The organism is Sinorhizobium sp. KGO-5, from assembly GCF_036245905.1.
In the GTDB taxonomy this organism is placed as follows: domain Bacteria; phylum Pseudomonadota; class Alphaproteobacteria; order Rhizobiales; family Rhizobiaceae; genus Sinorhizobium; species Sinorhizobium meliloti_A.
In genome coordinates, this window is the sequence record NZ_BDIZ01000006.1 from 1 (window position 1) to 57,671 (window position 57,671).

General features: G+C 62.8%; 50 protein-coding genes and 1 pseudogene (1 of these 51 running past the window's edge). 32 read left to right on the top strand and 19 right to left on the bottom strand.

What is annotated here, in order from left to right:
* The 5 genes from BHD07_RS22490 to BHD07_RS22510 form a co-directional block, all read right to left on the bottom strand.
* Positions 1–141, bottom strand: a 141-nt coding sequence (locus tag BHD07_RS22490; protein WP_338283444.1) for a helix-turn-helix domain-containing protein, incomplete at its 3' end; no start/stop codon positions are given.
* Positions 142–452: 311 nt separating this feature from the next.
* A complete protein-coding gene (gene dhaL / locus BHD07_RS22495) occupies positions 453–1,097 on the bottom strand; it encodes a dihydroxyacetone kinase subunit DhaL (protein WP_338283147.1) in 645 nt (214 codons plus the stop codon).
* A 60-nt stretch (positions 1,098–1,157) separates the two neighbouring features.
* Positions 1,158–3,245, bottom strand: a complete 2,088-nt coding sequence (locus tag BHD07_RS22500; RefSeq protein WP_338283148.1) for a bifunctional sugar-binding transcriptional regulator/dihydroxyacetone kinase subunit DhaK — start codon at positions 3,243–3,245, stop codon at positions 1,158–1,160.
* A gap of 112 nt (positions 3,246–3,357) precedes the next feature.
* Entirely contained in the window at positions 3,358–3,999 is a 642-nt protein-coding gene (gene dhaL, locus BHD07_RS22505; protein ID WP_338283149.1) for a dihydroxyacetone kinase subunit DhaL, read from the bottom strand.
* Between the two features lie 10 nt (positions 4,000–4,009).
* Positions 4,010–5,002 carry a dihydroxyacetone kinase subunit DhaK gene (locus BHD07_RS22510; protein WP_338283150.1) on the bottom strand — a complete coding sequence of 331 codons (993 nt, stop codon included), beginning with the start codon at positions 5,000–5,002 and terminating at the stop codon, positions 4,010–4,012.
* A gap of 391 nt (positions 5,003–5,393) precedes the next feature.
* On the opposite strand from BHD07_RS22510, the gene BHD07_RS22515 reads away from it, so the two are divergent.
* The 4 genes from BHD07_RS22515 to BHD07_RS22530 all read left to right on the top strand — a co-directional run bounded on the left by BHD07_RS22515 (position 5,394) and on the right by BHD07_RS22530 (position 10,161).
* Entirely contained in the window at positions 5,394–6,380 is a 987-nt protein-coding gene (locus tag BHD07_RS22515) for an ABC transporter permease (protein ID WP_100672461.1), read from the top strand.
* 79 nt (positions 6,381–6,459) lie between these two features.
* Positions 6,460–7,461 (top strand): autoinducer 2 ABC transporter substrate-binding protein, encoded by a 1,002-nt coding sequence (locus BHD07_RS22520; RefSeq protein WP_013850057.1) that lies wholly within the window; start codon positions 6,460–6,462, stop codon positions 7,459–7,461.
* A gap of 89 nt (positions 7,462–7,550) precedes the next feature.
* Positions 7,551–9,128: a sugar ABC transporter ATP-binding protein gene (locus BHD07_RS22525; protein ID WP_338283152.1), complete on the top strand. Its 1,578-nt coding sequence runs from the start codon at positions 7,551–7,553 to the stop codon at positions 9,126–9,128.
* A 1-nt stretch (position 9,129) separates the two neighbouring features.
* Entirely contained in the window at positions 9,130–10,161 is a 1,032-nt protein-coding gene (locus tag BHD07_RS22530; RefSeq protein ID WP_018097946.1) for an ABC transporter permease, read from the top strand.
* Between the two features lie 38 nt (positions 10,162–10,199).
* Here the strand turns inward: BHD07_RS22530 and BHD07_RS22535 are convergent, their stop codons facing one another.
* The 4 genes from BHD07_RS22535 to BHD07_RS22550 all read right to left on the bottom strand — a co-directional run bounded on the left by BHD07_RS22535 (position 10,200) and on the right by BHD07_RS22550 (position 14,482).
* A complete protein-coding gene (locus BHD07_RS22535) occupies positions 10,200–11,417 on the bottom strand; it encodes a TIGR03862 family flavoprotein (protein WP_338283153.1) in 1,218 nt (405 codons plus the stop codon).
* Between the two features lie 170 nt (positions 11,418–11,587).
* On the bottom strand, positions 11,588–12,583 hold the full coding sequence (locus BHD07_RS22540) for a TRAP transporter substrate-binding protein (protein ID WP_017271755.1): 996 nt from the start codon (positions 12,581–12,583) through the stop codon (positions 11,588–11,590).
* Between the two features lie 28 nt (positions 12,584–12,611).
* Positions 12,612–13,877 (bottom strand): TRAP transporter large permease, encoded by a 1,266-nt coding sequence (locus tag BHD07_RS22545; protein WP_338283154.1) that lies wholly within the window; start codon positions 13,875–13,877, stop codon positions 12,612–12,614.
* Entirely contained in the window at positions 13,877–14,482 is a 606-nt protein-coding gene (locus BHD07_RS22550; RefSeq protein WP_338283155.1) for a TRAP transporter small permease, read from the bottom strand. Before BHD07_RS22550 ends, BHD07_RS22545 begins: the two co-directional genes overlap by 1 nt.
* 87 nt (positions 14,483–14,569) lie before the next feature.
* Between BHD07_RS22550 and BHD07_RS22555 the strand changes: the two genes are divergently transcribed.
* Positions 14,570–15,229: a GntR family transcriptional regulator gene (locus BHD07_RS22555; RefSeq protein WP_338283156.1), complete on the top strand. Its 660-nt coding sequence runs from the start codon at positions 14,570–14,572 to the stop codon at positions 15,227–15,229.
* A 21-nt stretch (positions 15,230–15,250) separates the two neighbouring features.
* Here BHD07_RS22555 and BHD07_RS22560 read toward each other — a convergent pair whose 3' ends face one another.
* A complete protein-coding gene (locus BHD07_RS22560) occupies positions 15,251–16,267 on the bottom strand; it encodes a substrate-binding domain-containing protein (RefSeq protein ID WP_100672452.1) in 1,017 nt (338 codons plus the stop codon).
* 446 nt (positions 16,268–16,713) lie between these two features.
* On the opposite strand from BHD07_RS22560, the gene BHD07_RS22565 reads away from it, so the two are divergent.
* The 6 genes from BHD07_RS22565 to BHD07_RS22590 all read left to right on the top strand — a co-directional run bounded on the left by BHD07_RS22565 (position 16,714) and on the right by BHD07_RS22590 (position 23,008).
* Positions 16,714–17,985, top strand: coding sequence for an ABC transporter substrate-binding protein (locus tag BHD07_RS22565; protein ID WP_100672451.1), 1,272 nt, complete (start codon positions 16,714–16,716; stop codon positions 17,983–17,985).
* Positions 17,986–18,071: 86 nt separating this feature from the next.
* The gene (locus BHD07_RS22570; RefSeq protein ID WP_338283157.1) at positions 18,072–19,058 is read left to right on the top strand and encodes a carbohydrate ABC transporter permease; all 987 of its coding nucleotides are present in this window, start codon (positions 18,072–18,074) and stop codon (positions 19,056–19,058) included.
* On the top strand, positions 19,058–19,888 hold the full coding sequence (locus BHD07_RS22575; protein WP_275598717.1) for a carbohydrate ABC transporter permease: 831 nt from the start codon (positions 19,058–19,060) through the stop codon (positions 19,886–19,888). Before BHD07_RS22570 ends, BHD07_RS22575 begins: the two co-directional genes overlap by 1 nt.
* Positions 19,889–19,897: 9 nt before the next feature.
* On the top strand, positions 19,898–20,926 hold the full coding sequence (locus BHD07_RS22580; protein ID WP_338283158.1) for an ABC transporter ATP-binding protein: 1,029 nt from the start codon (positions 19,898–19,900) through the stop codon (positions 20,924–20,926).
* 202 nt (positions 20,927–21,128) lie between these two features.
* Positions 21,129–21,914, top strand: a complete 786-nt coding sequence (locus BHD07_RS22585; protein WP_338283159.1) for a ThuA domain-containing protein — start codon at positions 21,129–21,131, stop codon at positions 21,912–21,914.
* 11 nt (positions 21,915–21,925) lie between these two features.
* Entirely contained in the window at positions 21,926–23,008 is a 1,083-nt protein-coding gene (locus BHD07_RS22590; RefSeq protein WP_198516741.1) for a Gfo/Idh/MocA family protein, read from the top strand.
* A gap of 112 nt (positions 23,009–23,120) precedes the next feature.
* Here the strand turns inward: BHD07_RS22590 and BHD07_RS22595 are convergent, their stop codons facing one another.
* Positions 23,121–23,477: an SPW repeat protein gene (locus BHD07_RS22595; protein ID WP_003525746.1), complete on the bottom strand. Its 357-nt coding sequence runs from the start codon at positions 23,475–23,477 to the stop codon at positions 23,121–23,123.
* Between the two features lie 406 nt (positions 23,478–23,883).
* Between BHD07_RS22595 and BHD07_RS22600 the strand changes: the two genes are divergently transcribed.
* On the top strand, positions 23,884–25,542 hold the full coding sequence (locus BHD07_RS22600) for an arylsulfatase (protein ID WP_338283161.1): 1,659 nt from the start codon (positions 23,884–23,886) through the stop codon (positions 25,540–25,542).
* A gap of 267 nt (positions 25,543–25,809) precedes the next feature.
* Here the strand turns inward: BHD07_RS22600 and BHD07_RS22605 are convergent.
* Positions 25,810–26,919, bottom strand: a pseudogene (locus BHD07_RS22605) (BCCT family transporter); the annotation flags it as partial.
* Between BHD07_RS22605 and BHD07_RS22610 the strand changes: the two are divergent.
* The 4 genes from BHD07_RS22610 (at position 26,891) to BHD07_RS22625 (ending at position 31,259) form a co-directional block, all read left to right on the top strand.
* On the top strand, positions 26,891–27,694 hold the full coding sequence (locus BHD07_RS22610; RefSeq protein WP_338283162.1) for a DUF2950 family protein: 804 nt from the start codon (positions 26,891–26,893) through the stop codon (positions 27,692–27,694). The pseudogene BHD07_RS22605 and the gene BHD07_RS22610 sit on opposite strands and share 29 nt — an antisense overlap.
* Positions 27,695–27,921: 227 nt before the next feature.
* The gene (locus tag BHD07_RS22615; RefSeq protein ID WP_338283163.1) at positions 27,922–28,881 is read left to right on the top strand and encodes a formylglycine-generating enzyme family protein; all 960 of its coding nucleotides are present in this window, start codon (positions 27,922–27,924) and stop codon (positions 28,879–28,881) included.
* A 163-nt stretch (positions 28,882–29,044) separates the two neighbouring features.
* The gene (locus BHD07_RS22620) at positions 29,045–30,313 is read left to right on the top strand and encodes an alpha/beta hydrolase (RefSeq protein ID WP_338283164.1); all 1,269 of its coding nucleotides are present in this window, start codon (positions 29,045–29,047) and stop codon (positions 30,311–30,313) included.
* A gap of 157 nt (positions 30,314–30,470) precedes the next feature.
* Positions 30,471–31,259: a hypothetical protein gene (locus tag BHD07_RS22625; protein ID WP_275598721.1), complete on the top strand. Its 789-nt coding sequence runs from the start codon at positions 30,471–30,473 to the stop codon at positions 31,257–31,259.
* 104 nt (positions 31,260–31,363) lie between these two features.
* Here the strand turns inward: BHD07_RS22625 and BHD07_RS22630 are convergent, their stop codons facing one another.
* Positions 31,364–31,957 carry a TetR/AcrR family transcriptional regulator gene (locus BHD07_RS22630; RefSeq protein ID WP_102764070.1) on the bottom strand — a complete coding sequence of 198 codons (594 nt, stop codon included), beginning with the start codon at positions 31,955–31,957 and terminating at the stop codon, positions 31,364–31,366.
* 115 nt (positions 31,958–32,072) lie between these two features.
* On the opposite strand from BHD07_RS22630, the gene BHD07_RS22635 reads away from it, so the two are divergent.
* From BHD07_RS22635 to BHD07_RS22655, 5 genes are all read left to right on the top strand, one after another.
* Positions 32,073–33,290 (top strand): MFS transporter, encoded by a 1,218-nt coding sequence (locus BHD07_RS22635; protein WP_275598722.1) that lies wholly within the window; start codon positions 32,073–32,075, stop codon positions 33,288–33,290.
* A 91-nt stretch (positions 33,291–33,381) separates the two neighbouring features.
* Positions 33,382–33,879 (top strand): hypothetical protein, encoded by a 498-nt coding sequence (locus tag BHD07_RS22640; protein ID WP_275598723.1) that lies wholly within the window; start codon positions 33,382–33,384, stop codon positions 33,877–33,879.
* A 68-nt stretch (positions 33,880–33,947) separates the two neighbouring features.
* Positions 33,948–34,127 carry a hypothetical protein gene (locus BHD07_RS22645; RefSeq protein WP_275598724.1) on the top strand — a complete coding sequence of 60 codons (180 nt, stop codon included), beginning with the start codon at positions 33,948–33,950 and terminating at the stop codon, positions 34,125–34,127.
* Between the two features lie 10 nt (positions 34,128–34,137).
* Positions 34,138–34,335 carry a hypothetical protein gene (locus BHD07_RS22650; protein ID WP_102764066.1) on the top strand — a complete coding sequence of 66 codons (198 nt, stop codon included), beginning with the start codon at positions 34,138–34,140 and terminating at the stop codon, positions 34,333–34,335.
* A 57-nt stretch (positions 34,336–34,392) separates the two neighbouring features.
* Positions 34,393–34,539, top strand: coding sequence for a hypothetical protein (locus BHD07_RS22655; protein ID WP_100672421.1), 147 nt, complete (start codon positions 34,393–34,395; stop codon positions 34,537–34,539).
* A 715-nt stretch (positions 34,540–35,254) separates the two neighbouring features.
* Here BHD07_RS22655 and BHD07_RS22660 read toward each other — a convergent pair.
* From BHD07_RS22660 to BHD07_RS22685, 6 genes are all read right to left on the bottom strand, one after another.
* Positions 35,255–37,468 carry a xanthine dehydrogenase family protein molybdopterin-binding subunit gene (locus BHD07_RS22660; RefSeq protein WP_338283165.1) on the bottom strand — a complete coding sequence of 738 codons (2,214 nt, stop codon included), beginning with the start codon at positions 37,466–37,468 and terminating at the stop codon, positions 35,255–35,257.
* Between the two features lies 1 nt (position 37,469).
* Positions 37,470–37,928 (bottom strand): (2Fe-2S)-binding protein, encoded by a 459-nt coding sequence (locus BHD07_RS22665; protein WP_018097905.1) that lies wholly within the window; start codon positions 37,926–37,928, stop codon positions 37,470–37,472.
* 273 nt (positions 37,929–38,201) lie between these two features.
* On the bottom strand, positions 38,202–39,158 hold the full coding sequence (locus tag BHD07_RS22670; protein ID WP_338283166.1) for an AraC family transcriptional regulator: 957 nt from the start codon (positions 39,156–39,158) through the stop codon (positions 38,202–38,204).
* Positions 39,159–39,266: 108 nt separating this feature from the next.
* A complete protein-coding gene (locus BHD07_RS22675) occupies positions 39,267–42,416 on the bottom strand; it encodes an efflux RND transporter permease subunit (RefSeq protein WP_338283167.1) in 3,150 nt (1,049 codons plus the stop codon).
* Positions 42,417–42,531: 115 nt separating this feature from the next.
* A complete protein-coding gene (locus BHD07_RS22680) occupies positions 42,532–43,686 on the bottom strand; it encodes an efflux RND transporter periplasmic adaptor subunit (protein ID WP_338283168.1) in 1,155 nt (384 codons plus the stop codon).
* A 90-nt stretch (positions 43,687–43,776) separates the two neighbouring features.
* A complete protein-coding gene (locus BHD07_RS22685) occupies positions 43,777–44,385 on the bottom strand; it encodes a TetR family transcriptional regulator (protein WP_102764061.1) in 609 nt (202 codons plus the stop codon).
* A gap of 168 nt (positions 44,386–44,553) precedes the next feature.
* Between BHD07_RS22685 and BHD07_RS22690 the strand changes: the two genes are divergently transcribed.
* The 11 genes from BHD07_RS22690 to BHD07_RS22740 all read left to right on the top strand — a co-directional run.
* On the top strand, positions 44,554–45,381 hold the full coding sequence (locus BHD07_RS22690) for a phosphogluconate dehydrogenase C-terminal domain-containing protein (RefSeq protein ID WP_324764204.1): 828 nt from the start codon (positions 44,554–44,556) through the stop codon (positions 45,379–45,381).
* A gap of 69 nt (positions 45,382–45,450) precedes the next feature.
* The gene (locus BHD07_RS22695) at positions 45,451–46,392 is read left to right on the top strand and encodes a D-ribose ABC transporter substrate-binding protein (RefSeq protein WP_014527519.1); all 942 of its coding nucleotides are present in this window, start codon (positions 45,451–45,453) and stop codon (positions 46,390–46,392) included.
* Between the two features lie 165 nt (positions 46,393–46,557).
* Positions 46,558–47,202: a DUF2291 family protein gene (locus BHD07_RS22700; protein ID WP_338283170.1), complete on the top strand. Its 645-nt coding sequence runs from the start codon at positions 46,558–46,560 to the stop codon at positions 47,200–47,202.
* On the top strand, positions 47,199–48,749 hold the full coding sequence (locus BHD07_RS22705) for a sugar ABC transporter ATP-binding protein (RefSeq protein ID WP_338283171.1): 1,551 nt from the start codon (positions 47,199–47,201) through the stop codon (positions 48,747–48,749). Before BHD07_RS22700 ends, BHD07_RS22705 begins: the two co-directional genes overlap by 4 nt.
* Entirely contained in the window at positions 48,749–49,813 is a 1,065-nt protein-coding gene (locus BHD07_RS22710; RefSeq protein ID WP_338283172.1) for an ABC transporter permease, read from the top strand. Before BHD07_RS22705 ends, BHD07_RS22710 begins: the two co-directional genes overlap by 1 nt.
* A gap of 6 nt (positions 49,814–49,819) precedes the next feature.
* A complete protein-coding gene (locus BHD07_RS22715) occupies positions 49,820–50,854 on the top strand; it encodes a Gfo/Idh/MocA family protein (protein WP_338283173.1) in 1,035 nt (344 codons plus the stop codon).
* Positions 50,851–52,770, top strand: coding sequence for a D-apionate lactonase (apnL, locus tag BHD07_RS22720; RefSeq protein WP_338283174.1), 1,920 nt, complete (start codon positions 50,851–50,853; stop codon positions 52,768–52,770). The genes BHD07_RS22715 and apnL overlap by 4 nt, the downstream gene beginning before the upstream one ends.
* Before the next feature lie 122 nt (positions 52,771–52,892).
* The gene (locus BHD07_RS22725) at positions 52,893–53,651 is read left to right on the top strand and encodes a Tll0287-like domain-containing protein (protein WP_338283175.1); all 759 of its coding nucleotides are present in this window, start codon (positions 52,893–52,895) and stop codon (positions 53,649–53,651) included.
* The gene (locus BHD07_RS22730; protein WP_338283176.1) at positions 53,648–56,401 is read left to right on the top strand and encodes a response regulator; all 2,754 of its coding nucleotides are present in this window, start codon (positions 53,648–53,650) and stop codon (positions 56,399–56,401) included. Before BHD07_RS22725 ends, BHD07_RS22730 begins: the two co-directional genes overlap by 4 nt.
* Positions 56,402–56,425: 24 nt before the next feature.
* A complete protein-coding gene (locus BHD07_RS22735) occupies positions 56,426–56,791 on the top strand; it encodes a response regulator (RefSeq protein WP_100672407.1) in 366 nt (121 codons plus the stop codon).
* Positions 56,792–56,799: 8 nt separating this feature from the next.
* Positions 56,800–57,671: the 5' portion of an adenylate/guanylate cyclase domain-containing protein gene (locus tag BHD07_RS22740; RefSeq protein ID WP_338283177.1), read on the top strand. It continues 691 nt past the right edge of the window; the window shows 872 of its 1,563 coding nt (coding positions 1–872); it begins with the start codon at positions 56,800–56,802; the stop codon falls past the right edge of the window.

Here is a 57,671-nt window from a genome sequence, read left to right on the forward strand (position 1 = left end):
CCACCGCGCCAGCCATTTATAGCCCACATCGGCACTGATCCCGAACCGCCGGCACAGCTCCCGGCGGTTCGCACCCTCCGCCAGCGCCAGCCGCACAAATTCCTGCCTCTCTCCCATAACCGACACCTCTTTCCACGGCATGGACAACCTCCTCTCGAAGCCGATCCATGCCAGTATGAACGTGTCAGCCATCTCCCCGAACACCTGTCAGTCATGTCTCCGGGCTATACAACGAGCACAGGGATGAGGATGAGGAGAGATTGCAGTCCTCCGGAAAGTTTCTACAGCGCCACGCGTCTTATGAGACGCGCAAAGGTCGCTGTAGCACGTTGAGCTGCTGCATGTTTTTGTCCATTGATCGGCTACGATCAAAGGACACCTACAGTGGCGCACGGTCGGTACGCAAGGAATTCAAGCGCATCGCCATGCGTGCCGAGAAAACCGAACAGGCCTTAGCTCGTCCGCAGGGTTTGGGCCATGGCGCGGATGATCATGACGGCCGAGGCGGCGCCGGGATCCATGTGTCCGAGCGAGCGCTCTCCGACCCGGGCCGCGCGGCCCTTCGTTGCGACCATGGAACGCGTCGCGCTGGCGCCGTTTTCGGCGGCTGCGGTGACATCCGCCCAGAATGCCTCGGCGGACTTGCCGGCTGCGGCCGCCTGCGCCCCCGCGTCGGCGGCGGGAAGCCAGACGTCGAGCATCGTCTTGTCGCCGCGCTGCCCCTTGCCGCGCTCGCCTATGCCGGAGGCAACCGCCTGGATGAGAAGGGAGCAGGCCTCGAGGTCCAGTGTGTCGCGTCCTTCCAGGGCCTGGGCCGCACGTCGGAAGGCGGTGGCGTAAAGCGGTCCCGTCGAGGCTCCGACGGCGTTCAGGAAGGCGCTTGCCGCCGCCGTCATGACACCGCTCAGCCCGGCGCTGCCTGCATCCGTCCTCGCAAGTTCGCCGGTCACGGCAGAAAAGCCGATCGCCATGGTGATCCCGTGATCGGCATCGCCGATTGCGCCGTCAAGCTCGGACAGATGGTCCCTCTCCGCCTCGATGGCACTGGAGATCGCCTCGAACATTTCGATCAAGCGGCGCACCGCGCTTTCCGGCATCATTTTCCTCCCGCGGCCTTTAGGTGGATCCGCAACCACCCGCCAGGGCTTCGCCCAGTTCTAGTTGACCTTCAGAAACGCCGTTTCGCAAGGGTGATGAAGCAGATCGGACAATTCCTGATCAAGATGGAGAATGGTGATCGAAGCGCCGGCCATGTCCAACGAGGTGCAATAATGTCCGATCCAGTTCGCTTCGATCAGTATGTCCTTTGCCGCCAGTCGCTGCTGGACCCGCCGGAACAGGATATAGAGCTCCATCAGGGGCGTCGCTCCGAAGGAATTCACGAGCACGGCGACGCGCTCGCCGGGTGCTGCCTTCATCTCCTTGAAGATGCGGTCCATGATGCTGTCGGTAATCTCGTCCGCCGATCGGATGCGCTCGCGCGTCACGCCCGGTTCGCCGTGGATGCCCATGCCGACCTCCATGTCGTCCGGGCCTATCTCGAAATTGTGCCGTCGCGTCTGCGGCATCGAGCCGGGTTCGAGCGCGACGCCCACCGTATAGGTGCGCAGGTTCGCCTTGCGCGTGACGGCTTCGCAGGCTTCCAGCGACAGGCCGCGATCGCAGGCTGCGCCCGCGACCTTGAAGATGAAGAAGTTGCCGGCGACGCCGCGCCGGCCTTCGCGGTCCTCGACCGGCGAGGAGGCGACGTCATCCGTCGTCAGGACAGTCCTTACCTTGATGCCCTTTTCTTCGGCAATTTCAGCCGCCATCTCGAAATTCATCACATCGCCGGCATAGTTGCCGTAGACGAAGAGCACGCCTTCGCCTCCGGACGCGGCCTCGGCGCATTGCACGATCGGATCGGGCGGCGGCGAGGAAAAGATGTTCCCCATGGCAACCGCATCGGCAAGACCCTTGCCGACATAACCGAGGAAGCACGGCTCGTGCCCCGTGCCCCCGCCGATGACTAGGCCAACTTTTCCGGGCCTGGGGCCGCTGCGCGCGACGAGCGCCCGGTGCGATCCGTTGATCGGCTGCAGATATTCCTGGTGCGCCCTGACGACCCCTTCGAGCATTTCTTCGACGACTTCGTTCGGGTTGTTGAGGAATTTCTTGACGTGGGTGCGATAGGAGCTCGGTGTCTGGACAAGCTTCGGCCGGTGCGAAAGCTTGGCGTCGAGTGCCCTGACGCCGTCGGCCCGCAAGATGCCGTGACCGGTCGCCGCGTCGGTGATGAGCACGTTGACATAGCCGCCGCGTAGCGCCGCGAGCAGGGCCGGCACCTTGTCGAAGCCGCCGGCGACCGCAATGCGCGTGCCTATCTTGCGGAGCAGGTCCAGCGAGATGCCGACCGTACGATCGTCGAGCGGGCCGGCGACCGGACGGCCGCGTTCATCGATGAAACGGCCCGCGACGACGCCGACTGCGCCGGCTGCCAGATAGTCCTGCAGCGAGACCGTTTCGAAGAAACCGCTGGTATGAATGGTGGAATTCGGCCGAAGCGAGGAGATGCCGAAAAGCACCCGGTTTGCCCTTGCTAGAGTCGCGAACTGCTCCTGAACCAGAGGTTCCTCCAGAAGCATATGCAGGAGTTCGGGCGATTTGACCACGGCCGGCGCGGTGATGTTGACGCAGCGGGCTGAAATTGCCCGTGCGACCGCCGAGGCACAAAGCTCCGGCGTATAGGCAAATGAGGCCGTGGTGCCGCCGGTCGCCTGAACCACCGTCATGTCCTGAAGGGAAGCGATCCCGGCGTGCTCGCCGACCGAAAGCACGGTGCGGCCCCAGGCGACGGCGAGCGTATCGCCGGATTTCAGGAGTTTTGGAAGCGCCTGCGCCCCGGCCGCTCCGAGGCGGTCGATCAAAGGACGCGCATTGTCGTCGCTCGGGACCACGAGGCAGTCGGTCAGGCCGAAATGCCGCTTCAATTCCTGGGCGATGGTGAGCGATGCCAGTCGCGCCGGCTCGATCGAAATGTTGACGATGCCTTTTTCGCGGGCGTCGGCGAGGTAGCTGTTTACCGTCGCCCGCGACACACCCATGGCCTCGGCGATCTCGCCCTGCGTCATGCCGTCTTCGTAATAAAGCCAGCAGGCCCAGACATAGGGGTCGTCACCGTAGCGCAAGGGAATCGCGTCCGAAGCATCGATCGTACCGCTTCGATTGGCAGCGCCCTTGCGCGGAGAAGGTGTCTTGATCGTCATGCAGTCCTGTACTTCCCCTGTTTCGGACCGCGAGGATGGAAGCAACGCCGTGCTTTTGCAATGGGGGCTGGGTGCCGCTGCCCCCTTTGCGCGCAATCGCGAAACCGCGGCGTCAGGCGAGCCGGGCGCGAGCCCCGTGCGACAACTCCCTGAGGATGATCGCACAGGAGGTGGCGCCGGCGTCCAAGACGCCGAGCGAGCGTTCGCCGAGGCGGCTCGCCCGCCCGATCTTGGCGACGAGATCGCGCGTCGAATCGCGGCCGGCCTCCGCCGCCGATACGAGTGCGTCGAGCGCTTCGGCGAAGGGCTTGCCGTCGGCAGTCGCCGCATCGAAGGCGTCCACCGCGGGCACCAAGGTGTCGAGCAGCGTCTTGTCGCCCACCTTGGCGGAGCCGATCGACCGGATGCCTTCGAGCCCCGCATGAAGCATGCGGCTATAGGCGGCGGCGTCGATTGCATCGGCACCCTCGATCTTTTCGGCGAATTCGGTGAACATCACGCCGTAGAGCGGCCCCATCGATCCGCCGATCTCCGTCATCAGCACGGTGCCGAGCGTATCGAGCGCCTCTGCAAGAGAGGCGTCTTTGCCCTTCAGGCGTTCTGCGGCAAGGCCAAAGCCCTTGGCCATGTTCACCCCGTGATCGCCATCGCCGATCTTGCCGTCGATCTCGCTCAGATAGGCGCGGTTTTCGATGATCCGGTCGGCAAGCGTGAGGACGATGTCGCCGGCTTTTGCATTTTCAAACGTCTGCATGTCCATTTCCTCAGAGAACGGCGGTGCAGCGGACCTCGACATCGAGGAGCGCCTTGAGTTCGTCGTCGAGCGCCATGACCGTCAGCGTCGCTCCGACCATTTCGAGCGAGGTGAAGTAGTTGCCGACGAAGGTGCGGTAGATCCTGAGGCCTCGTGCGGTGATCTCGCGCTCGATCGTGTCGTTCAGGATGTAGAGTTCGTTGAGCGGTGTCGCGCCGAGGCCGGAGACGAGCACAGCCACTTCCGTGCCCTCTGGCAGGTCGTGATCGTCCAGCACGATCTTGCACATGTCGACCGCGACCTCTTCGGCGGTCTTCAGCGCTTCGACGCGCACGCCGGGCTCACCGTGATGGCCGATGCCGACTTCCATCGTGCCGGGCTCGATCCGGAAGTTCGGATGCCCGACCGCGGGCAAGGTGCAGGGGCCGAGCCCGACCCCGATCGAGCGGCAATTGTCGATCGCCTTCTGAGAAGCCGCACGGACCTCTTCGAGGCTCGCGCCGGCGGCCGCCTTGGCCCCGCCGATCTTCCACATGAAGATTTCTCCGGCGACGCCGCGCCGCTTCTCGCGCTCTTCGGGCGGCGCGGAGCACACGTCGTCATTGGCGACGACCGTCGCGACTTCGATCCCTGCCTTGGCCGCGAGCTTCACCGCCATCTTCACGTTCATGTTGTCGCCGGCATAATTGCCGTAGAGGCAGACGACGCCCTTGCCGCCGTTCGCTTCGCGCATCGCGTCATGAAAGCTCTTGGCCGTCGGTGACGAAAAGAGTTCGCCGACTGCAACCGCGTCCAGCATGTTGCGGCCGGTGTAGCCGATGAAGGCAGGCTCGTGGCCGGAGCCGCCGCCGGTCACGACACCCACCTTGCCGGCAACCGGCGCGCCCCTGGCGACGATGACGCGCGGATTTTCTCCGAGGCGAACGATGTTGGCATGCGCCTTGACGAAACCTTTGACGGTATCCTCGACGACTTCGTCCGGATTGTTGATGAAACGCTGCATGGCAGTCCTCTTTTGTCCGTCGCTGGCGATACGGCTCAGCGCAACACTACGTTGAATCTAACATCGTCTGCCGGAGCAGACCGGGGCCTCCCGGCGCGGTTCGCGCGCCAGGCCGGCTGGAAAATCTTGATCGAGAGCTCCTCCCTGGTGACCAGCGGATCATGCCGTACTGCGAATTTCCTACATAATTCAAACATGGCTCGACAAATGTCAACATTCACGTTAGATTGCCGAAAATTCGAGAGGGATGGAAGGAGTTATTTCCGAGATTTCCATGGCTTCTCAAGGACTTGCTCGTCAGTCCACTGCGGTCGCCCCCGGCGATCGGCTGGACCGGCAGGAAGTCGACGGGGTGTGAAGCGCCCCTGAAATGCGGTGTGGGAGAGGCTGAATGAAAAGCATGTTTGCCGACCGGCAATTCAACTTTCTTGTGGCGACCAACGCTCTCGTGGTCGCGCTCGCTGCGGTGTTCGCAGGAGACACATTTCTCAGCCTCTACAATTTCCAGTCGATGTCCGCTCAGGTACCGGAGCTTGCGCTGCTGGCTCTCGGCGTAATGCTCGCCATGATCGCCGGAGGCGGCGGCATCGATCTGTCCGGCATCGCGCTCGCCAATCTTGCCGGGGTAGGCTCCTATCTGCTGGTGCGCGATTGGGTTTCGGCCGATGAAGCGCCACTCGCTTTTTCGTGGCTGTTCGCGGTGGTGGCGCTGATCATCGGTCTCGCCGGCGGCTTGCTGAACGGTGCCTTGATCGCCTTCGCCGGGCTCACGCCGATCATCGCCACGCTTGGCACGCAGCTATTTTTCACAGGTCTCGCCGTTGCTTTCACCAACGGCTCGGCGATCACCCTCGGCTATATCGAGCCCCTCGACAATTTCGGCAATACCCCGGTACTCGGTGTGCCGATGTGCTTCACGCTCTTCGTCGCCATCGCGGTCCTGATCGGTGTCGTGCTCCGCTTCACGCCGTTCGGTTTCAAGCTCTACCTGATGGGCAGCAATGCCAAGGCCGCCCGTTACGCCGGCATTCCGCAGCGCCGAATGCTTCTTCTGACCTATACCGTCTGCGGAGTGCTTGCTTCCATCGCTGGGATCATCATCGCCGCCCGCACCTCAAGCGTGAAGTGGGACTATGGCAGCTCCTACGTCCTCATCGCCATTCTGATCGTCGTGATGGCGGGTGTACGGCCTGACGGCGGGTACGGACGCACGGTCTGCGTCGTCCTCTCCGCGACGGCGCTTCAGATGCTGTCCAGCCTGTTCAATTTCCTCGATATCTCGAATTTCTTCCGCGACTGCGCCTGGGGACTGCTTCTGATCGTGTTCCTGGCAACGTCGCGCGTCGATCTCCGCGCATATCTTTCGCCGCGACGCTGATCCCGAGGTCCCCAAACGGCGCAATGCCCCCCGCCGTCGATTTCTGGTCGGGCAAACAACAAGTGATGAGGAGACACTCATGTCTGTCTACAAGAAGATTGCCGCCTGCACGGTCGCTTTGGGTGCGCTTTGCGCTGCCCAGCTTGCGGTCGCGCAGGACGCCCCCTCCGTCGTTACCGTCGTCAAGGTGACCGGTGAGAATTGGTTCACGCGCATGGAGGAAGGTGTCGTTGCCTATGGCAAGGACAATCCAGCTGTGTCGACGAGTCAGATCGGACCGGCCAAGGCCGACGCGGCCCAGCAGCTTCGCCTCATCGAAGACCTCGTCGCGAAGAACGTCAACGCAATCGCCGTCGTGCCGATGGACCCTTCCGCTCTCGAAGGCGTCTTCAAGCGGGCGATGAACCGCGGCATCAAGATCATCACGCACGAAGCCGACAGCCTGAAGAACACGCAGGTCGATATCGAGGCCTTCGATAACAAGGTCTTCGGCGCGCGCTTCAACGAGAAGCTGGCCGAATGCATGGGCAAGTCCGGCAAGTGGACGTCGTTCGTCGGGTCGCTCGGCAGCCTCACGCACGTGCAGTGGGCCGACGGCGGTGCGGAGAACGCCAAGAAATATCCGGAAATGGAACTCGTTTCGGAGAAGAACGAATCCTTCAACGACGCCAACAAGGCTTACGAGAAGGCGCGCGAGATCCTGCGCAAGTATCCTGACATCAAGGGCTTCCAGGGTGGCTCGGCGATTGACGTGATCGGGATCGGCCGCGCGGTCGAGGAAGCCGGCCTCGTCGGCAAGGTTTGCGTCGTCGGCCTCGGTCTGCCGAAGGACACGGCCAAGTATCTCGAATCGGGTGCCGTCCAGAGCATCTCCTTCTGGGACCCGAAGGATGCCGGCTACGTCATGAACAAGGTCGCCCAGCTCGTGATCGAGGGCAAGGAAATCACGGACGGCATGGATCTCGGGGTGCCGGGTTACAACAAGGTGTCGGTGAAGAAGGGCCCCGGCGACGGCATCATCGTTGTCGGCGAAGCCTGGGTCGACGTCGATAAGTCCAACTACAGCCAGTATCCGTTCTGATCGCGCATCGAAGGGATACGCGGCTGCAGCCGCATCCGCCGGCAGGGATGGCCCTGCCGGCGAACTGACCGCAACTCCGGACCATGCCAATGCAGTCGACTATCATTGCCGAGAAGAAGATGCCCTCCGCAGAGTCGCGGAGCGATACGCCTTTTCTGGAAGTTCGCGACCTGGAGAAGCGCTTTGGCGGCGTTCGCGCCCTGAAGGGGGTGAGCTTCACGATCGAGCGCGGCCGTACCTACCATCTCATGGGCGAGAACGGATGCGGCAAGAGCACGCTCATCAAGATCATCTCCGGCGCCCAGCCGGCAGATGGAGGTGAGCTTGCGATCAACGGTAAAAAGGTCGAGGGCCTGACGCCGATCGGCGCCCTGGCAGCCGGCATCGAGACGGTTTATCAGGACCTGTCGCTTCTTCCCAATCTGAGTGTCGAGGAGAATGTCGCGCTGACGCAGCAGCTGGTTGCCTCCAACGGCAGCCTCGCGCGGCGTCTCGACCTCAAGGGCCTGCGGGAGACGGCCGTCCGTGCATTGAAGGACGTCGGCCTGCCGACGGAGCCCGCCTTTCTGGCGACACCCGTCGAAGAACTCCCCATCGCAACGCGCCAGCTCATTGCCATTGCCCGCGCGATCGCTTCCGATGCCGGCCTGGTCATCATGGATGAGCCGACGACCGCTTTGACGCGGCGCGAAGTGGACAACCTCATTCGCGTCGTGCACGGCCTGCACGCCAAGGGCGTATCTGTCCTTTTCGTCACGCACAAGCTCGACGAATGCAAGGCGATCGGCGGGCAGGCGATCATCATGCGGGACGGCCTGAAGGTTGCCGAATGCGACGTCGCCACTCAGTCGAAGACCGAACTCGGCTTCTGGATGACGGGCAAGAAACTCGACGACACGCGTTATCGCGTCGATTCGCATGGTGACGAGACGCTGCTCTCGGTGGAGCGGCTCGGGGCCGCCGGCTTCGACGATGTCAGCTTCACGGTCTCCAAGGGCGAGATATTCGGGATTACGGGACTTCTCGATTCCGGGCGAAACGAGCTTGCGCTTTCGCTGGCCGGCGTGGAACCGGCGCGGCGGGGCTCGGTACAGCTCGCAGGCAGACGGGCCGATCTGTCGTCGCCCGCCTCTGCGATCGAGGCCGGCATCGGCTATGTTCCGGAGGACCGCCTGTCTGAAGGGCTTTTCCTTGGGAAATCCATCCGCGAGAATATCGTCATGGCGGTCCTCGATCGACTGCGGGGCGCTTTCGGCCTCCTCGACAGCCGCCGGGCGAAGGCTCTGGCACAGAAAACGGTCGACGATCTGCAGGTTGCGACTCCGGATATCGACAACCCCGTCATGTCCCTTTCAGGGGGCAACCAGCAGAGGGTTCTGATCGGCCGCTGGCTGACGATCGAGCCGAGCCTGCTCATCCTGCATGGCCCAACCGTCGGCGTCGACGTCGGATCGAAGGACACGATATTCCGCATCATTCAGCGCCTTGCACGAGACGGCATGAGCGTCGTCATCATCAGCGATGATCTGCCCGAGCTTCTGCAGAACTGCGACCGCGTGATGGTGATGCGCAAAGGTCGGGTCGCCGATATCTTTCCGGCCGAAGGGCTTGAGGAAGACGCAATCTACAAGTCGATGATGGCCGAAGACGGCCAGGGAGTTCAATAACATGGCCGATGTCGCAGCGACCCCCGTCAGCGGGACCGAGGGAGTGCCCGCCGCAGTCCGGACCATGCGCTGGTTTATCCGCCACCCTCCGGCCGTTACCTTCCTCCTCGTCGTGATCGTCTGCATCGTCGTGGGCACGATCAATCCGGACTTCTGGCAGGTTTCCAACCTGTTCGACATGGCACGCTCCACCGTCGTGCGCGGCCTCTTCGCGCTTGGCGTTCTCGTCGTGCTGGCATCCGGCGGGCTCGACGTCTCGTTCACGGCCATTGCTGCGCTGGTGATGTACGTCATCACCATGCTGGTCACGAATTATGCGCCGGATCTGTCCATCTGGCCGATCCTTGGCATCGCAGCCGCCGGCGGCGCGATCCTCGGCATCTGCAACGGCTTGCTGGTCCACGCATTGAAGGCGCCCTCACTGATCGTGACGATCGGCACGCAATATGCGATCCGCGGGTTTCTGCTGACCTTCATCGGAACGGCACTGTTCATGAACATCCCCGAATCCATGGACGCTTTCGGAAAGCTCGCGCTTTTACGGCACGAGGGGGCGAATGGTGCGGTCTCGACTTTGCCCGCCTATTTCCTCGTACTGGTCGTCGCTGCACTCGCCACCTGGTATATCCTCAAGCGGACCCTTATAGGCCGGGCTATCTATGCGGTTGGCGGAAACGCCAGTATCGCTTCGCGTCTCGGATACAACCTGCGCACTGTCCACGTGTTCGTCTTTGCCTATGCCGGTCTGCTCGCCGGGATCGCGGGTATCATGCACGTGTCGAGCAATCGTCTCGCCAACCCTTTCGATCTGGCGGGGTCGGAGCTGGACGTCATTGCCGCGGTCGTCCTTGGTGGCGCGCGCATCACCGGAGGCTCGGGTACGGTGCTCGGAACACTTCTCGGGGTACTGCTGATCACGCTCGTCAACAATGTGCTGATCCTCGTCGGCATCCCGAGCACGTTTCAACTTGCAATCATCGGGCTCTTCATTGTCGCCGCCGGTGCCATGTTCTCCATCAGACCGAAAAGCTGAGCGCTGACGGATGTGAAGACGTGCTGCGATCCGCAGTGTTACTGAAGGCCATCGGCGAGCCATGCTTCGACGCCGCGGGCCGCAGCACGGCCCATGGCGAGGCACGCGGTGAGGAGATAGCCGCCGGTCGGCGCCTCCCAGTCGAGCATTTCTCCGGCGGCGAAGAGGCCGGGGAGCGCCTTCAGCATGTAGCGGTCATCGATGGCGTTCAGGCGGATGCCGCCGGCCGATGAGATCGCTTCGGCGATCGGCCGTGTTGCGAGCACCGGAACGGGCAAGGCCTTGATCACGGCAGCGAGTTGCTCCGGCGCGGCTCGTGCCGCCTCCGTCGAGAGTTCGCGCAGCAATGCCGCCTTGACAACGTCGAGCCCCGCGCCCTTGCGCAGGCGGTTGGAGAAGCTCGCCTTGCGGTCTTGTCGCGCGAGATCCCGCGCGAGCCTGTCGGCCGAGCGGCCGGGTGTGAGGTCAAGGAGGAGCGCCGCCTTGCCGTCCCGGTCCAGCCGGTCGCGCAGGCTTGCCGCATGGGCGTAGACGAGGCTGCCTTCGATGCCGTGGCGGCTCACCACGAATTCGCCCGGGATCGTCCCCGCATCGGATGTTGCGATAACGCCTTTCAGCGGTTGGCCGGCAAAACGCTCGCGGAAAACCTGCGTCCAGGCGACGTCGAAACCGCAATTGGCAGGGCGGAAATCGCTGATCGGCACGCCTCTCGCCCGCAGCAACGGCACCCAGGCGGCGTCGGAGCCGAGCCGTGGCCAACTTGCGCCGCCAAGCGCCAGGAGAGCCGCGTCGCAACGAACGACCGTCGTCCCTTCCGGCGTATCGAATACGTAGCCGTTCTCCGTGAAACCCGACCAGCGATGGCGGGTGAGAAGCCGGACGCCCTGGGCCTCCAGCCGGCGGAGCCAGCTGCGCAACAGCGGCGAGGCCTTCATAGCCTTCGGAAACACGCGGCCGGAAGAGCCGACGAAGGTCTCCGCGTCAAGTCCGGCTGCCCAGGCGCGCACGTCCTGCGGGGTAAAGGCATCAAGGGCCGGGCGCAGGCTTGCCGAAGCATCGCCGAAGCGCGCTGCGAAGTCCCGGTACGCTTCGGAATGGGTTATGTTCAGGCCGGATTTTCCCGCGAGCAGGAATTTGCGCGCCGCGGTCGGCATAGCCTCGTAGACGGTCACCGCATGGCCCGAGCGGGACAAGACTTCCGCGGCCATCAGACCGGCGGGACCGCCGCCGATAATTGCGATTTCTTTTCTTTCCATCTGTGGACCACCCAGGATCTCCTCAGGCTCTCTTGGCCTGCGGCGGGCCAGGGCGCAAGCAGATTGAGGCGATTTGCGTGCCAAGCGGCTGGCGGGATGGGGAAAGGGTGCGCGGTTTTCGCGAACCAAATGGGGAAGGCGGCGCGGGCCGCCTTCCCCATCCGAGAGCGTCAGAGCGTTGCGCCGACCTTGCGAAGTTCGGCGAGAACCGGTGCCTTCGGCAGCCAGATCTTGTCGTATTCGGCGATGATCCGTCCGGCATCGGCGACGGTGACATCCTTGATCGGAATGCCTGCGCCGGCGAATTTTTCGAGGAGGGCCGGCTCGTTGGCGACGGTCGCGTCGATCTGCTCGTCGAGCGCTGCCTTGGTAAGGCGGGCGATGATCTCCCGGTCGGCCTCGGGAAGGGTCTGCCAGACGCGACCGGAGGCCAGCGCGACGCAGGGCATGAAGATGGCGTTCATCTTCAGCATGGTCTTGGACACCTTGTCGAAGCGCTGGTTCCAGGAGAAGTCGAGGTCCGCCTCCAGACCGTCCACCTGGCCGTTCGACATTGCGTCGAAAACGGCCGGTGTCGGGATCGGCGTCGGCGCTGCGCCGAGCAGCTGGTAGAAATCGCGGTAGGCGGGCGTCGTATTGATGCGCAGCTTCATGCCGTTGATGTCGTCGAGCCCGGCGATCTCCTTGGCCGAGAAGACGACGCGCATGGTGGTGATGCCCCAGGCAAGGCCGACCGTTCCGGTCTCGGCCGGAAGGACGTCGAGGAGCTTCATGGCGACCGGCTCACGCACGAGCTTGGCGACCTTGGCAGTCGAATCGACGACCCAGGGCGCGTTGATCGCGGCAACGGCGGGAATGCGCGAGCCGAGTTCGGCGGTCATGATCCAGCCGAGATCGAGCGCGCCGCTCTGCATCTGCTGCAGCATGGCGGCCTCGTTGCCGAGCTGGCCGGCCGGAAAGACCGAGATCGACAGGCGACCGTTCGTCTCTGCCTTGAGGGCTTCGCCCACCTTGAGTGCGGCATTGTTCCAGGGATGTCCCGGCGGCGTGACGATGCCGAGGCGCAAGGTGCGCGTTTCCTGCGCGCGCACGAGCGACGGCGTGGCGAGCGAGAGGGCTGCGCCGGCGGCAACGCCGCCAAGGAAGGTTCTGCGAGAAAATGTCATGGAAGATCCTCTGGCTGGTTCGTTGTGGTTATCGGGCGAAGAAGGTCGAGAGCGAAGGAATGAGCGACAGGAGCACGAGCATGAGACAGGAGACGAAGAAGAAGGGCAGCGTCACCAGGAACATCTTGCCGGGCTTTGCGCCGGTCACCGCGGCCGCCACGAAAAAGCAGAGCCCGACGGGCGGCGAGAGGAAGCCGAGCACAAGGTTGAGGACCACGACGACGCCGAAATGGATCGGGTCGATGCCGTAGACCTCGGTCGCGATCGGCAGGAGGATGGGCACGGTCATGATGAGTCCGGGGGCGCCGTCGATCACCGTGCCGATGACGAGCAGGATAACGTTGACGAGCAACATGAAGGTGACCGGATCCGAGGCGACGGTCTGGACCCAGCCGGCGACCTGCTGCGGCACCATGCCGTAGACAAGTACCCAGGAGAAGACCGCGGCGGCCGCGACGAGGAAGAGGACCACGGCCGAATAGATCCCGGCGCGCAGCATCATTCGAGGAAGATCGGAGAATTTGAGCTCGCCGATCCAGAAGCGGCCGACGAGCACCGCTGCAACGGCGCCGACGGCTGCGGCCTCCGTCGCGTTGGCGAGGCCGGAGAGGATCGAGCCGACGATGACGAAGGGGATGAGAAGCGTAGGCAGCGCATCCAGGACGATACGGATGCGCTCCTTGAGCTTCATGCGCTCGCCGCGCGGATAGTTGTAGACGAAACCCATCGCCGCGATGACGAGGCAGAAGGCTACAGTCAGCAGAATTCCGGGCACAATTCCTGCGGCCAGCATATCGCTTACCGGAACCTGCGCGAGCACGCTGTAGACGACGAACATGATCGACGGGGGGATGATGGGACCGAGCATGCCCGAATAGGCGGTGAGCCCGGCGGCGAAGGTCTTGTCATAGCCCTTCTTCTCCATCTCCGGCACCATCATCTGCGCCATGACGGCAACCTGCGCCGTGGCCGATCCGAGTATCGAGGCGACGAACATGTTGGCGAGCAGGTTGACATAGGCAAGCCCACCGCGCATCGCGCCGACGAAAGCCATCGTCATGTCGATGATGCGCCGGGTGATGCCGCCGCCGTTCATGATCTCGCCGATCAGCACGAAGAGCGGAATGGAGATCAGCCCGTAATTGTCGACGCCGCCGAAGAGCTGCGTCGGAAAGCTCTGGAAGAGCAGGGGATTTCCGGAGGCGAAGATATAGACGATGCTGCCGAGGCAGAGGCAGACGCCGATCGGAACGCCGACGAGCATGAAGAGGAGGAAGGCGGCGGTGGTGACCATCAGTTCACTCCCTCGGCGCTCGAAAGTTCGCGCCGCTCACGCTGAGGCGACAGACCCAGGTCTTCGACGAGATTGGCGGCGCAATGGACGGTCATGGTCACGGCGAAGAGCGGAATGACGAGGCTGATCGCCCAGATCGGCCAATTCAGCGTCTGGCTGCGCTCGGTATAGAGAAAGTTGAAGCTCTCGGCCGCGAAGGCCTTAGCGTCGAAGCCGGCGCGGATGATGCCGACGGGGTCCATCCACATCCAGCAGAATGTCGCAAGCGCAAGGGCGAACAGGAGGACGAGCAGTGTCGAGGCAGCGCGCATCCAGCGCGCCGCCGCGGGCGGCAGGTAATCCGTCAGCAGCGTCACGGCGAAATCAAGTCTGAGACGCGTCAGCGCCGAGCCTCCGAGGAAGGCGAGCCAGACCATGGCGTATACGGCCGATTCATCGACCCAATAGAGCGGATGTCCGCTGTAGCGGGTGACGACGTTCAGGAGGATGAGCGCGAGAAGCACGCACATCAATCCGGCAACAGCGCGCTTTTCGAAGACGAGCATGGCTTCGGAGAGAGAGACGATGGCGCGCGCATAAAGCGGCGGCGCGACTGACTGGTTCATGACTGTTCCCTGGTTTCCGTATAAAGTAGATTTTATACATTCTTCGAGTCAATATCATTTTTGGCGGTATTCCTGTAGCGAGCGTCCATGGTGTCACATCTCAAACATCGCACCCTCTCCGGGGCATTAATCGAGGAAATCCGGCAGGCGATTCTCTCCGGGCGCTATCCGGCCGGCAGCCAGCTGCGCCAGGATGCGTTGGCCGAAACCTACGGCGTCAGCCGCATTCCGGTGCGCGAGGTCCTGTTTCAGCTCGAAGCCGAAGGGCTGGTCAGGATCGTGCCGCAGAAGGGGGCGATCGTCTCCGAACTGTCGCTCGCCGAGATCAACGACGTTTTCGAGCTGCGGACGCTTCTGGAACCGCGGCTCTTCCGCAAATCGGCGCCGCTTCTCGATGACGACGATTTCGCACGGGTGGAGGAGGTTCAAAACCGATTCCTCAGAGCGACGGCCGCAGGAGAAATCGACTCCTATGGCCAGCTCAATGCCGAGCTGCACCTGGCCCTCTACCGGCGCGCCGAGATGCCCCGGACACAGCAGATCGTCGCGTCTCTGCTGCAGACGAGCGACCGCTACACGCGCGTCCAGCTCTCAAGCGTCGCAGCGATGACCCGAGCGATGGAAGAGCATGCCGAGCTGATCCGCCTCTGCCGTGCGGGCGCTTTCGAGGAGGCGGCCGGCTTCCTGGTCTTCCACCTCAAGGCCGTGCATGAGGACCTGCTGTTCCGGTTGAAGGGACGCGAGTAGAGCCCCGCCAGAGAAGGATGGTCAAGCCTCCGGCGCCCGACCGGTCGACTCGCGCAGGATCAGCTCGACCGGCCAGAGCTCATGAATCTCCGTGGCGGGCCGTCCGGTGAGCAGCTGCAGGGTGAGGTCGGCCGAGCGCGCGCCGGCGGCGCGCAGGGACGACCGGCTCGTCGAAAGGGACGGAACCATGTTGTCGGCCGTGAGATAGGGGAAGACATCGTCATGGGCGATGACGGAGATGTGCTGCCCGACCACAAGGCCGACCGAACGCACGGCGCGATAGACGCCGAGCGCCGTCATCATCGAGCCGGCGACGAAGGCCGTCGGGCGAGGGGACTGCTCGAGGAAGGAACGGGCCGCGCGAAAACCGATCTCGTCGGTGAACTGGCCATGCGTGACGAGGCGCGGATCGAAGGGCAGCCCGCGCTGTTCAAGCGCCTCGCGATAGCCCTTGTCGCGGTGGTGCGTGAAAGTGAGACCGTCGCGGCCGTTGATGAGTGCGATCCGTCTATGGCCTAGGTCTAGGAGGTGCGAGGTGGCGCGGCGGATCGCGCCTTCGTTGTCGATATCGAGCCAGGCGTGCGGCACGTCGGTCTCGGAGCGGCCATGGACCAGAAAGGGAATGCCGAGCTTGTGGAGCAGCAGAATGCGCTCGTCGTTCGGCCTCGGTGAATGGATGATCACGGCGTCGACCCGTCCGCTCGTCGCCAGCCGGCTATAGAGCTGGAGCTCGGCTTTCATATCATGGTCGGCAACCGGGCTCACGAGAATGTCTATATCCTCGCTATCCAGCCGTTCGGCCATGCCGCTCATGAATTCGGAAAACTGGAATTCGTTGCGGCCCATAACGACGCCGATCGCGCCTGCGCGGCCCGTGACGAGGCGCACGGCGTTGATGTTCGGCCGGTAACCGAGGCGCACAGCCTCCTCGGCAACGCGCTTGCGGGTCTTCTCGCTGACTTCCGGATAGCCGCTCAGAGCACGGCTTACCGTCGTTGGAGAGAGCCCCAACTGTTGGGCGAATTCCTTAAGCTTCACTGTTCTTCCCTGCGCCCCTTCTGCGTATTGTCCGGGGATCGCTTCCGAAGCAAGTCACGCAGCAAATCGAAAAGCTGCATTCGCTCGTTTTTGCGCATCGCTTCGATGCGCGGCCCTGCAGACATTCGCGGCCGGACTATACCCGGTTTGCCGGCAGTGACAATCGGTGCCTTTACGTCGCGGACATGATCCAAATCGTTTTAAATTCCTGTGGATGAAGTATTCTTGCAAACCGGTTGAGCGCCGAGCCTGGTTGTGGCGATGCGGCGTTGCGCGTTGGATTAACGTTCTGATTATACGCTAAAAAATCCGAAATAGCCATGGCATTTACTTCCGCTTCGACCTCGGCTTGACAGCAGATTGTCCTTCTGACAGCTTCTGCGCACCCAAACCGTTTTCGAATTGCTGAGGAGCCTGCGGAATCGGGGGGAGTTTTGGAGGGACCAATGAACGTGAAGCCATTTGTAAGGACGCTGATTTCCTGCGCGGCGATCGTAGGCGCGATCGACCTTGCTGCGGCCGCCGAACTGTCTATGGCGGCCAATTCGACCGGCAAGAATCTGAGCTTTCTGCGGGACCAGATCGCCAAGTTCGAGAAGGAAACCGGTCACAAGGTCAACCTGGTGACCATGCCGGCTTCGAGCAGCGAGCAATTCAGCCAGTATCGACTCTGGCTTGCGGCCGGCAACAAGGATGTCGACGTCTACCAGACGGACGTCATCTGGGCTCCGCAGCTCGCCGAGCAGTTCGTCGACCTGACGGAGGCGACGAAGGATGTGGTCGGCGAGCACTTCCCCTCGATCATCCAGTCGCAGACGGTCAACGGCAAGCTCGTCGCTCTGCCCTTCTATACCGACGCGCCGGCGCTTTATTACCGCAAGGACCTGCTCGACAAATACGGCAAGACGCCACCCAAGACCTGGGACGAACTGGCGGCGACGGCGAAGGAGATTCAGGACAAGGAGCGTGCCGCCGGTAGTGCCGATATCTGGGGCTTCGTCTTTCAGGGCAATGCCTATGAGGGGCTCACCTGCAACGCGCTCGAGTGGATCAAGTCGTCCGGCGGCGGTCAGATCGTCGAGCCCGACGGCACGATCTCCGTCAACAACGAAAAGGCGGCGGCGGCCGTCGAGAAAGTCAAGGAATGGATCGGCACGATCGCGCCGAAGGGCGTGCTTGCCTATCAGGAAGAGGAATCACGCGGCGTCTGGCAGACCGGCAACGCAGTCTTCATGCGTAACTGGCCCTATGCCTACGCGCTCGGCAACGGCGACGACAGCGCCGTAAAGGGCAAATTCGAGGTGGCCCCGCTTCCGGCCGCCACGGACGGCGATCAGCCGTCTTCGACACTCGGCGGATGGAACCTCGCGGTCTCGAAATATTCCGACGAGCAGGAGGCGGCGATCGCCTTCGTCAAGTTCCTGGGCTCGGCCGAAACCCAGAAGGTGCGCGCCATCGAGCTTTCGAACCTGCCGACGATCGCGGCGCTTTACGACGATCCGGAAGTCGCGGCCGCCCAGCCGTTCATGCCGCATTGGAAGCCGATCTTCCAGAGCGCCGTGCCGCGCCCCTCGGCCGTGGCAAAGGTGAAGTACAACGAAGTGTCATCCAAATTCTGGAGCGCCGTGCACAACACGCTTTCGGGTAACGGAACGGCGGCGGAGAATCTCGAGCTTCTCGAAGTCGAACTGACGGAACTCAAGGGCGACGCCTGGTAAATCGCGAGACCCGGACGGCAGCTCTGCCGTCCGGGTCAAGATCAAACGGCACGGGCGGGACCCGCGCCAACCGGTAGGCTCACGTCATGACTGATCTCTCCCTCGCGGATCGGCCGGCTGCGCTTGCGCATGGCGGCAGGATAGGCTCGGACCTGCAGGCGCAACGGGTCCGTTCGGCCTGGCTCTTTCTCGCGCCGACCTTCCTCGTCCTGGCGCTCGTCGCCGGCTGGCCGCTCATCAGAACCATCTATTTCAGCTTCACCAACGCGTCGCTTACCAATCTGTCGGGCGCCGAATTCGTCGGCTTCGCCAATTATCTCTCATGGGTCACCCTGAAGAGCGGGCGGACGATTTACAGGGGCCTGCTTGCGGACCCCGCCTGGTGGAATGCGGTCTGGAACACGCTCAAATTCACGGTTCTTTCGGTCAGTATCGAAACGGCGCTGGGCCTTGTCGTCGCTTTGGTGCTAAACGCCCGGTTTCCCGGTCGCGGGCTTGTCCGTGCCGCGATCCTGATCCCATGGGCGATCCCCACCATCGTCTCCGCGAAAATGTGGGCCTGGATGCTCAACGACCAGTTCGGCATCCTCAACGACATGCTGCTCGGCCTCGGTCTGATCGGCGAGAAGATCGCCTGGACCGCCAGCCCCGACACAGCCATGATCGCCGTACTGATCGTGGACGTGTGGAAGACGACGCCCTTCATGGCGCTCCTGATCCTCGCCGGCCTGCAAATGGTGCCGGGCGATATTTATGAGGCGGCCAGAATCGACGGAGTCCATCCGGTACGTATCTTCTGGAGGGTCACCCTGCCGTTGATCCGGCCGGCGCTGATGGTCGCGGTCATCTTCCGCATGCTCGACGCGTTGCGCATTTTCGACCTCATCTATGTGCTGACGCCCAACAACGCGCAGACCAAGACCATGTCGGTCATGGCGCGCGAAAACCTTTTCGATTTCGACAAGTTCGCCTATGGGGCGGCCGCCTCGACCATGCTGTTCCTGATCATCGCGACGATCACGATCCTCTACATGTGGCTCGGCCGCCTGAATTTGAGCGGAGGAGAACGCTGATGGTCGTCGCGATCGCAAAGCGGGCCGCGTTCTACGCGCTGGTTGCCGTCATCATCCTCGTCGCAGTCTTTCCCTTCTATTACGCGATCCTGACGAGCCTGAAGTCCGGCACGGCGCTGTTTCGTATCGACTACTGGCCGACGGATATTTCGCTCGCCAATTATGCCGACATCTTTTCGCACGGAACCTTCGTGCGCAATCTCGGCAACTCGCTCCTCGTCGCCACGCTGGTGGTTGCCATTTCGCTGCTTCTTGCCGTGACCGCAGCCTATGCGCTTGCCCGGGTACGCTTCCGCGGCCGCGGGCTGCTTCTCCTGACGATCCTGTCGGTCTCGATGTTCCCGCAGATCGCCGTTCTTGCAGGTCTCTTCGAGCTCATTCGCTTCGTGGGGATCTTCAACACGCCGCTCGCGCTCATCTTTTCCTACATGATCTTCACGCTGCCGTTTACGGTCTGGGTCCTGACCACCTTCATGCGAGACCTGCCGATCGAGATCGAAGAGGCGGCGATCGTCGACGGCGCCTCGCCGTGGGTGGTGATCACCCGCGTCTTCATGCCGCTGATGTGGCCGGCGCTGGTGACGACCGGGTTGCTGGCCTTCATTGCGGCATGGAACGAGTTCCTCTTCGCGCTGACATTCACGTCGTCGAACACGCAGCGCACCGTGCCGGTCGCGATCGCCCTGCTTTCGGGCGGCAGCCAGTTCGAGATTCCCTGGGGCAACATCATGGCGGCATCCGTGATCGTCACCGTGCCTCTCGTGGTCCTCGTGCTGATCTTCCAGCGGCGGATCATTTCCGGCCTGACGGCCGGTGGCGTCAAAGGATAGGAGAACAAGATGGCAGAGCTTCAATTGCGCGATATCCGCAAATCCTTCGGCGCCTTCGATGTGATCAAGGGCGTCAGCATGGAAATCAGGTCGGGCGAGTTCATGGTCTTCGTCGGCCCCTCCGGATGCGGCAAGTCGACCCTCCTGAGACTGATCGCCGGGCTGGAGGAAATCACCTCCGGAACCCTTGCCTTCGACGGCCAGGTCGTCAATCGGCTGACGCCTTCGCGCCGCGGCATCGCCATGGTCTTTCAGTCCTATGCGCTCTATCCGCATATGACGGTCTACGAAAACATGGCTTTCGGCATGCAGCTCGCAGGCAAGGACAAGCAGCAGTGCCGCAAGCGGGTCGAGGCGGCGGCGGAAATGCTTCAGCTCACGCCCTATCTCGAACGCCTGCCGCGCCAGCTTTCGGGCGGGCAGCGCCAGCGCGTCGCGATCGGCCGTGCGATCGTTCGCGATCCCAAGGTCTTTCTGTTCGACGAGCCGCTTTCGAACCTCGACGCGGCGTTGCGTGTGGCCACCCGGCTCGAAATCGCCAAGCTTCACCGCAGCATGCACAAGACGACGATGATCTATGTGACACATGATCAGGTCGAGGCGATGACGCTCGCCGACAGGATATGTGTCCTGAGGGACGGTCTCGTCGAACAGATCGGCACGCCGCTGGAGCTTTACGAGACGCCGAATTCGGTGTTCGTCGCCGGCTTCATCGGTTCGCCGAAGATGAATTTTCTTTCCGGCGCCTTCGCAGAGCCATACAAGGCGGACACGATAGGAATCCGCGCGGAACACCTGGAGATCGAGGAACAGGGAGGTGAGTGGAGTGGGACCGTCATCCATTCGGAGATGCTCGGTTCCGACAGCTATATTTATCTCGACATCGGGACCGGCGAGCCGGTGATCGTCCGCGAAAGCGGCATCGCCAAGCATCAGCCCGGGCAGACGATCAGGATCTCGCCGGCCGCCGGCCAGGTTCACCGCTTCGATGCGGGCGGCCGGGCGCTCGGACGGTTGGAAATGCGGGGTGCGGCCTAGAACGCAGCCACGCGATTTCGCTCGGAAAGTCTCGAAACCAAGGCTGATCCGAAGGATTTCGGATCATTCCAAAGCCTCAAACGTTAGGGCAGAAAAGGGCGGGGACCTGTGTGGTTTTCCCGGCCCGGCTCCGCGCCCACACTTCAAGTCACGGACGGTCGGCATCCGGCAGCGGGTGCCCCAAATCACGAGGAGAATGACCTTGTCTATCAATGCCATCGTGTGGGGTGAAAACATCCACGAGCAGACGAATGCGGTGGTTCGGGAGATTTACCCGGACGGCATGCACAACACGATCGCAGCCGCACTCAATTCCGACCCGGGGATCGATGCGACGACGGCGACGCTGCAGGAGCCAGAACACGGACTCAGCGAGGCGCGGCTCGCCGCCGCCGACGTGCTCCTGTGGTGGGGCCACAAGGATCATGGCGCCGTCGACGACGCCATCGTGGAGCGCGTCGCCAAACGCGTTTGGGAAGGCATGGGTCTGATCGTTCTCCATTCCGGCCACTTCTCCAAGGTGTTCAAGCGGCTGATGGGCACGCCCTGCGCGCTCAAGTGGCGCGAGGCTGGAGAGCGCGAACGCGTCTGGGTCGTCAATCCGCGCCACCCGATCGCCGAAGGGCTCGGCGAGAACTTCGTCATCGAGAACGAGGAGATGTATGGCGAGCAATTCTCAGTGCCGGAGCCGCTGGAAACGGTGTTCATCTCCTGGTTTGCCGGCGGCGAGGTCTTCCGATCGGGCCTCACCTGGCGGCGCGGCGCGGGCAATATCTTTTATTTCCGCCCCGGGCACGAGACTTACCCGACCTATCACGACGCGACCGTACACAAGGTACTGCGGAACGCGGCGAAATGGGCGTACAACCCGCAGGGCACCTATAAGGCCATCCATGATGCGCCGAACGTCCCGGTGGAGAAGGCGCTGGAGCCGATCGTCGAGCGCGGCCCGAGACTGCACCGGGCCGGCGAAGCCGGCTATCGATGAAGGGGGCCCCCATGCGTTTGCTAATTCTCGGAACCGGCGGCATGGCCAACAGCCATGCGAAAGCCTTTGCTGAGATCGAAGGCGTCGAAATGGTCGGCGCCGTCGACGTGGACCCGTCCCGTGCCAAGGCCTTTGCCGTCACGCACGGTATCGAAAACACCTTCACCTCTCTCGACGAGGCGATCGCCTGGGGAGAGTTCGACGCGGCCACCAACGTGACGCCCGACAAGGCGCATCACCCGACGACCCTGGCGCTCATTGCCGCCGGCAAGCATGTGCTGTGCGAAAAACCGTTGGCAGAAAACTATGAGAAGGCCGCCGAGATGGCTGCCGCAGCCGAGCGGGCCGGCCTCGTGACCATGGTCAATCTGACCTATCGCAACGTCGCTCCGCTGCAGAAGGCGCGTGAACTCGTGATTGCCGGCGAAATCGGCCGGGTGCGGCATCTGGAGGCTTCCTATCTCCAGAGCTGGCTGGTGTCGCGGGCCTGGGGCGATTGGGCAAGCGAGTCGAAATGGCTATGGCGGCTGTCGACGAAACACGGATCCAATGGCGTGCTTGGCGATGTCGGCATCCACATTCTCGACTTCGCCGGCTACGGTGCCAACAGCTCGGTCGAGCGGGTATTCGCGCGCCTGAAAGCCTTCGACAAGGCGCCGGACAACCGTATCGGCGAGTACGACCTCGACGCCAATGACAGCTTCGCCATGACGGCGGAGTTCGAAAACGGTGCGATGGCCGTGATTCATGCCAGCCGCTGGGCGACAGGCCATCTCAACGAACTGAGGCTCAGGCTGCACGGCGACAGGGGAGCCTTGGAAGTAATCCATACGCCTGATGGTTCGAGCCTGCGCGGCTGCATGGGGCCCGATGTCGAAAAGGCCGTTTGGCGCACCGTCGATGCCGGCACCGTGCCCACCAACTACCAGCGTTTCGTCGAGGCTGTGAAGGCCGGCCGAACCGTCGAGCCGGGTTTCCGCCATGCCGCGGACCTGCAGCGAGTGCTCGATCTCGCCATCGAGACGGAGCGCTCACGCCGCGAACTCGGCGTACCGGACATCGACGCGGTGGTGCAGGAACGCGCTGTGGGGTGATAAGCGGCAGGACCGCTGGACCCCGCGCGCCGCGTTCAACCGATGCGGCGCGCTTTAAATCCACTTGAATCGTTCATGACCCTGATCGATCCGACGCTGGAGTCATCGTCATCTAGGCGTGTGAATGGTGACGATAGTCCCAGACCGCCCAGGCTGCGATTGCGGCGACGAGCACGCCGAGAATGACATGGGTCCACATCGCGTTCACATTTCCCATAAAGCCGAGCAGCCAGGGAGAAACGATCAACCACAGGCCGATTATCATATTGGCCCATTCCTCCCATTCGGCGAAGGCCGAAAGGGTTGCGACCGCAAGGGCGCCGAGCACGATACCGGCGATCCAGGCGTTCCACGTCGGCGCGGCTTCAGCCGCAAAGCCGATGACCCAGGGAGAGAGGAACAGGCACGCTGCCAAGACCAGATTTGCCCAATCCTGGCTTCTTCTTCCTGCCATCAGAGTGTTGGGCATGACAACCTCCACATATGAAGTTTGGCAAAGCGTCACCACTCGCGTGCAGCTTACGTTGCAACTCCGTTCGCCTCCGATCGCACGGTTTTGTAACGCTTTGAATTGCTGCCGTAATTTTACTCGCAAACCGCGGGTGTTTCAAGGAATCCATCAAGACGCGGAGTTTTGACGCCCGCTAGGGCTTCCATAGAGCATGACCAGCTCATGGAAACTGCAGTGACCGCCTGCTGCGCCTTCGTGCGTCCTTTCGGATGTTGTAGAAAATCAAAACGGCGGCGCAACGTCCGTCGCGTTGCCCCTTGGTCCAACTTCTCTCGCCAGATGCTTCGGCCGATAATCATGCGGGCTCCAGAGTGCGCGGATCCCGCATGGCTTCGAACGTACAAGTTTAATCAAGGAGTGAAGCATGGGCCTTCCAGATGCTGAAAAGCGCAAAAATGCGCAAGAATCGATCTCTATAGATCGTCGGAGCCTCCTGCTGGGCGGTACGATCCTTGCAGCTGCTGCTGCGGCAAACGGGGCCGTGGCCGTGGGCAGCGCGAAGGCTCAGGAGCAACCGGTGGCGAACACCGGCAAGCCGCCGAACGTCCTCGTCATCTTCGGCGACGACATCGGCATTCCGCAAATCAGCGCCTACACCATGGGCCTAATGGGTTATCGCACGCCGAACATCGATCGTATCGCCGCCGAGGGCGCGATCTTCACCGATGCTTACGGGCAGCAGAGCTGTACCGCAGGGCGCGCCTCCTTCATTCTCGGCCAGGAACCGTTCCGCACGGGGCTGCTGACGATCGGGATGCCCGGCGACCCGCACGGCATTCAAGACTGGATGCCGACCATCGCCGACGTCATGAAGTCCAAGGGATACGCAACCGGCCAGTTCGGCAAGAATCACCTGGGGGACCGCGACGAGCACCTGCCGACGAACCACGGCTTCGACGAGTTCTTCGGCAACCTCTACCACCTGAATGCCGAAGAGGAGCCGGAAGGCTACTTCTACCCGAAGGACGAGGAGTTCCGGAAGAATTTCGGGCCACGCGGAGTCATCAAATCGAGCGCGGACGGTAAGATCGAAGACACCGGAGCGCTCAACACCAAGCGCATGGAGACCGTCGACGAGGAGTTCCTCGCGGCCGCGAAGGATTTCATCGATCGCCAGGCAAAGGCCGACAAGCCGTTCTTCTGCTGGTTCAACTCGACGCGCATGCACGTGTTCACCCATCTGAAGCCGGAATCCTTGGGCAAGACGGGCAAGGGCATCCACGCAGACGGCATGGTGGAGCATGACGGCCATGTCGGCCAGCTTCTGCAGCAGCTCGACGACCTCGGCATAACCGAAAACACGATTGTGCTCTACACCACCGACAACGGCGCCGAGCTCGCTTTGTGGCCGGATGGCGCGATGACCATGTTCCATGGGGAAAAGGGCACAACCTGGGAAGGTGGTTTCCGCATTCCCATGATGGTGCGTTGGCCGGGCGTGGTGAAACCGGGCACGCAGATCAACGATCCCGTGACCCTGATGGACTGGATGCCGACCTTCGCGGCCGCCGCCGGTATCCGCGACGTCAAGGAGCAGATGAAGACGGGCTTCCAGTCTGGCGACAAGAACTTCAAGGTCCATCTCGACGGCTACGACCTCACCGCGCTCCTGGAGGGCGAGTCCAAGGAACCGCCCCGCGAAGCGGTCTACTATTTCGACCAGGGCGGCAACCTGAATGCGATCCGGTGGAACGATTGGAAACTCAGCTTCGCAATCAACAGTGAAGGCAACATCGCCACGGCCACCCGCGAGACGCCGAGCTGGGCCAATATTACCAATCTGAGAATGGATCCCTATGAGCGAGGTGCAAAAGAAGGGGGAGGGGCCATGGATTTCATCGCCCGAAACATGTGGCTCCTGGTGCCGATCCAGGGCAAGATCAAGGAGTTCTTCCAGGACTTCGACCAGTATCCCTACCAGCCGGGCAGCACTCTGAATGCCAGCGGGATCAGCTATACGTGGCTGAAACAGCAGGCCGCGCTCAATCGGCTCGGAGAGTTGGAAAGCCTGGCGCCGCGTTGATGCACGTCTTCTGAGCCCGCGGCTATCTCCAGTAAGGTGGGCAATGCAGACGAGTAACGAGGATCGCATATTCCAGCCATATTGCGATCTTCGGGAAAGGCGGGGGGAAGCCTCCGCCTTTCCTTTTCGGACTTCCTGGCAATGTTCTAACCTTTTGGTCCACGCACTTCCGGACGGAAAACCGTGACACACTTTTCCTGGAGGTGCTCTATTGCTCTTCGGGCGAGGTCGCCACAGCGAGGACTCCGGGGACCGTACGAAGCCCGTTTATCGTTCGAACTGAAACAAAACATCGTTGATGATCTGGTTGTCCGCCATTCCCATGATGTCATAGCCGCGGCTACCGTCCGAATAGAAGGTGCGCGCCTCGTAGCGGACGTCTGCAACGGGTGCGTCATGCGCGGTGAAGGCCGGAAGTTTGTGTTCCGACACCCCATAGACGAAATCGCGATGGCCTTCGGCCGGAACTGTCAGGGTCAGTGCTCCCGTTTCGGCATCCCGATCGACCGAAGCCGGCCGAGACCGGCGCGTCAGTTCCCTGGCCAGTGCATCCAGTGCCGGGAGCACGGAGGCGTGCAGGAATTCCTCCACCGTCCGCTTATCCGGCGTGCTCAAGGTCATCACCAGGCGCCGCTGCCAAGGCACACCGGACGCGGGATAGGCTCTTGGACCGACTGAGCCGGGTGATTGTGTGCGGGGCGAGATCGGCCCGCATCCCGACGAATAGCGACCAAACCAGAATGAGCATCACGAAGCTGAACGGCAGTGCTGTGGAGATCGTGGCGGATTGGAGTGCCGTCAGCCCGCCGGTGGAGAGCAGAACGGCCGCCACGATACCGCTGAGCGAACACCAGAAAATCCGCTGAAGAGCAGGTGTCGCCGTTTCTCGCCGGACGCAATCGTGTCGATCACCAGCGAGCCGGAGTCGCTGGAGGTCACGAAGAATATGCTGACGAGCAGAACCGCGAGCGTCGAGGTTACCGCGGGCCACGGCAGATATTCGAAGAACTGGAAAAAGGCGACCGAAAGGTCCGCCTTCACGTCACGCGTCAGTTCGCCGTTGGCCATCGTCGTGTCCACGTAGATCGCCGTGTTTCCGAAGACCGTCATCCAGAGGAAAGTGAACATGGCGGGTACGAAGAGGACGGCGGTGACGAACTCTCTCACGGTACGCCCGCGGGAAATGCGCGCGATGAACATGCCGACGAAGGGTGACCAGGAAATCCACCAGGCCCAATAGAACAGGGTCCAGCTGTCGATCCACGGGCGCGGCTCGTAGGCATAGATGTTGAAGGTTCGCAAAACCAGGCTATCGAGGTAGAGACCGATGTTCTGGACGAAGTCGTGCATGAGCGTGCCCGTCGGTCCGACCACGACCGTCACCGGCGGCGATTTCGACAAGCTCGCAGTGCTGGTCGGGCTGGACCCGGCCAAGACAAGGTCGAGCGAAGGGGTGATGGAGACCTATGCCGACATACAGGAGGGTGTGAAGGAGAAGGTCGTCGTCGAGGATGTGGAGGGCCGCAAGGTCCTCGAGATCGGCGACGAGCTGTGGCCGTTTCCCTTCCCGATCTCGAAGGGGGACGACGGCAAATGGGCTTTCGACACCTTTGTCGGACTGGAGGAGATCGCCAACCGGCGGGTCGGTGACAACGAACTGGCGACGTTAGCCACCATGCGCGCCTATGTCGGAGCGCAGGAGGAGTATGCCCTCGGCGACCACGATGGCGACGGCGTCCTGGAATACGCGCAGAAACTGATCAGCGACGAGGGTACGCAGAACGGGCTCTATTGGCCTGCAGAGAAGTTCGAAGGGGAGGAGAGCCCTGCAGCCGCGGCTCTTGCAGAGGGCGATGCCTTGGAACGGGCGAAGGCCGGCCAGGGCTATCAAGGTTATCGCTACCGAATCCTGACCAGTCAGGGCGACAACATCGCGGGCGGCAAGTTCGACTATGTCATCAACGGCAACATGATCGCCGGCTTCGCCCTGGTGGCCTGGCCGGTGAGATACGGCGTCTCGGGGGTGAAGACTTTCGTGGTCAACCGCAATGGCATCGTCTACGAAGCGGATCTCGGGGAAGAAACCGAGAAGACTGCCGCCGACATCCGCACATTCAACCCGGGCGACGCTTGGGCGATCGCCGAAGACTGAGGGCGCGAACCCCGGTGCGCCGGGCTTGCCGGAACGGCGCCGCAGCAGCCGTGTGATGCGAAGGGGTGCGATGCGTCGGCAACAGCAAGGAATTTTATGCCGCCTGCAGCCCTTCCATCGAAAGGCGAATGCGGACAATATCGCGGGCTTGGTCCAAGATGCCCTGCATGAATTGGGCTGCTAGCCGTCGGCGGAAGATCCAGGAACCGGTTTCAGTGAGAATGCCAATGACGTCGTCTTTGCACACCGCGGCCGAGGTTCAACCCGCGGCGGAAATGGTCTGGATTTCCGGTGCGACCTTCATGATGGGGTCGAACGACCATTATCCCGAGGAAGCGCCCGTGCACCCGGTGACGGTCGACGGGTTCTGGATGGACGAGACGCCGGTCACGAACCTTCAGTTCCTGGAGTTCGTCAATGCGACCGGACATGTGACCTTCGCAGAAAAGCGGCCGCGCGCAGAAGACTATCCCGGCGCCCCGGCGTCCAATCTGAGAGCAGGCTCGCTCGTCTTCACGCCGCCGAAACGCGCGCTGAGGGGAAACGACATATCGCAATGGTGGATATTCACCCTCGGCGCCAACTGGCGGCACCCGCTCGGGCGCAAGAGCAGCATCGGAGCGATTCTGGACCACCCGGTCGTCCATGTCTCCTATGAGGATGCAAAGGCCTATGCCGCATGGGCCGGCAAGGAGTTGCCCACCGAGGCCGAATGGGAACTCGCGGCGCGCGGCGGTCTCGATCAGGCCGAGTTTGCCTGGGGGGACGAATTCGCCCCGGGCGGAAATCACATGGCCAATACCTGGCAGGGCAGCTTCCCGGTGGAGAATTCGCTGGAGGACGGCTTCGCGCGGACGTCGCCGGTGAGGTTCTACCCGGCGAACGGCTGCGGGCTCTACGACATGATCGGCAATGTCTGGGAGTGGACCACGGACTACTGGTCCATGCGCCACCCGGAGGCGGCTGCGAAGCCGTGCTGCATTCCGAGGAATCCGCGCAATGGGGATGTGGAGGCCAGCATCGATCCCGCGGCAAGAGTGAAGGTTCCGCGCTGCGTCCTCAAGGGGGGATCGCATCTCTGCGCGCCCAACTATTGCCGGCGGTATCGTCCCGCAGCCCGGCACGCTCAGGAGACGGACACGACGACCAACCATGTCGGTTTTCGTTGTGTCAGGCGCGTGCGCTGAGATGGGTGACCGGGCATCCGTGCTGGCGGGGATCCGTGCTGGCGGGGATGCGCAGTTTGAATGGGATCGTTACACGGGTTTCAATCTTGCCGTGTATGAGTCTAGGTTGCAGGTCGAATGTGAGGGGCGGCGCGACGGCGCCCGGAGGTTGTGAGGCGTTGTTTTGTTGAGTGTAGGTTCGTGCGGAGGGCGGCTCCGCGTTGCGAAAGCCGGGGGCGCGGCTCTGTCGGGGTTTGTCGCGCTCGCCCTTCTGGCCGGCTGCGGAGGTCACCCGAAAGGCGTGATGACTCCGGTGGCTCTGGCGCAGCCATCTACGACGTCTCAGGTCGACATGCTGGTCGCCACGACCCGCGAGCCCTCGGGAGACCCCGCGACCCTGTTTTCGGGTGAGCGCAGCCCGACGCTTTCGATGACCGACGTGGCGGTCTCGATCCCGCCGGACTCGCGCCGCAAGCCGGGCACGGTGCAGTGGCCGCGCAAGCTGCCGCCCAGTCCGGAGACGGATTTCGCCGTGACACGGGTGCGCAAACTGGCTTCGGATGACGAGGCGCGCAGCTGGTTCCAGATGCACAATCAGGGCGGCCACGTGCTTCTCTTCGTTCACGGCTTCAACAATCGTTACGAAGATGCGGTCTTCCGGCTGGCGCAGATCGTGCACGATTCCGGTGCGCATGCGACGCCGATCCTGTTTACCTGGCCGTCACGGGCGCGCGTGTTCGACTATAATTACGACAAGGAGAGCACCAACTACTCACGCACGGCGCTCGAAGATACGCTGCGCACGCTTGCGAATTCTCCGCATGTCAAGGACGTCACCATCCTCGCCCATTCCATGGGAACCTGGCTGACGATGGAAGCGCTGCGCCAGATGGGAATTCGTGACGGAAAGATCGCGCCGAAGATCGAGAACGTGATCCTCGCTTCGCCCGATATCGACCTCGACGTCTTCGCCAAGCAATGGGTCGACATGGGAAAGGTGCGGCCGAAGTTCACGGTTTTCGTTTCACAGGACGACCGCGCGCTGGCGGTCTCGCGGCTGATCTCCGGCGACGTGTCGCGGCTCGGCGCGATCGATCCAACTGCCGAGCCCTATCGTACCCAACTGGAACATGCCGGGATCACCGCAATCGACCTGACCAAGGTCGAGACGGAGGACGGTCTGCATCACGGCAAGTTCGCCGAAAGTCCGGAAATCGTGCAGTTGATCGGGCAGCGGATCATCAAGGGCCAGACGCTGACCGATTCCGAAATCACGCTGGGCGACGGAATCACCGCCGTCGTCGCCGGCACCGCCAAGAATGTCGGGAACGTTGCGGCCGCCACGATTTCCGCGCCCGTCAATATCATCGAACAGAGCGGGACGCGCCGCAAGAAGGTCAACCTGGAGGAGACGCTGACAAGCGCCGAGACAAGCGAAAACCCGACCCAGTGACTTAGAATGTCTCCCGGCCAATTATGGCATGATTTTTGTGCGGACTGCCTGGTTTCAGAGAGTTGTGGCGTTTTAGTATTTCACTGAATCGCTTAAGGATTGAAAGACTTTGTCGAGCCGCGGCCGATCGTGACGGCGGGCAATATCGGAGGATGTGATGACTCGTTTCATAGCGACTCTGGCTTCCATCGGAGCCTGCCTGCTTGCCGGCGCTGCCACGGCGGCGGACATCTATTCTCCGGTGGCACCGGAAACCCAGCAGGTCACCACGGAGAGCGGCTGGACGTTTTCCTTCGCGCCCTACTTCTGGGCGGCGGGGCTTTCGGGGGATATCGAGCAGTTCGGCTTGCCTGCGGTCGACGTCGACGCGAGTTTCAGTGATGTCTTCGACCACCTGGATTTCGCTGCGATGGCGATCGCCGAAGCGCGCAACGGACCCTACAGCATCTTCGGGGACGCGATGTACATCAAGCTTTCCGGCCAGGGCGGCACGCCGAGGGGCATTCTCGCCGACGATGTCGAGCTTTCGACGGAGACCTTCGCCGGCACACTCGGCGCTGGCTACGCGATCTATGAGGACAGCGCTGCACGGCTCGATATCGTCGGCGGCTTGCGTGTTTGGTCCGTCAAGAGCGAGCTCTCCTTCCAAGGGGGCGTTCTCGACGGTGTGTCGAGGACCGACGATGCGACCTGGGTGGACGGGATCGCCGGCTTTCGCGGGACCTATTCGTTTACGCCCGAGATCTACATGACTGGGTGGGGCCTAGTCGGCGCCGGTGGCGCGGATCTCGACTGGGATGTCGCCGCGGCTATCGGTTACCGCTTCAGCGATACCGTTTCGGCGCTTGCCGGTTACCGCGCGCTGGGTGTCGACTACAGCAATGACGGATTCGTCTTCGACGTCGTAGAGCAGGGGCCGATCCTCGGGCTCGTGGTGCGCTTTTAGAGCACATCCAGGAAAAGTGTGTAACGGTTTTCTGTCCGGAAGTGCGTTGGATCAAATGCTCTAGAGCGTTCCGGCGCTTTGCTGGAACACTGAAACCGGGCCAGTCAGCCCTTTCCGGTCCTCAGACCTTCGAGCAGCGCCCGAAAGCCTTCAACGGCCTTTTTCGACGTTTCCTGCGGGTCGTCTGAATTGGCGATCCATAGCGCTGCATGGCTGCTCGCTCCGTTGATAAGACGGGCTGCAGCTTCCGTGTCGACGTCGATGACCGCCCCCTCGGCCTTGAGGCGAGCCAGGCTTCCCGCCAGCGCCGCTATGCAGCCTTCGTTCATAGGCCATTGCGATATATCGCCAAGCACCGCCGGTCCATCACGGAACATGATGCGCTGAATTTCCGGTTCGAGAGCCATGCGGATATAGGCGACGCACTCGTCCACGAACCCCTGCCAGCGCGTCGGTGCTTCCGAAGAGACCTTGTTCAGGCGCGCCGTCATCTCGGCGTCGATCTCCCGGATCACCGCCTGCAGCAGCCCCTTTTTGTCACCGAAATGATGGTAGAGCGCACCGCGGGTCAAACCGGCCTCGGCGGTGAAATCGTCCATCGACGAGTCCGCATAGCCGATGGTGCCGAAGGAATGCCTGGCGGCCGCGATCAGTTTCGCGCGGGTCTCGGCGATCATTTCCTTTCGCGGTCTGTTCATGTCGTCTCCCGTTTCGCATACGTCTCGTATTTTATTTGACATACGGCGCGTATGCAACTAACTAGATGACATACGCGGCGTATGTCATCTAGCACCATCTTCCAAGGAGCGTCTCATGTCCAATCCCTATGGGAAAATTTTCAGGGCGCCGGGAGCCAAGGGCTTTTCGGCAGCAGGCTTCTTCGCACGACTGCCGATTGCGATGGCACCGATCGGTATCGTCGCAATGCTGTCGCAGACCCACGGCGAATACTGGCTGGCAGGCGCGGTTTCGGCTACCTTCGCCCTCACCAATGCGCTCGTCGCGCCCCAGATATCGCGCCTGGTCGACCGCCTAGGCCAGACCGCCGTAGTCGTCCCGACGACGATCGTGTCAGTCGCCGCATTCCTGGCGCTGATCATCGCAGCCAACCGGGACTGGCCCGCATGGACTTTGTTCGCATCTGCCTTCTTCGCCGCCATGATGCCCAGCATACCCGCCTTGGTCCGCGCCCGCTGGACCGAGATCTTCCGCAATCAACCCGAGCTGAACACAGCCTTCGCCTTCGAATCGTCGGCAGACGAGCTTGTCTATATCTCCGGCGCCTCGCTGTCGGTCGGCCTCGCCGTCGCTCTGTTCCCGGAAGCCGGCATGCTGACGAGCACGCTATTCCTCGCGCTCGGGACGGCGGCTTTCATCCTGCAGCGCTCGACCGAGCCGAAGGTGCGCCGATTGGAGGCCGGCGTCTCGCAGGCCTCGGCAATCCGTCAGCGTCCCGTGCAGATCATCACGCTTGCCCTGATTTTCGTCGGTTCGATTTTCGCCACGGCGGAAGTCAGTGCCGTCGCGATCACCAAGGAACTCGGAGAGCCGCAGGCTGCCAGTCTCGTCATCGGCGTCTATGCGGTCGGTTCCTTCCTGGTGGGCCTGGCGCTCGGTGCCCTGAACCCCGCCATGCCCCTGCACAGGCAGCTCCTGATCGCCGTGAGCGTCATCGCCATAACGTCGGTGCCTCTTCTCTTCGCGGACACCGTGCCGCTCCTCGCCTTGGCGGTCTTCGCCAGCGGCATCGCGATTTCGCCCACCTTCATCACGGCATTCGGGCTGATCGAGCGGCGCGTACCCGAGTCGATGCTGACGGAGGGCGTTACCTGGGTGATGACCGGCATCGGCATAGGCATGGCCTTGGGCGCGTTCGTCTCCGGCTGGGTCGTCGACAATTTCGGCGCGCAGAACGGTTTCTGGGTGTCAGTGGCCGCCGGGGTGGCGACCGTGGTGACGATAGCGGCCGGCCAGCGCAGCCTTGCGGGCGGCGGAGCGCTCCCGGCAGCGGTTCCGCAGCCGGCAGAGTAGAGCACCGCCTTCTGGCCGGAACAAAGAGGCGGGCCGCCGGTTCATCCGTCGGCCTGTCACGATCGGCTTGTCACGATTTCGGGAGAGACGGATGGCACGAGTATCACTCATAGCCGCCAGCGGATTATGCGCGGGCCTCGCCGCCCTTGCGGCGCTGGCGGTCGCGGCCGAGCGCCGGAACAGGAGCCCGTGGCGGCCGATCAACGCGACGAGCCACTGGATACACGGCCCGCGCTCGGGGTCGGTATTGCGTCCCGATCTCGCCCACACCGGCACCGGCTTTACAACGCACATGCTCGCCTCGTTCTGGTGGGCGCTCCCGTTCTCGGCAATGATCGGGCGCAGCGCGCGGCCTTCGCCCTCTCGGGTCGTCGCCGCAGCGGCAGGCACTACCGCTCTTGCAGCCCTCGTCGATTACGGTCTGGTCCCCAAGCGCCTCACGCCCGGCTGGGAGCTCGCTTTGCCGAAATCGGACCTGATGATGGCCTATGTCGCCATGGGTTTCGGCCTTGTCCTGGGAACATACCTGCATGCCGCAGTTGCCGGCACGGTCCTGCCTTTCGACGACCAGGAACAACGCCCGTCCTGACAGGTTAGGGCCGCATATCCGCAAGACGCTGGCGCTAAACACGCCACGGCACAGTGAGGAGGTCTCGAATGAGCAGCCGACCACCACCCGTCCCGTCGGACAACCGCAGCCACAAGGGAGCCGGAGAGTCTGGAAACGTATCCGCCGGGGCGAAGAAGCCCGACTTCGCAGAAAATCCGGAGAAGAAGGGGCAGCAGGGCAACACCAAGGTCAATACGACCCATCAGGGCTATCAGCAGGACAGATGAGGCAGAGCGCATGTCCACCTCCAAGAAGACACCGGCAAGCATCCGCCAGGGCGGTCCCGGCGCCTCCCACGAAAATGCGAAAGCTCCGCTCGAAATAGAGAAGCCGCCGGCCGATTCCGAGCGCCGGACGCGCAGCAAGGTTTCCGGAGGCGGAGGCGAGCACGACCGCCACCACAGCCACGATTCGCGCCGCAAGGGCGGACACTGATCCGGCAACACCCGGCTGCGCGTAATCCTATGACCGCAGGATGAACAAATCCGTCGCATGGACGTTCTGCTTGACCCGCAACGGGTGGAGGAGTTCGCCATGCGACGCGGTCTGCGCCATCACCCTACGATCGACCTGATCGTGTTCATCGCCGCCCTCGGCCTGGTTTCCGCCATCATGATCGCGTCCCTGTTCTTCGGTTAGCCCGCGCACGCGGACGCGCAGGCCGTTCCGCTTCGCGAATCACCCGATGCATCGCGCCGCCTCGAAGCGGAGCCTGGGCCGGTTGCGGCGCCACCGGAGCGGGCGTAATGCGTCGCAGACCGAAAGACCAATAATCATCAACGATTTCCGCATCATGGGGAGTGATGCCGATCAGCCTGTGCGTGTCGTGGCGGCGCCAATGCGCAACTCTTATTTGCCTATAAGGAATGTTTCGTCGCCAACTTTCAAGGTTCGAGCCGGCCGAGTTCCCGCCTGCTGCTGGCGCTGGGTGCCGCCTTGGGGCGGCACGGCAGCCGACACGCTTTTAGGCATCCAGACCCACCAGCTTGGTAACGGCCAGGGCCATGCGATGCTCCTTCCCACAGGAACCGCATCCTGCGTGGCGATATCTTCAACCGCGATCGCGCAATGAACATCGGCGGTGCCTTCCAGGCGGCGGCGCTGCGGAGGAGGCATCTTCCGCAGCGCTCGGCGGCGCCCCTGGGGAGGGGGAGAGAGCGAGGGACGCCGCCCGGGTCGGCTTCGACGGAGGGACGAGAGCCCATCCGCTCTTCTGAACGTGTCGCCTCGAGGAAGCGACGGCGCCTAACAGGCTGCGGTGCGGGTGCTTCCGAGAAATGGAGCTTTCCGCAAATTCTTCGGCGTAACTTGGGCGCGGGAAGATACCGGCCGCGCTGGCGGCCGGCATGAGCGCTCAGGCGTTGAGCGACTTTGCAAAGGGCAGGACGCGGATCCGCTTGCCGAGCGCCTTGAAGGCCGCGTTGGCAACCGCAGGCCCGATCGGCGGAACGCCGGGTTCGCCGATCCCCGACGGCGGGTTGGCAGAGGCGAGGATATGGACCTCGACCTTCGGCATCGCGTCGATCCTGAGCGGTGTGTACATATCGTAATTGCCCTGATCGACCTGGCCTTCCGTGAGCGTGATTTCCTCGCCCAGGATGGCGCTCAGCCCGAAGCCGATCCCGCCCTCGACCTGAGCACGGACCTGATCCGGATTGATCGCCAGGCCGCAGTCGACGGCCGCAACGACGCGCTCGACCTTGATGCCCTCGCCTTCGATGGAAACTTCGGCAATCTGAGCCACCACCGAACCGAAGCTCTCGGCGACCGCGACCCCGCGGAAGCGGCCTTCGGGCAGAGGCTTCTGCCATTCGGCTTTTTCCGCCGCCAGCTTGAGAACGGTCGCGTGGCGCGAGCCGGGCTCGAGCATCGACAGGCGGAACTCCAGGGGATCCTGCCCGGCAGCCTCGGCGACCTCGTCCAGGAAGGCTTCGGCTGCGAATGCCGTGTGCGTCGAACCGACGGAGCGCCACCAGAGGACCGGAACGCGAACGTCGGTGGTCGTAAGCCCGACGGTCTGGTTCTGGATGGCATAGGGCAGGTTGTTTGCTCCTTCGACGGATGTCGGGTCGACCCCGTTCTGGACCATCCCGTCCCAGGCTGTTTTCGCCACGATCGACTGACCGACGATGTGATCGCTCCAGGCAACGAGTTTCCCGCTTGCGTCGATGCCGGCCTTCAGGCGATGCACATAGGCCGGCCGATACCGCCCGGCGCGCGTATCGTCTTCCCGGGTCCATTGCACTTTGACCGGTGCACGAAAACCGAGAGCCTTCGCCACATGGACGGCTTCGGCCACGACGTCGCCGTCGAATACCGCACGCCGGCCGAAGCTGCCGCCGGTCTTCATGACGTTGAGCCGGACCTTTTCGACCGGTACGCCGGCAATTTCGCTGGCGAGTTTCTGGTAGACGTCGGGGAGCTGATGCCCGCCCCATACCTCGATCGTGCCGTCTTCGTTCCTGCGTGCGACCGCATTCAGGGGTTCCAGGGCGGCATGCGCGAGATAGGGGAACTCGAACGTCGCTTCGATGACCTTTGCGGCCGACGCGAATGCGGCGTCGGCATCCCCGTCCTTGCGCGCGAATGCGGCCGGTGTCTTGCCGGCGAGGTCGCGATAGGTGGACATGAGCTCGGGCGTGCCCCGTTTTTCGGCGTCCGTTTCGTCCCACTCGACGGTGACCGCTTCCCGGCCCTTGATCGCGGCCCACATATGTTCGCCGACCACCGCCACGCCGCGCGGCGTTTCCACCACGTCGACCACACCCTTGATGGCGCGGGCGGCCGTAGCGTCGAAGGACTTGACCTTGGCGCCGAAGAGGGGCGGGTGGATCATCACCGCCGTCAGCATGCCCGGCAGCTTCACGTCGATCGTGTATTGCTCGGTTCCGTTTGCCTTCCGGGCGCTGTCGAAGCGCTTCAGCTTGGCGTTGCCGATGAGCTTCCAGTCGCCCGGTTCCTTGAGCTTTACGTCGGTCGGCACCGGCATCGTGGCCGCTTTTGCCGCAAATGCGCCGAAACCACCGCTCTTGCCGGAGGGATGGGCAAGGGTGCCGTTCTCGACGGTTATCTCGGCCGCGTCGACGCCCCACTCGGCCGCGGCTGCAGCAACCAGCATCGCCCGGGCGGCGGCACCTGCCTTGCGATAGCGTTCCCAGGAGGTGGACATGGAGGTCGAACCGCCCGTGCCCTGCATGGTCCCGCCAAAGGCGATATTGCCATAGGCCGGTATGTTTCCGGCCGCACCCTTGACATCGATCGTGGACCAGTCGGCGTCGAGTTCTTCCGCCACCAGCGTGGCGACGCCGTTATAGGAACCCTGACCCATCTCGAACTGTGACGAGAGCACGGTGACCTTTCCGTCCGCTCCGATCATCAGGTAGGGAGAAAATGCGTGTGAGCCGCTCTCCGTTTCCGCCTCGCCCGCAAATGCCGGGGAGGCGGCGAGAACCCTGTATCCGACGGCAATGCCGGTCCCGGCTGCGAGCGCGCCGAGCAGGAATTGTCGCCGCGACGTTTCCATCCGGGCGGCAGGACGGGCGATCGATTGCATCAGTTTCGGTATCATGTCAGGCCTCCAGACGCTTCGCGGCTTCGTGAATGCCCGCGCGGATACGATGGTAGGTGGCGCACCGACAGAGATTGCCGGACATGGCGGCGTCGATGTCGGCATCCGTCGGCTTGGGATTGTTGGCCAGAAGGTCCGTAGCGGACATGATCTGGCCGGACTGACAGTAGCCGCATTGCGGAACGTCGAGATCGGCCCAGACCGCCTGCACCGTCTCGGCAACCTTTCCGTTCAGTCCCTCGATCGTCGTCACCTCGGCTCCTTCGATGTCGCCGATGAAGGTTTGACAGGACCGAGTGGGCGAGCCGTCGACATAGACCGTGCAGGCGCCGCATTGCGCCATGCCGCAGCCGAATTTCGTGCCCGTCAACCCGACAAGGTCCCGGATTGCCCACAGAAGCGGCATATCCGCCTCGGCCTCGATCTTGTGTTCGACGCCGTTGATCTTAACAGTCACCATGGTGTTCTCCTCGCGTTTCGGCGCGTGAAGCGGATGCCGCTGCCACATGCCGGACTGCCGCTGGCGCGGATGTGGAAAGGTCTTCCGCCCACATTCCGCTCAAGCTCTTGGAATTACTCACGCTCACGAGTCAGGCAACTTGACCTAAGACCATGAACGAGACCTGGAGCTTAGAAGACCATTCGCCGGGCTGGTAGATTCAATCCTGCCGAATTATTGCCCATTCCTGCCAGGTTGACGAGATCGTGATCATCGCACCGGGTGGGGCAGCAATCATCCCGCGGAGTTCCGCCTGGTCGAATCGCTGGAATTCAGAATCGCCTTGATGTCGCGCAGCGGCGGATGGCCGAATGCCCGGCGATACTCCCGGTTGAACTGGGTCGGGCTCTCGTAGCCGACCTGCAGCGCCGCCGTCGCCGCATCGAGCGACTGGGAGAGCATCAGTTCCCGTGCGTGATGCAGTCGCAGATGCTTCTGGAACTGCAGCGGGCTCATTGCGGTCATGGCTCGGAAGTGGTGGTGCAGCGTGGAGACGCCCATATTGGCGATCTCGGCCAGTTCTTCCACGCGAAGCGGTTTGGTGTAGTTTTCCTTCAGCCATAGGACCGCCTTCGCGACGCGGTTGCTGTTCGTGCCCGCGAGCGCGAAGCGCCGGAGCCGCGCGCCCTGCTCGCCGGTGAGAAGCCGATAGAGGATCTCGTTTTGGATATGGCCGGCCAGGAACGGAATGTCGGCCGGTGAGCCTGCAAGCACAATCAGCCGGAACAGGGCGTCGAAGAGCTCGCGCGTCGCGGTGCCGACAGCCACACCAAGGTCGCGCTCGGGAATGTCGGTCGGGTGTATGTCGTGATCGGCAATGATGCGCCGCACTTTTTCCATGTCCAGACGCAAGGCCGCTGCGACATAGGGCTCCCCTTCGCTTGCCGCGCAGATCTGCGCAGTTACGGGAAGGCCGATGGCGGTGAGGAAGAAGCAGCCTTCATCGTAGACGAGCGTCTCGTTGCCGACGCGGACATTCTTGCTTCCCTTGATGATGAAAGAGAGGCTTGGCTCGTAAACGCTCGAAAAGGGGCCCGCCGGCTCGACGATCCGATAGAGCGAGAGGCCCGGAACGGGATGCGCGAAGGAAAGCCCGTCCCAGGGCAGTTTCGACAGCCTGTCGAGAATCTGCGCGCGAAGGGCTGCGGTCTCTTCGCGCAGGTCCCTTTGCGGGAACATGATCGTGCTCATTCCTGCTCCTGCCTCTGGCCCTGTCTCCGATCATGGGGATCGAAACCCGGTGAGATTATCACATTATTCCGATTTCGACAGAATTGGGCAAGAGTGGCCGATCTCCACTTACTCTGCCGCAAGGGGCGCCGGGTAGCGCTCCTGTTCGTCCGAATCGTCCTGCGCGTCGGCAGGCTCCGGGTCCGTTTTGCGCGATTTCGGCTCCTTGCCGAAGAAGAGCGCATAACCGGCCGGCAGCACCAGGATCGTCAGAACGGTGGCAACCAGTATCCCGCCCATCATCGCATAAGCGAGCGGTCCCCAAAAGACGCCGCGGGAGATCGGGATCAATGCCAGCACCGCGGTGAGCGCCGTCAGCATGATCGGTCGGAAGCGGCGCACCGCCGCGCCGATGATCGCCTCGGAACGTTCCATCCCGGCCGCGATGTCCTGGTCGATCTGGTCCACCAGAATGATCGAGTTGCGGATGATGATGCCGAGCAGCGCGATGACCCCCAGGATGGCGACGAAGCCGAAGGGTGCTCCGCTGATGAGCAGGGCCGCCGCCGCACCGATGATTCCGAGCGGACCGGTTGCGAGCACCAGCATCGCCTTGCCGAAATGCTGAAGTTGAACCATCAGGAGGATGACGATCACCACCAGCATGATCGGCGCCTTGGCGGCGATCGAGGCCTGGCTCTCGGCGCTGTCTTCGGCGCCGCCCTGGATCTCCACCTTGTAGCCGGGCGCCAGACCCTCCCTCAGTCCCTTGAGCTCGTCGAAGAGCTGCATCGCCACGTCGTTCGGCTGCACGCCGTCAGGCAGCGTTCCGCGCACGGTGATCGTGGGCAGCCGGTCGCGCCGCCACTCGATACCCTGTTCCATGACGGGAACGACCTTGGCGATCTGCGAGACCGGGACGAAGCCGCCGAAATCGGTGGGCACATAGACCGACTGGACGGCAGAGAGCAGGTGGCGATTGCCGCCGGGTTCCCGCGCCACGATGGAGACCGTTTCCTCGCCGTCGCGGAAGCTGTCGAGCGGGACGCCGGACATTGCCGCCTGCAACATCTGGCGGATGCGCTGCGAGGTGATGCCGAGGGCGCGGGCGCGGTCCTGGTCGATCACCAGCTTCATCGACGGCACAGGTTCGAGCCAGTCGTCATGAATGGCGCCAAGCAGCGGGTTTTCCTGAAATTTCGCCTTCACCTGGTCGGCGATGCGACGGACTTCCTCGCGGTCGGGGCCCATCACCCGCATCTGCACGGGCCATCCGGTCGGCGGTCCCAGGAACAACCGGTCGACCTTGGTGCGGATGGAGGGGAAATCCTCGGCCAGTATCGTGCGCAGCTTGACGATCAGCCGCTCGCGGGCCACCTCGTCCTTTGCCATGACGAGGAGCTGCGCGAAGTTCGGATTGCGAAGCTGCTGGTCGAGCGGCAGGAAGAAGCGGGGCGCGCCTTCGCCGATATAGGTGGCGATGAAGCGCTTGTCCTCATCGTCCATCATCCGCTCCTCGAGCGCCTTCGCCTGCTTTTCGACCTCCTTGATGCTCGTTCCCTCCGGCAGCCAGAGATCGACCAGAATTTCCGGGCGCGAGGACTGCGGGAAGAAATTCTTCGGAATGAACTGAAATGCCCAAAGGCTCGTCACGAAGATGGCAAGCGTCGTCAGGAGCACGACGACGCGATGGCGCACTGCCCAGCCGACGGTCGCCCTCAGGCGGCGATAGAAGCGCGTATCGAAGACGTCGTGATGGGTGCCGGCGTGGTGGCGCTGCTTCAGGATCATATAGCCGAGCCAGGGCGTGAAATAGACAGCCACGAACCAGGAGACCACCAGGGCGATGCCGACGACGTAGAAGAGCGAGCGGACATATTCGCCGGCGGTCGATTCCGCGAAGCCGACGGGGATAAAGCCGGCGGTGGTGATCAGAGTGCCGGTCAGCATGGGAAAAGCGGTCGAGGAATAGGCGAAGCTTGCCGCGTCGATCTTTTCCAGCCCCTCTTCGAGTTTTCGCTCCATCATTTCGACCACGATCATCGCGTCGTCGACAAGCAGGCCGAGAGCGATGATCAGCGCCCCGAGCGAGATGCGCTGAAGGTCGATGCCCAGCTCGTACATGATCGCAAAGGTGGCCGCGAGTACGAGCGGAATGGCAATCGCGATCACGAGACCGGAGCGCCAGCCGATCGACAGGAAGGAGACGATGAGGACGATGATCAGCGCTTCGATGAGCGCGTGGCTGAACTCGGTTATCGCTTCGGTGACGACTTCCGGCTGATTGGAGACTTGATCGACCGACACGCCGTAGGGCAGGGCGGACTCAAAGCGATGGTAGGTCGCTTCCACTGCCTTGCCTACGTCCGTGACGTTGAAGCCCTTTGCCATGACGACGCCGATCTGGACGCTGTCGTGGCCGTTGAATCGGAATTTCCGTGCATAGGGATCTTCCAGCCCGGAGGTCACGGTCGCGATGTCGCCGAGCCGGATGGTCCGGTTTCCCGCCCTCAGCCGCAGTTCACGGATGTCCTCGACCTTGGTGACGTCTCCTTCGACGGAGATGCGCACCGAGCGCGTACCGGTGTCGACAGAGCCGGCATGATCGACATTGTTCTGACCGGCGATCGCATTGCGCAGGTCGTTGAACGTCAGGCCGCGCTCTGCGAGAACCTTGGAGGAGAGGTCTATATAGATTTTCTCGGGCTGGTCTCCGAGGATCACGACCTTCTCGACGCCTGGTGTCGTCAGCAGCATGTCGCGCCCTTCGATCGCGAAGCGCTTCAGTTCGGGATAGCTGAAGCCGTCGCCGCTGATCGAATGCAGGGTGATAAAGGTGTCGCCGAACTCATCGTTGAAATAGGGGCCGAGCACGCCCTCGGGCAGCTCGTTGCCGATGTCGCCCACCTTCTTGCGCACCTGGTAGAAGGCGTCGGCGACCTCGTCTGCGTCGGTGTCGCCCTCGATCTGGACCGTGATGATGGCGCTGCCGGCGCGCGTATAGGAACGGACGAAATCGAGATGCGGCGTTTCCTGCAGCTTGCGCTCGATCTTGTTGACGACCTGATCTTCCATTTCCTGGATGGAAGCTCCCGGCCATACGGCTTGCACCACCATGACGCGGAACGTGAATTCCGGATCCTCGCGTTGCCCCATGCGCAGGAGCCCAAGCCCGCCGGTGATGATGATCAGCGCCAGTAGGAAGCGCGCGATGCTCGGATGCCCGATCGCCCAGCGCGAAAGATTGAACGGTTTCTTGTCCTCGGTGGAGGCGTGCATGGCCGTCGTCCCGTTCTACTGGTGGAGGTTGAAGCACTTCCAGGAAAAATGGAAACCGGTTTTCCGTGTTAAGTGCATAGTTTCAAAGTGTCAGAGCGCTTCTTTGCTGCGAGCTCTAACGGAGAATTTCGGGCGTTTCGGCCCGGGCGGACTGCTGCTCGGCCGATTGCTGTTCGCCCGCCTGAAGTCTCACCTTCAGATCCTCGGCCATGAACTGTGTGCCTGCGGCAACGACGAGGTCGCCGGCGCCGAGGCCTTCGGCGACCCGCACACCGTTATCGGCGAAATCGGCGAGCTTGATCGGGCGCGCATGGACGGTCGAGAAGTCACGGTCAACGATCCAGACGATATTCTGGCCGTCCTTCTTCGACAGCGCGCTCAGGGGGATGGAAACGAACGGCGCCGAGCTTTCCGCAGCCGCCTCGACCGTCGCCGTCATGCCGAGAAGCACGCGCTTGTCGTTCGGCAGGCTGACGCGTACGGAAAAGGTGCGCGAGCGCGGATCGGCACTGCCGGAGACTTCGCGCACATGTCCGTCGAGCACAAGCATGTCGTTCGACCAGAAGCGCACCCCGACCGGTTTGCCGGGCTTGAATTCGGCAATATCCGTTTCCGGCACTGCGATTTCGACTTCCTTCTCGCCGTCGACCGCGACGGTCACGACGGGCGTTCCGGTGCCGACGACCTGGCCGATATCGGCGTTGACGATCGTGACGATGCCGTTCTGGTCGGCCTTGAGGTCCGTATAGTTTACCTGGTTCTTCGCCTGGCTCAGCGACGAAGCCGCGGCGTCTCGCGTCGAGACCGCCTGATCGTAAAGAAGGGTCGCCTGATCGAGTTGAGCCTGGGAGGAAAACGATTTGCTGAAGAGCTGTTCGGCCCGGAGTTTCGCAAGCGCTGTCGTCCGGACCTGCTTTTCGGTGGCAAGCAGGTCTGCCTCTGCGCTCGTGACCGCAAGCTGATAGTCGGTGGCGTCGATACGGGCGAGAATGTCACCCGGCTTGACCCGGTCGCCGATATTGACGAGCCGTTCGGTGATCTTGCCGCCGACGCGGAAACCGAGATTCATCTCCGTGCGCGCTCTGACCGAGCCGGAATAGTGAAGCTCCCGCGGCTCGCCGGCCGGAGCAATCTCCACGACCTTGACCGGGCGTATGGTCTCCTTCGTCTCGACTTTCTCCTCCGAGCAGCCGGAGAGAACGGCAGCGAGCAGAATCACGGTGAGGAGACGGGCGGCGAACGGTCGGTTGAGGGCGCTTCCTGAAAACATCGCTCTTACTCTCCTTGGCCGCTCTGCGGCGGCGCGGCGTTTTTGTGCATGGCTTCGCCCCGAAACCGCTCACATGTTGGAGCGGCAAGCTTATTTTTTCAGCGCCCGGATCGCGAACTCGATGAGCTCCTCGGGTGTCGCGCGGTTTTCCTTGGCGAGACACTGGGCGACGATCTGCGGATGGCAAAGGGTGACGAGACTGGCGCCGAAGCATCTGGCGGCGATAGCGGGGTCCTGTTCGGCGAACTCTCCGGCTTCGATCCCCTCGCGGATAATAGCTGCGAGGAGCTCGTCCAGACGGCCGATATGTTTCTCGATCACGTGCCAGTCGCGCTCGATCGCCACGACGACCATTTCATGGACTTTCTGTTCGTCGAGCATTGTCTCGACCGTGAGCTTGTGCTGCCCCAGCCCGTAGCGCCTCAGCCGCTCGGAAGCGCTGAGCGGCAGACGCGCGATTTCCAGCGCCTGCTGGTAGCTTGCCCCGAGCATGCGCGAGCAAAGCGCCTGATGGATTTCCGTCTTCGACGCGAAGAAACGGTAGATGTTGGCCGGCGACATATCGAGCTCGCGCGCGATATCGGCGACGTTTGTCTTGGCATAGCCGTAATGGCGGAACAGCCGCTCCGCCGCTTCAAGAATACGCGTCACGTTTTCCTGGCGGGCTGCGTCGGCGGCGTTGTCTGCGAGATCGCTCATCCTGTCTCCTGCTGATGAGTGACGAATTTTGAATTTCGTCATTCCTAATCCGAAAATCGTTACCTGTCAACCACCGACTCCTTTTGCTGGCGCTCAACAGTGATATGCTCATTGACTCATTATACCAGTTCGGCTATTCGGATCGTCGAGATAGCTGAGGAGTTGCGAATGACATCGATTGCCCTGTTCGGCGCCGGCGGGAAGATGGGCTGCCGCCTGGCCAAGAACCTCAAAGGCTCGCGTTTCGACGTGCGCCATGTCGAAGTGAGCGAGGCGGGCAAGGCGCGGCTGGCCGACGAGCTCGGGCTTCAGGCCGTCGCTGCCGATGAGGCGCTGGACGGTGCCGAGGTGGTCATTCTGGCGGTGCCCGATACGGCGATCGGCAAGGTTGCTTCCGCGATTGTGGATAGACTGAAGCCCGGAACGATGGTCATAGTCCTCGATGCGGCCGCACCCTATGCCGGTCATCTGCCGGAGCGCGGCGATCTTACCTATTTCGTTACCCATCCCTGCCACCCGCCGATCTTCAACGACGAGACGGACCCGGCGGCCAAGCGCGACTTCTTCGGCGGAGTCGCGGCCAAGCAGCACATCGTCTCCGCACTGATGCAGGGGCCGGAAGAGGCCTATGCGCTCGGCGAGGAGATCGCAAAGGTCATCTGGGCGCCGGTAATGCGCTCGCACCGGGTGACGGTCGAACAGATTGCGCTGCTGGAGCCGGGCCTCTCCGAAACGGTCTGCGCCTCGCTGCTGGTCGTGATGCGCGAGGCGATGGAGGAGTGCGTCAAGCGTGGCGTCCCGAAAGAGGCCGCGCGCGACTTCCTGCTCGGCCACATGAACGTGCTCGGCGCCGTGATCTTCGAAGAGACGCCCGGCGTCTTCTCCGACGCCTGCAACAAGGCCATCGAATTCGGCAAGCCGATGCTCATGCGCGAGGACTGGAAACGCGTCTTCGAGCCGCAGGAGATCGCCGACAGCATCCGCCGCATTACCTGATCGCGCGAACGGAATACCGGAGCCTGTGAGGACAGCTCCGACGTTTTTTCAACCTGGGAGGAAAAGCAGATGAAACTGACACGCAGAATGACCATCGCCGCTTTCGCGGCGGTATTGGCGGCGAGCTCCGCCATTCCGGCCTATGCGGCCGATCTCATCGCCATCATCACGCCGTCGCACGACAACCCCTTCTTCAAGGCTGAAGCAGTGGGTGCCGAGGCCAAGGCGAAGGAACTCGGCTACGAAACGCTGGTCCTCGTGCATGACGACGATGCGAACAAGCAATCGCAGCTGATCGACACCGCGATCGGCCGCGGCGCCAAGGCGATCATTCTCGACAATGCCGGCTCTGAAGCCTCCATTGCGGCCGTCCAGAAGGCGAAGGATGCGGGCGTGCCGTCCTTCCTGATCGATCGTGAGATCAATGCGACGGGGGTCGCCGTCTCGCAGATCGTCTCCAACAACTATCAGGGCGCGCAACTCGGTGCCGAGGAATTCGTGAAGCTGATGGGCGAGTCCGGCAATTATGTCGAGTTGCTCGGGCGCGAAGCCGATCTCAACGCCGGCATCCGTTCGAAGGGCTACCACGACGTCATCGACGAATATCCGGAGATGAAGATGGTGGCGCAGCAGTCGGCGAACTGGAGCCAGACCGAGGGCTACAGCAAGATGGAGACGATCCTTCAGGCCAATCCCGACATCAAGGGCGTTATCTCCGGCAACGACACGATGGCCATGGGCGCGATCGCCGCGTTGCAGGCGGCCGGCCGCAAGGACGTGATCGTCGTCGGCTTCGACGGCTCGAACGACGTTCGCGACTCGATCAAGTCCGGCGGCATTAAGGCCACCGTCCTGCAGCCGGCCTACGCCCAGGCGCAGATGGCGGTGCAGCAGGCTCACGAATACATCACCACCGGCAAGGCGCCGGCGGAAGAAAAACAGCTCATGGACTGCGTGCTGATTAATAGCGAAAACGCCGACCAGCTCGAGACCTTCGCGCTGGCGGATTGATCCGTTCCAATGAGTTGCAGCGGGAGCGGGCGAAAACCGTCCGCACCCGCTAAGCCTTCGAATCCGCGCACCGTGCTTACCGAAAACCGGCTTCGCTTTTCGGGGCGATGCGCTGGGCACGCGGCCGATACGCTGCGCGCCTGTCCTGTCATGGAGTGAATTTCGATGCCGAAGTTTAAGGTCGCGGCCGCACTTGTGGTTGCGGGCGTGATGGCACTCTCGGGCTGCAAGATCATCAAGACGCCGACTGCCGAAGAGGCCGCCGAGGCTGCCTCCGGCGGCTTCAATCCCAATCGCATGGTCGCCGAGATCTGGGACGCCGAAGTGCTCCCCTATCTCAACAGAAAGGCCGGTCCGTTCGTCGAAGTGACAGCTCTTGCCGAGAGCGATCCGCAGGCGGCGGGTGCCAAATACGGCCACAAGGAAAAGCAGGGAAGTGCCCCCTGGACTTTTGCGGCGCGTCTCTCCGGCACCATCGTCAAGGCCGAAACGAAGTCGCGTTCGGCCTATGTGGAAGTCGATGCGAACGGAGACGGCAAGGCGGACGCGCGCGTGCAGATCGGCCCGGCGATCCGCGGCACGGCGATCCGCGACAGCCTCGACTTCGTCAACTTCAACGAATTCAAGAACCAGATCGAGTGGGCGCAGTTCGGCAAGGCCTTCAACACGCACGTCAACGGACTGGTGCTGGAAAAGCTGTCCCGCGACGAACTTGTCGGCAAGAAACTCGACGCTGTCGGCGCCTATCCGCTGCCCGCCAAGGGCCAATTGCCGCTGTTCGTTCCGGCTCAGCTGACGGTGGGCGGATGATCATGCACCCAGCTGACGACGACAATTGCGTCCTGCGCCTCGAAGACGTGACGAAGGTCTATTCGGGCATCGTTGCGGTGCGCCATGCGAACCTTTCGCTCCGGCGCGGCGCCGTGAACGTGCTCGTCGGCGAAAACGGTGCCGGCAAGTCGACCCTGATGCGGATCATCGCCGGCGTCGAGAAGCCCTCGCTCGGCCGCATCCTGCTCGACGGCCAGGAGGTGGAATTCCATTCGCCAGCCGACGCGCAGCGCCATGGCATCGGCATGGTCTTCCAGGAACTCAACCTGTTCGGCAACCTCTCGGTTGCCGAGAACATCTTCGCGACCCGTGAGCTGACCCGGGGCATTCGCGGCATCGATCATCGCGCGCAGGTCGAGAGGGCAACCGGGTTCCTCGACAGGCTCGATGCCGGGATCGATGCCGAGACGCTCGTCGAAGACCTGCCGATCGGGCAGCAGCAGCTGGTGGAGATCGCCAAGGCGATCTCGCTCGATACCCGCATCCTTATTCTCGACGAGCCGACGTCGGCCCTTTCGGCGGCGGAGGTTGATGTCCTTTTCAAGGTCATCCGCGAGCTGAAGGCGCAAGGGGTGGCGATCGTCTACATTTCTCACCGGCTCGAAGAGCTGATGCGGATCGGCGACTACATCACCGTGCTCAGGGATGGACAGATCACCGGCCACGCCATGGTCAAGGACATCGATACCAGATGGATCGTCCGGTCGATGATCGGCTCGGACGCGAAGGATTTCGCCAAATCGGTCGACCACCGCCTCGGGGAGGAGGCGTTCCGCGCCGAGGAGATCTGCCTGCCGCGCCGGACCGGCGGGCTCGCGGTCGACCATGTCTCGATCTCGGTACGTGCGGGCGAGGTGTTGGGTATCTACGGGCTGATGGGGGCCGGCCGCAGCGAATTTTTCGAATGCGTCATGGGTCAGCACCCGCATTCCTCGGGGCGGATCTTCGTCGGCGGGACGGAGGTCGACGCCAGCGACACGTCGGGCAGGATCAGCGCAGGATTGGCGCTCATTCCGGAAGATCGCCAGCGCGAGGGTCTCGTCCAGGCGCTTTCCATCGCCAGCAATCTGACGCTTGCGAGCCTCGACCGCTTCGTGCGCTTCGGCTTCCATATTGTCGGCGCGCGGGAGCAGGCCTCGATCGCGGCGGCCATCCGCGATCTTTCCATCAAGGCACCCAACCCGGACTTCGAGGTGACCTCGATGTCCGGCGGCAACCAGCAGAAGGTCGTCATCGGCAAGGCCCTGATGACCAAACCGAAGGTGCTGCTGATGGACGAACCCAGCCGCGGCATAGATGTCGGCGCCAAAGCGGACGTCTTCCGCACCATGCGCCGGCTTGCCGGCGAGGGGCTCGCCATCCTCTTTTCCACCTCCGACCTCGAAGAGGTCATGGCGCTCTCCGACCGCATCGCCGTCATGAGCAACGGACGGCTGGTCACGGTCATCGACCGCGCGGACGCGACGGAAGAGATGATCGTGAAGGCTTCGGCCGAGGGTCATAAAACGACAAGGGAACACGCCTGATGACGACGGCAACGGCAACCACCAACGCAACCGACGCGACGAGCGGCTCGGTGCTGCTCACATTGATGAAGCTCAGGACGTTCATCGCCCTCTTTGCGGTTATCGCCTTCTTCTCGATCTTCGCGCCGAACTTTCTTTCGACCGCCAATCTGATCCTGATGTCGAAGCATGTGGCGCTCAACGCCTTCCTGGCCATGGGCATGACCTTCGTCATCATCACCGGCGGCATCGATCTTTCCGTCGGTTCGATCGTCGGGCTCTGCGGCATGGTGGCCGGCGGGCTCATCCTCAACGGCATCGATCTGCAGTTCGGCTACACGGTCTATTTCAACGTCGTCGAGGTCTGCCTCATCACGCTCGCCGTCGGGATCGTCATCGGCGCGGTCAACGGGCTCCTGATCACCAAGCTCAACGTCGCACCCTTCATCGCCACGCTCGGCACGCTTTATGTCGCGCGTGGCTTTGCCCTGCTTTCATCGGGCGGCCAGACATTCCCCAACCTCGTCGGCAAGCCGGAACTCGCGACGACGGGCTTTGCCTTCCTCGGCTCCGGCCGGCTTCTCGGTCTGCCGGTTTCGATCTGGATCCTCATCGTCGTGGCGCTCGCGGCCGCGTACGTGGCCAGGTACACGCCGATCGGCCGGCATATCTTCGCCGTCGGCGGCAACGAGCGTGCCGCCCGCATGTCCGGCATCCGGGTCGACCGGGTGAAGATGTTCGTCTATATGTTCTCCGGCTTCTGCGCGGCGATCGTCGGACTGGTCATATCGTCGGAACTCATGGCCTCACACCCGGCGACGGGCAATTCCTTCGAGCTCAATGCCATTGCCGCAGCGGTTCTCGGAGGCACGTCGATGTCCGGCGGCCGCGGGACGATTGGCGGCACCATCATCGGCGCCTTCGTTATCGGCATTCTTTCCGACGGTCTCGTGATGATGGGCATCTCGTCCTTCTGGCAGATGGTCATCAAGGGGATCGTGATCATCGTCGCCGTCGTGGTGGATCAGGCGCAACGCCGGCTGCAGCAACAGGTCACGCTGATGCAGCTTGCGAAAAAGGGGTGACGGGGCATGACAGACCTCAAAGGCGCGCTGATCGGCTGCGGGTTCTTCGCAGTCAACCAGATGCACGGCTGGCGTGACGCCGAAGGGGCACGCATCGTTGCCATCTGCGATCGCGACCCCGAGAGGCTGAAGGCGGTCGGCGACGCGTTCGACATTCAGCGGCGCTACACCTCCGCCGAGGACCTTTTTGCCGATGGCGGCTTCGATTTCGTCGACATCGCGACGACCGTGGGAAGCCACCGGGCGCTGGTGGAAATGGCCGCACGACACGGGGTCGCGACGATCTGTCAAAAGCCGATCGCGCCCACCATGGAGGACGCCAAGGCAATGGTCTCGGCTTGCGCGAAATCAGGCGTGGCGTTCATGGTTCACGAGAATTTCCGCTGGCAGTCGGCGATACGGGCGGTAAAGGCGGCGATCGACAGCGGCGCGATCGGCGAGGTGTTCTGGGGGCGGATAAGCTTCCGATCGGGTTACGACGTCTTCTCCGGCCAGCCCTATCTCGCCACGGGCAAGCGCTTCATTATCGAGGATCTCGGCATTCATGCGCTCGACGTCGCGCGCTACATCTTCGGAGATGCGACGGCGGTGACCGCGCGCACGTGCCGAGTCAATCCGGCGATTGCCGGCGAGGACGTCGCGACGATGCTCCTGGACCATGACGGGGGGATCACATCGATCGTCGACTGCAGCTACGCGACCAGGCTGCCGATCGAGCCCTTTCCCGAGACCCTCGTGGAGGTGGACGGGAGCAAGGGCACCTTGCGGCTAACGCAGGGCTATCACCTTGCCGTTCACGCGAAGGGGGCTACGAAGCTGACGAATGTGGAACCGCCCGTCCTTTCCTGGGCGTCGCCACCCTGGCACAACATTCAGGAGAGCGTCGCGCTGATCCAGCAGCATTGGATCGAAGCCTTGCGGGAAGGACGCGAGCCGGATACGTCCGGCCGCGACAATCTCGAGACCTTCGCCCTGGTCGAGGCCTCCTATCTGAGCGCGGCGGAAGGGCGGACCGTATCACTCGCGGAGGTTCTCGGATGACGGTCTCCCGTGCCTTTCTCCTCTTCGGCACCGACGAGAAGGAGCCGGAGGCGCGCAGGATCGAGGCGGGCCGCTTGAGCGCCGATTTCGTTAGCGGCAATCTGCGCACGATCCGCTTTGCCGGCAAGGAGGTACTCAGGGCCATCTCCTTTCTCGTCCGAGACCGGGATTGGGGTACCTGCGAGGCGGAAATCGGCGGCCTCACATTTGAGGAGGGCCGGGCAGGGACAGTCGTTCGGTACTCCGCCAGGTTCCGGTCGCCGGACGGGGCTCTTCTCGATTGCAGCGCGACCATCGACCTGAAGCCCGACCGCCTCGTCTTCGGCGCGCGCTTCACGCCGGATCGCGATTTCGAAACGGCGCGCGCCGGCTTCGCCGTCCTGCATCCGATCGTCGGTCTGGCCGGGCGGCCGGTCGAGGTGGAGCATGGAGACGGCACGGTCGAGCGGTCGGTCTTCCCGGACCTCATCGAGCCCTGGCAGCCGTTCATGGACATCGCGGCAATTACTCACGAAGTGTCGCCCGACATCAAGGCCGAGTGCCGCTTCGCCGGCGACGAGTTCGAGATGGAGGACCAGCGAAACTGGACCGACGGCTCCTACAAGACCTACGTGCGTCCGCTGGAACTGCCCTGGCCCTATCTGCTGAAGGCGGGGGAGACGGTGCACCAGAGCGTGACGCTGTCCATCCTCGCGGCTGAGGACACCGTCGAGCAGGAAGAGAGCAGGCAAGATAAAATTCGCCTTTCGCTCAGGCGCGATGCGGGAAGATTGCCCGAGATCGGCATCGGCCTGCGGCCGGACGCTGCAGCCGAAGAGCTGGACAATGCGGGGCTTGTGAAGCGCGTCGGCGCACGGCATCTCGTCTGCCATTTCGATCCGGATGCCGGTCACGGTCTGGCTGTCCTTCGGCACTTCCGAAGCGTGGCCGACGCGTCGGGCTGCGCGGTGACGCTCGAATGTTTCGTTCCATGCAAGCGACCCCTCGATGCGGAACTCGGCGAGATCGCGCAGCTTGTGCGCCAGAGCGGCCTCGACCTCGCAAGCCTGTCCGTCTCTCCCTCGGTCGACCGGCAGTCGACGCCGCCCGGGAGCGTCTGGCCGGAATGCCCGCCGCTCGAAGACATCTATGCGGCCGCTCGGAAGGCATTTCCGGGCGTGCCGCTCGGCGGCGGCATGTTCAGCTATTTCACCGAGCTCAACCGTAAGCGGGTGCCCGCCGAAGGACTTTCCTACGTCACCCACTGCACCAGCCCGATCGTCCATGCGGCCGACGACACGAGTGTGATGCAGACCTTCGAGGCGTTGCGGGATGTAACCCGGTCCGTCCGCGCGATCTATGGCGCGAAGCCCTATCGCATAGGTCCCTCCACGATTGCCATGCGCCAGAACCCCTATGGCAGCGCGACGAAGGACAATCCGTTCGGCAAGCGGATCGCCATGGCGGCGCGGGACCCCCGACATAACGCGCTCTTCGGCGCTGCCTGGACGCTTGCCTATGCCGCGACGGTTGCCGATGCGGAGCCCGAGCTATTGACGCTTTCGACGCTTACGGGACCATTCGGGCTGATCGCCGGCGCCGGTGAGCCCGTCGAAGCCGGTCGGACGAGGCCGCTGTCTCATGTCCTGACCTGGCTCGCGCAGCTGTCGGACAGCATGCGGATCGCGGTCGAAACATCCGCGCCCGAATGCGTTGCTGGCCTTGGTGCGGTGTTGAATGGAACGACCACCTTGTTGCTTGCCAATCTTACACCCGATCTGCAACGGGTGATGCTTCCCGAGGCCGGCGCGCTTAGCCTTACGCTTCTCGACGAGAGCTGGTTGCGCAATGGCGCGGAGGAACCGAAGGCGAAAGCGCACCAAAGCGACAGCCTCGACCTGTCCGCTTATGCGGCTGCCCGCATCGATATGCAGTGATTCACGTGGGTCGGATGAAGGCTTGAGCGCGAAAGCGCGAGAGCGACGACTACTGGTGACTCCTTCCACGCGCCCTCCTGTGGTATCCTCTCGGCTTGCGCTTCCTCCTGGGGGGTAAGAAAATGGAAGCTCTTGCAGCCCTGGCGCGAAACTGCATCGTCACGCTATTGTGCGGTTGCGCGCTCTTCGCACCTTCGCTTGCTGCCGAGGAGGCCGATGACGTCGCGACCGGGACGCGGCTTGCCGAATTATTGCGAGCCGCCCGAAACGTCCTTTCGAATTACCAGTCGCTCATCAATGACCCGGCAATCGGAGACAAGAAACTCGACGGCGAGCGGTTCACGGCCGAAGCGATCGCCCTTTATGGCGAGCGCACCGGCCATCCGTTGATCTCGGATGATCTCGGCGATCGCGACCGCAAGCTTCTCCAGGCGCAGGTCGAGGCGATGCGGGAAGTCGTGAATGAAGAGCAGGACGACATAAACCGCCCCGGGATCGGGTTCAAGGGTTTCGTCCCGGCCATTTTCGCGCGTCTGATGAACGAGAAATTTGCCGTCAAGGCGGGCAATGAGGCGCTGGTCCGAGTGACGGCGCCGGAGGTTCTGGTGCGCAACCGCAAGTCGCTTCCCGATGCCTGGGAGGCCCGGGTCATCAACGAGGTCTTCTCGGATCCGCAGAGGCCGAAGGGTGAACTCTATACGGAAGTGACGCAGGTGAACGGCCGCCCGGCGTTCCGGATGCTGCTGCCGGAATATTACACGGAGTCCTGTCTTTCCTGTCACGGTTCGCCGAAGGGTGAAATCGACGTCACCGGCTATCCGAAGGAAGGCGGCAAGGCCGGCGATCTGGGCGGTGCCATCAGCATCGTCTTGTTCAAATGAGCGCGCTTGGGCATGAGCTCGGGTCGACACAGGCCGCCCGGCCCGCGAAAAGGCTCGACAGCCGGATCACCGATCTGCCGATCTCTGCCCGCGTGGCCGCGCTCACCGCGGCCGGCCTGATCAGCCTTGTCCTTTCATCCCTGTTTCTCACGCAGGCGCTTTATCGCAGTGCCGAGCGCATGGCCGAAACCAGGGAGCTCTTCGATCGGGCGGCATCGGCCGCATCGGCCCATGTGGCATTCGGCGATCTCAGATATTGGCTGACCGATCTCTCCGTCAGTCTGCTGATGAACTCCCAGCGCAACGCCGACGAGGCCCGCGAACGGTTGCAGGAACAGTTGGCGGGCCTTGCAAAGCACGCGCCCGAGGCGGTGGAGGCAATTCGTACGGAAGTCGACGCCTATGTCGAAACGGCTCTGCAGGCAGCCGACAGTTACACCCAGGACAACCGCATCGTCGGCAACGCCTTGCTGGCAAAGGCGCGCACCCACAGCGGCAAGGTCGATGCGGATCTCAACAGGCTCGTGGAACAGGTAAAGGCCGAGGCGGAAGCTGCCCGCAACGAGGTCGTCGTGCAAACCGAGAAAACAGCCACAACCGCGGCCATCCTGGTGGGCGGCGTGGTGTTGATCGGTTCGCTGCTGACGCTCCTCGTCCTGCGCTCTATCGTCGGCCCGCTGCGGCGCCTCAATCGCGTCATCGGTGACCTGACGGAGGGACGTTACGACGTCGATATCCCCGAAGAGGGCGGCGACGAACTGGGAGCGATGGCAAGGACGCTTTCGCTCTTCCGGGAAAGCGCCATCGAAAAGAAAAAACTCGAAGACGAAGCGGAGCGGCAGCGGCGGACGATCGCAGCCGCGCTCGAGGTGATTTCGGATGGCTTCGTCCTCTATGACTCCGAAGACAGGATACTGGTCGCCAACAGCAAATATTGCGAAATCTTCCCGAGCCACAAGCCGAACACACTCCGCGGCAGGAGCTTCCGCGAAATCGTGGAGCAGAACCTCGAGATCGGCCAGGTGGATCTCGAAGGCAAGTCGCCGCAGGAGTGGGTCGACGAGCGCGTAAGGCTGCATCGGGACCCTGCCGGCCTCGTCGACGAGAAGCGGTTCGGCGACAAGTGGGTCCGCATCAGCAAACGCAAGATTCCGGACGGCGGAACGGTCGCCGTCTACACCGACATCACCGAGCTCAAGCAGCGGCAGGTCGAACTCGAGCGCGCGAAGAGCCACGCCGAGTCGGCAAACGAGGCCAAGAGCCAGTTCCTCGCCTCCATGAGCCACGAGTTGCGCACGCCCCTCAATGCGATCATCGGCTACAGCGAGATGCTGATAGAGGAGGCACGCGATCACGAGGATGAGGAGCTCGTTCCGGACCTCGACAAGATAGCGTCCGCGGGTCGCCATCTTCTTTCGCTCATCAACGACATTCTCGACCTGTCGAAGATCGAGGCGAACAAGATGGAGGTTTTCCTCGAGACCTTCAGCGTTGCCGACCTGCTCCGTGACGTTGCGGCGACGGTCGCGCCGTTGATGGCCAGAAACGGAAACGAGTTCACGCACGACTTCGAAGCCGATCTCGGCGAGATGCATTCCGACCAGACCAAGCTGCGCCAGAACCTTTTCAACCTGCTCAGCAATGCGGCCAAGTTCACGAATGGCGGGCGAGTGACCCTGAGGGTCCGGCGGGAGCAAAGATCGGACCGCGACTGGCTTGTGTTCCAGGTCTCCGACACCGGCATCGGCATGTCACCGGAGCAGCAGGAACGGCTTTTCAATGCCTTCACCCAGGCCGATGCCTCCACCACCCGAAACTACGGCGGCACGGGCCTGGGCTTGAGCATCACGCGCAGCTTCTGCCGCATGATCGGCGGCGTCGTTACCGTCGAAAGCGAATTCGGCAAGGGTTCCATGTTCACCATGGAGGTGCCGGCGCAGTGCGAGAGAGAGGCCGACGGACCTTCGGCCGCACCCGTACCACAGGTCGGGTCGGGCCGCACCGCACTCATCATCGACGACGAGCCCGCTGCCCGCAGTCTTATCGCAAAGGCACTGGCGGAAGCGGGCCTTGCCTCCATCGAGGCATCGAACGGACAGGAAGGATTGGCTGCCGCACGCAAGCATCGGCCAGACGCGATCATCCTCGATATCATCATGCCGCATCAGGACGGCTGGTCGGTCCTGCGCGCTCTGAAGAACGATCCCGAATTATGCACGATCCCGGTGATCCTGGCGACGATCCTGGCGGACCGCGAGCTGGGTCTTTCGCTCGGCGCGGTCGAATATCTGACGAAGCCGATCGATACCGACAAGCTGGTCCGGACGATCGAGACATTCGGGAGCGGCAAGCACGACGTTCTGGTCGTCGACGACGACCAGGCCTCCCGCGAGTTTCTCAGGCGCATTCTGGTCAAGAGAAAGTGGACCGTACACGAAGCGGGCGACGGCATCCGCGGACTGGAAATGATGAAGCGGATTCTGCCGCGTCTCGTCCTGCTCGACCTTCTGATGCCGGAAATGGATGGGTTCCAGACGCTCAGCGAAATGCAGAGGATTCCGGAGCTGCAGAACATTCCGGTGGTGGTGGTCACGTCGAAGGACCTCTCCGCAAACGAGCTGAAATGGTTGCGCGACCGCGCCGTCGCTGTCGTGAACAAAGGCGCAAACAGCCGCTCCCAGCTGGTCGCCGCCCTCGAACGTCAGATCGGAACGGGCGCTTCGGTCGGCAAAGCCCTCGCGGACGGCTGAACATATGCAGGAGGAGAGCCGCAAATGACGAGAATCCTTCTGGTGGAAGACAATGAAATGAACCGCGACATGCTTTCCCGGCGGTTGTCTCGCCGGGGCTTCGACGTGCTGATTGCTGAAAACGGAAAGGCCGGCGTCGAACTTGCCGCATCCGAAAAGCCGGACCTGATCCTCATGGATATGAGCCTGCCGGTGATGGATGGCTGGGAAGCGACACGACGGATCAAGGCCAATCCGCTGACATCCGGAATACCGGTCATCGCCCTGACGGCGCATGCAATGGCGAGCGACCGGGAGATGGCGCTTGAAGCCGGATGCGACGATTACGACAGCAAGCCGGTCGACTTGCCCCAACTCGTTCGCAAGATCGAGCGGCTGCTCGCGGTATAGGTGGGAAAATGACCACCGGCAACGACTTCCAGCACCAGGCGATCGCCGCTCACGTGGCCCAGCGATTGGCCGGCCCGGCGCGGGCAATCCTGGGCTTCCAGGAACTGCTGATCGAGCAGGCGCGGGATCTCGGTTTGATCCACATTAACAGCGATCTCGACCGGATCGGTGCTGCAGCAAGGCAACTGAACGGCTTTATAGATCGCCTTCTCGAGGGCACGGCCTGCGCTCTGGAGGAAGGAGAAGCGGAGGCGGAGGCACGGCTCCGCCACGACCTGCGCACGCCGCTCAACGCCATCATAGGCTATTCCGAAATGATCCTCGAAGAGGCAGGCGATGCGCCGGAGCATGCGCTGAAGGAAGACCTCCATGTGATACTGTCGGCGGCGGCAGAGCTCCTGAGGCAGGTCGACGCTATCGCCAGCCTTTCGCGCGGGGAAACGGTCGAGATGCTTCAACCGGGGGAACGCGCCGAAATCGACGCGGCAGGGCTCGAGCGACTTCTGTTCAAGGCGCAAGAGATTGCATGGCCGGAGCAGGGGGGCAGGATCCTCGTCGTCGACGACGTGGCCAGCAATCGTGATCTCCTGTCCCGGCGGCTGCGGCGCGAAGGTCACCGCGTGGTCACCGCCGAATCCGGACTGTCCGCGCTGGCGAAATTGGCCGAGGTCGAGTTCGACCTCATCCTGCTCGACATTCTGATGCCGGACATGAACGGCATCGAGATGCTGTCGCGATTGAAGTCCGAGGAGCGATGGAAGCACGTACCGGTCATCATGATCTCGGGCTTGAGTGATGTCACGGCGGTAGCCCGCTGCATCGAGGCCGGCGCCGACGATTATCTGACGAAGCCTTTCAATCCGATACTTCTGCGCGCGCG

Coding starts and splice junctions, on each gene's coding strand:
- BHD07_RS22640 (WP_275598723.1), top strand. CDS start 33,382: ATGGCACGAGTATCACTCATAGCCGCCAGCGGATTATGCGCGGGCCTC.
- BHD07_RS22675 (WP_338283167.1), bottom strand. CDS start 42,416: ATGCACGCCTCCACCGAGGACAAGAAACCGTTCAATCTTTCGCGCTGG.
- BHD07_RS22670 (WP_338283166.1), bottom strand. CDS start 39,158: ATGAGCACGATCATGTTCCCGCAAAGGGACCTGCGCGAAGAGACCGCA.
- BHD07_RS22600 (WP_338283161.1), top strand. CDS start 23,884: ATGGGCCTTCCAGATGCTGAAAAGCGCAAAAATGCGCAAGAATCGATC.
- BHD07_RS22680 (WP_338283168.1), bottom strand. CDS start 43,686: ATGTTTTCAGGAAGCGCCCTCAACCGACCGTTCGCCGCCCGTCTCCTC.
- BHD07_RS22590 (WP_198516741.1), top strand. CDS start 21,926: ATGCGTTTGCTAATTCTCGGAACCGGCGGCATGGCCAACAGCCATGCG.
- BHD07_RS22575 (WP_275598717.1), top strand. CDS start 19,058: ATGGTCGTCGCGATCGCAAAGCGGGCCGCGTTCTACGCGCTGGTTGCC.
- BHD07_RS22725 (WP_338283175.1), top strand. CDS start 52,893: ATGGAAGCTCTTGCAGCCCTGGCGCGAAACTGCATCGTCACGCTATTG.
- BHD07_RS22710 (WP_338283172.1), top strand. CDS start 48,749: ATGACGACGGCAACGGCAACCACCAACGCAACCGACGCGACGAGCGGC.
- BHD07_RS22660 (WP_338283165.1), bottom strand. CDS start 37,468: ATGATACCGAAACTGATGCAATCGATCGCCCGTCCTGCCGCCCGGATG.
- BHD07_RS22580 (WP_338283158.1), top strand. CDS start 19,898: ATGGCAGAGCTTCAATTGCGCGATATCCGCAAATCCTTCGGCGCCTTC.
- BHD07_RS22500 (WP_338283148.1), bottom strand. CDS start 3,245: ATGACGATCAAGACACCTTCTCCGCGCAAGGGCGCTGCCAATCGAAGC.
- BHD07_RS22510 (WP_338283150.1), bottom strand. CDS start 5,002: ATGCAGCGTTTCATCAACAATCCGGACGAAGTCGTCGAGGATACCGTC.
- BHD07_RS22595 (WP_003525746.1), bottom strand. CDS start 23,477: ATGCCCAACACTCTGATGGCAGGAAGAAGAAGCCAGGATTGGGCAAAT.
- BHD07_RS22650 (WP_102764066.1), top strand. CDS start 34,138: ATGTCCACCTCCAAGAAGACACCGGCAAGCATCCGCCAGGGCGGTCCC.
- BHD07_RS22685 (WP_102764061.1), bottom strand. CDS start 44,385: ATGAGCGATCTCGCAGACAACGCCGCCGACGCAGCCCGCCAGGAAAAC.
- BHD07_RS22690 (WP_324764204.1), top strand. CDS start 44,554: ATGACATCGATTGCCCTGTTCGGCGCCGGCGGGAAGATGGGCTGCCGC.
- BHD07_RS22555 (WP_338283156.1), top strand. CDS start 14,570: ATGGTGTCACATCTCAAACATCGCACCCTCTCCGGGGCATTAATCGAG.
- BHD07_RS22525 (WP_338283152.1), top strand. CDS start 7,551: ATGCAGTCGACTATCATTGCCGAGAAGAAGATGCCCTCCGCAGAGTCG.
- BHD07_RS22695 (WP_014527519.1), top strand. CDS start 45,451: ATGAAACTGACACGCAGAATGACCATCGCCGCTTTCGCGGCGGTATTG.
- BHD07_RS22540 (WP_017271755.1), bottom strand. CDS start 12,583: ATGACATTTTCTCGCAGAACCTTCCTTGGCGGCGTTGCCGCCGGCGCA.
- BHD07_RS22630 (WP_102764070.1), bottom strand. CDS start 31,957: ATGAACAGACCGCGAAAGGAAATGATCGCCGAGACCCGCGCGAAACTG.
- dhaL (WP_338283149.1), bottom strand. CDS start 3,999: ATGCAGACGTTTGAAAATGCAAAAGCCGGCGACATCGTCCTCACGCTT.
- BHD07_RS22530 (WP_018097946.1), top strand. CDS start 9,130: ATGGCCGATGTCGCAGCGACCCCCGTCAGCGGGACCGAGGGAGTGCCC.
- BHD07_RS22615 (WP_338283163.1), top strand. CDS start 27,922: ATGACGTCGTCTTTGCACACCGCGGCCGAGGTTCAACCCGCGGCGGAA.
- BHD07_RS22715 (WP_338283173.1), top strand. CDS start 49,820: ATGACAGACCTCAAAGGCGCGCTGATCGGCTGCGGGTTCTTCGCAGTC.
- BHD07_RS22635 (WP_275598722.1), top strand. CDS start 32,073: ATGTCCAATCCCTATGGGAAAATTTTCAGGGCGCCGGGAGCCAAGGGC.
- BHD07_RS22610 (WP_338283162.1), top strand. CDS start 26,891: ATGAGCGTGCCCGTCGGTCCGACCACGACCGTCACCGGCGGCGATTTC.
- BHD07_RS22520 (WP_013850057.1), top strand. CDS start 6,460: ATGTCTGTCTACAAGAAGATTGCCGCCTGCACGGTCGCTTTGGGTGCG.
- BHD07_RS22570 (WP_338283157.1), top strand. CDS start 18,072: ATGACTGATCTCTCCCTCGCGGATCGGCCGGCTGCGCTTGCGCATGGC.
- BHD07_RS22735 (WP_100672407.1), top strand. CDS start 56,426: ATGACGAGAATCCTTCTGGTGGAAGACAATGAAATGAACCGCGACATG.
- BHD07_RS22535 (WP_338283153.1), bottom strand. CDS start 11,417: ATGGAAAGAAAAGAAATCGCAATTATCGGCGGCGGTCCCGCCGGTCTG.
- BHD07_RS22565 (WP_100672451.1), top strand. CDS start 16,714: ATGAACGTGAAGCCATTTGTAAGGACGCTGATTTCCTGCGCGGCGATC.
- apnL (WP_338283174.1), top strand. CDS start 50,851: ATGACGGTCTCCCGTGCCTTTCTCCTCTTCGGCACCGACGAGAAGGAG.
- BHD07_RS22730 (WP_338283176.1), top strand. CDS start 53,648: ATGAGCGCGCTTGGGCATGAGCTCGGGTCGACACAGGCCGCCCGGCCC.
- BHD07_RS22550 (WP_338283155.1), bottom strand. CDS start 14,482: ATGAACCAGTCAGTCGCGCCGCCGCTTTATGCGCGCGCCATCGTCTCT.
- BHD07_RS22665 (WP_018097905.1), bottom strand. CDS start 37,928: ATGGTGACTGTTAAGATCAACGGCGTCGAACACAAGATCGAGGCCGAG.
- BHD07_RS22700 (WP_338283170.1), top strand. CDS start 46,558: ATGCCGAAGTTTAAGGTCGCGGCCGCACTTGTGGTTGCGGGCGTGATG.
- BHD07_RS22705 (WP_338283171.1), top strand. CDS start 47,199: ATGATCATGCACCCAGCTGACGACGACAATTGCGTCCTGCGCCTCGAA.
- BHD07_RS22625 (WP_275598721.1), top strand. CDS start 30,471: ATGACTCGTTTCATAGCGACTCTGGCTTCCATCGGAGCCTGCCTGCTT.
- BHD07_RS22655 (WP_100672421.1), top strand. CDS start 34,393: ATGGACGTTCTGCTTGACCCGCAACGGGTGGAGGAGTTCGCCATGCGA.
- BHD07_RS22545 (WP_338283154.1), bottom strand. CDS start 13,877: ATGGTCACCACCGCCGCCTTCCTCCTCTTCATGCTCGTCGGCGTTCCG.
- dhaL (WP_338283147.1), bottom strand. CDS start 1,097: ATGCCGGAAAGCGCGGTGCGCCGCTTGATCGAAATGTTCGAGGCGATC.
- BHD07_RS22645 (WP_275598724.1), top strand. CDS start 33,948: ATGAGCAGCCGACCACCACCCGTCCCGTCGGACAACCGCAGCCACAAG.
- BHD07_RS22515 (WP_100672461.1), top strand. CDS start 5,394: ATGAAAAGCATGTTTGCCGACCGGCAATTCAACTTTCTTGTGGCGACC.